Below are 57671 nucleotides of genomic sequence, written 5' to 3' on the forward strand. Positions count from 1 at the left end.
GGCATGTCGATATGCTCGACATCGTGGTTGCCCGAGTTCAACGCATCAAGCACCGCATTCACAACGGTCGGCGGGGAGCCGATCGCACCGGCCTCACCACAGCCCTTCACCCCAAGCGGGTTGTGGGTGCATGGGGTCTGGCAGGAATGATCTACCACATAATTTGCCATATGCGGCAAATCATCGGCGCGCGGCATGGCGTAGTCCATGTAGGATGCGCTCAAGAGCTGACCATTTTCATCATAGGCACAGTTTTCCAACAGCGCCTGACCGATGCCCTGAGCGATCCCGCCATGCACTTGGCCCTCGACGATCATCGGGTTGACCACATTGCCGAAGTCATCCGCCGAAACGAATTTTTCGATGGTCACCTTGCCAGTCTCCGGGTCCACCTCGACCTCGCAAGCATAGGCGCCCGCCGGATAGGTGAAGTTGGCCGGATCATAGAACGCGGTCTCTTCGAGGCCTGGTTCAATGTCTTCGAGCGGATAGTTATGCGGCACATAAGCGGCCAGTGTCACATCCCCCCAAGCCACGGATTTATCCGTCCCTGCAACAGAGAATTGACCATCTTTCAACTCGATATCGCCCTCAGACGCTTCGAGAAGGTGGGCCGCGATCTTCTTGGCCTTGTTGATGATTTTCTCGGTCGCCCGAACCATAGCCGATCCACAGACTGCTAGCGAACGCGAGCCATATGTCCCCATGCCAAATGGGATTTTGGACGTATCACCATGTACGATGTCGATCATGCCCTCATCGATGCCCAGCATCTCGGCCACAACCTGCGGGAACACGGTTTCATGGCCCTGACCATGGCTATGCGCCCCAACCATGACGCTGATCGAGCCGGTGGCATTCACCCGCACGGTCGCCGCATCATAGAGACCGGCCCGCGCGCCAAGCTGCCCCACGAGGTTCGACGGAGCAATCCCGCAAGCCTCGATGAAACAGTTCACGCCACGGCCACGCAGCATCCCCTTGGCTTCCGACGCGGCACGGCGTGCGGCAAAACCCGGGAAGTCCATCAGCTCTTCCATCTTGTCCATGGTGGCGTTGTAGTCACCGGTGTCATATTCCACCGCAACAGGGGTGGCATATGGGAAGGACGTGATGAAGTTCTGACGGCGCAGTGCCATCGGATCGACGCTCAGCTCACGCGCGGCCTTGTCGATCAACCGCTCCAGCTGATAGGTCGCCTCGGGGCGGCCGGCGCCACGGTAGGCATCCACCGGAACCGTGGTGGTGAACACCGCCTTGACGTTCACCTGTACGGCGGGCGTCTTGTAGTTACCAGCCATCAGCGTGCCATGCAGCCAGGTCGGAACCGAGGAGGCAAAGGTCGACAGATAGGCACCCATATTGGCATAGGTATCCGTGCGCAGCCCGACAAAATTATTGTCGGCATCCAGCGCCAATTCGATCTTGGATACGTGGTCACGACCATGCGCGTCAGACATGAACGCCTCGGACCGCGACGAGGTCCATTTGACCGCGCGATTACAGGCCTTGGCCGCAAAGGTCACAAAAGCTTCTTCCGCATAGTGGAAGATCTTGGTGCCAAACCCGCCACCCACATCGGGGGCCACAACTGTCAGCTTGTGCTCGGGGATGCCCAAGACAAACGCGCCCATCAAGAGCCGGATCACATGCGGGTTCTGCGACGTGGTGTGCAGGGTCGAATGGTCACCTGCCCGGTTGTAATCCCCAACAGCGACACGCGGCTCCATCGGGTTGGCCACCAAACGGTTGTTGGTCAGCTCCAGCGTGGTGACATGTGCCGCCCCGGCAAAGGCCGCATCCACATCCGCGGTTTCCGTGCCGAATTGCCAGTCATAACACAGGTTGCTTGTCAGATCGTCGTGAACTTTGGTTGCGCCATCTTCCAGCGCGGCCTTCATGTCAACAACAGCAGGAAGCTCTTCGATGTCGACGTCGATGGCTTCGGCGGCGTTGCGGGCCTCTTCGAGGCTATCGGCCACGACGGCTGCGATCGGGTCGCCCACATGGCGCACCTTGCCAATGGCCAGAACCGGGTGGGCCGGTTCCTGCATCGCGTCGCCGTTCTTGTCGGTGATTTCCCAACCACAGGGAATGCCACCCACACCTTCGAAATCTGCACCGGTGAAGATTTTCACCACGCCAGACATCGCTTCGGCGGCGGATGTATCGATGTTTTTGATGTTGCCGTGCGCCATATCGGAGCGCAGGAAATAAACGTAGGCTTGGCCGTAAACGTTTATGTCGTCAGTATAATTGCCGGTGCCAGTCAAAAAGCGGACGTCTTCGCGCCGCTTTGGGCTTGCGCCAATGCCATGATCCTTGGGCATGGTCTGTTCCCTCCCTTGGGTCGATGGGGTGAGCCCCATCTTACGGAAATCATTCCCGTGGCGGGCCTCCCCGCCGCGAACTCAAATCAATTGGGGCTTATTCAGCCGCGATGTTCGAAACATCCTGACCGCTGGCGGCCATGATCGATTTCACGATATTATGGTACCCGGTGCAGCGGCAAATATTGCCTTCAAGGTAATCGCGAATTTCGGCTTCGCTTGGCTTAGGGTTATCCTTGAGGAGCGCCGCCGCGGACATCACCATGCCGGGGGTACAAAACCCACACTGCAAACCGTGGTGATCTTGGAACGCTTGTTGGATCACACCAAGCGACCCATCTGGGTTTTCCATGCTTTCGATGGTATTCACCTCGGCACCATTGGCCTCGGCTGCGAACATTGTGCAGCTTTTGACCGCTTCGCCGTTCACATGAACCACACAGGCGCCACACTGTGAGGTGTCACAGCCCACGTGGGTGCCAGTCAATCGAAGCTCTTCGCGCAAAAATTCGGTCATGAGCGTATTGCCCTTGACCGACTTGGTGACGGACTTGCCGTTCACCACCATGGTCACTTCTGTCATTTCTCTCCTCCCTTGAAGTCTTAAATTCGTGCACCCCGAAGCAATCCTCCGGGGCGGCATCTCCTTGGCTTAGCTCACAATACGTTTGAGCCAGCCCTTTTTCTTTTCGCCGGTCTCTTCGGTGGCATCGCCCTCTTCGGACGGGCCTTCGACGGCGTCTTTGAAGTTGTTAAAGAACTGATCCGCCATCTTTTTGGCAAACCCATCCACAATGCGGCTCCCGAGTTGGGCCAATTTGCCACCAACTTTTGCTTCGACCTCATAGTGCAACAAAGTCCCACCGTTTTCAGTCGCAGTTAGGGTTACATCGGCCCCACCTTTGGCAAAACCAGCGGCCCCGCCTTTGCCTTCACCAGCCAAATGAAGGCTGTTGGGCTCATCCAAATCGGATAGCGTGACGTGGCCCTTAAAGGTCGCTTTGACCGGACCAACTTTTTGCACAACCGTGGCGTCAAAACCGTCGCTGGCATTGCCTGCCATTTCGGTACAGCCCGGAACACATTGCTTTAGAACGTCTGCATCCAAGATCGCGGCCCACACTTCTGACGTGGGTGCGTTGATCTCACGGGAATCGCTCATATGCATGGTTTTGTCCTCTCCGTTAGCGCCAAGCCTAGGCGCACAGCCCCGAGGGGCATATTAGACCAATGGCCTAAGCCATGGGTTGAATTTCACCATTGCGGTGGATGAAAGCTGAGGCCGTAGGCGTTAAATATCGCCTCGATACGGCCATCAGATAGGCCTTCGGTGATGGCATCGCCCACCGAATAAGCCAAAGGCCGATAGGCAAAATGTACACCTGTGCCCAAGACCCAGCTGGCACGGGAAAACCCCGGCAGCGGCGGTTCGTGGATGGCCACGGTGTCACCTGCGTGGAACTCCAATTGCGCCCGCGGACCCATCGCCGCCATGACCTCACCCTTGTTCAGCGCGTCCATGGCATCGGCCATTGTCTCAAAGCGTCGCACGCCCTTGGCGGTTTGACCGCGTCCGAGGCTCGTCAGATAGAAATCGGCGATGGAATCGTTTTCAACAGCCACGGTATCAAACCGGAAATAGGCCGGAACCGGCTTATCGTCATCTTCATAGGCAAGCGTCGAATAGGCAATCGCAACGCCTTCTTCGTGATACTGACCCGGAAACACGACCTGTTCGACGCGACACCGAAAGGCGCTATCGTAGGGGACGCGCATCATCACATTGCTAACCGCGCCGCCGATGATAGGCCCCTTCCACAAGTTGTGTCGCAGATCCGCTTCGAGGTTTTCCCCAGCGGCGACAAACTTGAAGCGCGGTTCAACCCCAATAAACTCGGCAACCAAGCGCGCGACATCAATATCAACACCCCGCGCTTGTCCCTTTTCTTGCCAAGAGTAAGGCGGATACTCGGAATAGAGCGCAAAGGTCATAAACCCTTGCTCTAGAATCTGGTCTAACTCTTGCCCGACAATATCACGACCGGCGTTTTGCGGTTTGGGTTGTGGCACATGGTCGGCGCAGGGGTCGGCGGCAAACCCGGCAACAGGCACCGCCAATACTGTGGCGCAAACCACAAGCCGCGCGCGCAAAAGTCTTGTAAAACTTTTGCAAATCTCATGCATGAGATTTGTGTCCCCTACCATCTGATCGGTCCTCCGCCCCGTTCTGCAATCCGATCAGTTTGCCGCTGACAAACCGATGGTCAAGGCTTCTGCTGCGCGGGTCACACCGTCTTCGCTCCCGTCCAGCAATTTGGCGGCACGGCTTGCGGCACTATCGGCCACGGGGGCGCCGGAAACGGTTTCAATCTTGGCGGCGATTTCATCCAAGCGCGCCTTGATGCCATCGACATCGGTGCCACCGGCGGCCAATGTGTCGCGAATGGCTTTCAACTCGCCCGCAGCATCAGCCATGGAATCGTCATCAGGACGTGTTTCGATGTAAGTCCGGATCGCCCAGGCCGCATCTTGACCAAGCAGCTCACCAAAGGCTGGCATTTTGGTGATTCCGTTTTGCGTGTAGCCAAACTGATACCGCTCTACATACCATTCATCACCGTATTCTTCGGCCTCCAAAAAGCGCAGGTCCGGTGCAAGACCGCCCGAGATGACTTCCAAACCATGGCAGCGCGCGCAGTTTTGGTTATAGCCTGACGAGCCGATTTCAATGGCCAGCGACCATGTCTCTTCGCCAACGATTTCGGCGCGATAAGGGTTCTCGGTCAGCCATTCTTCACCGGTTTCAGGAAGGCCGGTCGTATCCACCGCTTGCGGTGCCACATCGCCGTGGGCCAAGGCCAAGCCTGGTGCCAGAATAAATGTTGTTGCAGCCAGAACAGCCGTGCTCAGTGTCAGTTTGGTCATGATGTCTCCTCCCGGATCGTCTCCGTTCCCGTTGCAAAAGGAGTAGGCCAAGCACCGCCCTAAACACCATTGGACTTTCGTGTCGCGCAGCCCCTACCTATGAGGCCAATTTCCGACATAGGTCGTATTGAGCCTATCCGTGCAACACGTAGCTTGGTCGCTAACGGGAGGACATTATGAACAAGTTTTTGACCGCGGCCTGCGCTGCGTTCATCGGTGTTGCGTCGCAAGCATCCGCTTTGGATGTGGTGATTCACTATATCCATCAAGAAGTTGAGCAGCTCCCAACCCTTTCGAATCTTGACCCGATTCCCGACGACCTCGGGGCGCAAGGCGCGCAGCTTGCCTTAGAAGACAACACCACCACGGGCCGATTTCTGGGTCAAAACTATTCCTTAGACATCACAATCGTCCCTGTTGGTGGCGATTTTAATCAAGCGGTGTCAGAGGCTTTGACCAAAACCGACCTGATTGTCTTGGATGCCCCGGCGGATCACATCATTGGAGCCGCGGACTTAGAGAAAAGCAGCGCCGCGCTTTTGTTTAACGTCTCGGCCCCCGACATCGCGTTGCGAAGCGAAGACTGCCGCGCCAATCTCTTGCATACTTTTCCAAGCCGCCCGATGCAGACCGACGCCTTGATGCAGTTTTTTGTCAAACGCCGATGGTCCGATATTGCCCTGATCGAAGGTACGCAGCCCGAAGACCAAGCTTATGCAGCAGCTGTTTTAGCGTCCGCGCGCAAATTCGGCATGTCGATTGACGCGCGCAAGACATGGGCATTTGATGCGGACATGCGCCGCAATGCCGCCCAAGAAGTTCCGCTATTTACCCAAGACCTTGGCGACTACGACGTCTTGGTTGTCGCGGACGAAGCCAATGATTTTGCACGCTATATCCCGTTTAATACTTGGCACCCACGTCCGGTTGCCGGAGCCGATGGACTGACCGCCAAGGCCTGGGATCGCGTTGTTGAACAATGGGGCGCAGCCCAGTTGCAATCGCGTTTCGAAGAACAATCGGGTCGGGCCATGTTGCCCCGCGACTATGCTGCTTGGGCCGCTGTTCGCTCGATCGGAGAGGCCGTGACACGGACACAGGCCGGGGATGCCCAATCACTTCGCGACTTTTTGTTGTCAGATCAGTTTGAACTGGCAGGTTTCAAAGGACGCCCGCTAACTTATCGGAGCTGGAACGGACAGTTGCGCCAACCGATCACCCTCGCCCATCGCGGTGCCCTTGTGGCGTCAGCCCCGCTTGAGGGGTTCTTGCACCAACGCAGCGAACTCGACACGCTCGGCCTTGATAAACCCGAATCTGCTTGTTCTCAGTTCGACTGATCCCTTACTTTTCCGGGCCTTTGCGCCCGCTCATTTCAAAAGGAAGCTCTCGATGAAAAAGCTCTCCGTCCTCGCTGCTTTGCTGCTATCGACCACCGCAACCGCCGACGAAATCTGGGTCACCAACGAAAAAGATGACACGATCAGTGTGATTGATTTGGAAACCCTCGAAGTTACGCGCACCCTAGAAACCGGTGAACGCCCACGTGGCATCACCTTTTCCAAGGACTATTCGGTTGTCTATATCTGTGCCTCCGATAGCGATGCGGTTCAGGTGATGGATCCGAACACCGGCGAGATTTTGCATGACTTGCCCTCGGGCGAAGACCCCGAGCAATTTGTACTCCATCCCGATGATCGTCACCTTTATATTGCCAACGAGGACGACGCGATTACGACGGTCGTTGACACACAATCACGCACGGTTGTCGCGCAAATTGACGTGGGTATTGAGCCCGAGGGTATGGCCGTTTCCCCAGACGGCAAAATCGCCATCACCACATCCGAAACCACCAATATGGCGCATTGGATCGATACAGAAACCCAAAAGCTCTTTGCCAATACACTGGTCGATAGCCGCCCGCGTCATGCCGAATTTGTCAAAGATGGCAGCGAGTTGTGGGTAAGTTCGGAAATCGGTGGAACGATCACAGTTTTTGACGTCGCAACACAAGCCGAAAAGGCCAAGATCGAATTCAAAGTCAAAGGCGTACACCCGGACCGGGTCCAACCCGTTGGGTTTGAACTAACCCAAGGCGATACTCACGCTTTTGTTGCCCTTGGGCCTGCCAATCACTTGGCTGTTGTCAACGCCGACACCTACGAAGTCGAAGACTACATTCTTGTCGGGCGGCGCGTCTGGCACATGGATTTCAACGCAGACCGTAGCAAGCTGTTCACCACCAATGGCGTGTCAGGCGATGTCACCATGGTCGATGTGGCAAGCCGCAAGGCCGAGAAAACCATCAAGGTTGGGCGCTTTCCTTGGGGTGCCGCTTTTCGGCCGACAAACTGACCTCAAACGCCCACTAATTACGTAATTCGTGCGAAAAAGGACCAAATCCATGCATAAGTTTCTGCTCACCGCTCTTTTGGCGGCTGCCCTGCCCTTTGCGGCCTTCGCGGACAATGACGACGATGATGATAACAATTTCGGACTGGCGGGGGTTCTTTCCGCCAAGAACAAAGAAGACCTGGAGCCAATCCAATTGGGGGCTGGTATCCCGCTGACCTCTGCGCCTTGGGTTCTCAAATCCGGCACCTACTACGAGTTCGAGATCCAAGGAGATGGCAGTCAAGAACTCGCGCTTGTCGGACCCGAATTTTTCCGGGCGATTTGGATCGACGAAATCGTCGTTGAGGGTTTGGAAATTCGCCCCTTGGGGTTGGATTCGGTTGAGTTTGACGAGGCTGGCGAAATGGAGATCGGTTTTCTGGCGATCAAACCGGGGTCATACTATCTCAAAATCCCCGGTTCGACCGGTGAGACACAACGGCTGGAAATCACCATTGAATAATTGCCGAAACACGGCACAGTTGGGTTGCCAAAGGCGGCGGCCCAACTCAGGATTGCTATGACACTCCAAGTTTCAAATCTTTCATTTTCATATGGGCCAAAACAGGCGTTGAAAGATGTCAATCTATCCGTTGAGCAAGGGCAATTTGCGGCTTTGCTTGGCCCGAACGGTGCGGGAAAATCGACGTTTTTTGCCCTTTTGACTCGGCTATTGACGGCAAAATCGGGCGAAATAACTGTGGCAGGTTATGATTTGTCCGCGTCCCCCCAAGCGGCTCTGGCACAAATGGGAATCGTCTTTCAAAAACCAACTTTGGATCTCGACCTGAGTGTTCGGCAAAACCTTTCCTACTTTGCCGCTTTGCATGGATTGTCGGGAAAACTAGCAAACCGTCGAATAGATGCCGCACTGGACCGGCTAAATATGGTCGAACGGTCCGGCGAAAAAGTCCGTGCCCTCAATGGTGGCCATAGACGTCGAACCGAATTGGCCCGCGCTTTGATCCACAACCCGTCAGTGCTTTTGCTTGATGAACCAACTGTCGGGTTGGACGCTGAAAGTCGCAAAGACATTACCGACCACGTACACAGCCTTGCCTGTTCTGGCATGACCGTTCTTTGGGCAACCCATTTGACGGACGAAATCCAAATGACCGACCAATTGGTTCTTTTGCACCAAGGGCAAATTTTACAAGACGGCATGGCGAAGGATCTATGTGACGGATTGGATTTGCAGACATGGTTTCTAGCCAAGACCAAGGCCCCAGCATGACAGGTTTTTCTCACTACAGAACAGCATTTTGGGCCATTGCCACCCGTGAGGTATTGAGGTTTGTCCATCAAAGGGAACGGTTCATTGCCGCCCTTGTTCGCCCTTTGGTTTGGTTGCTGGTCTTTGCAGCCGGATTTCGCGCCGCCCTCGGGTTATCAATCACGCCACCCTATCAGACCTACATCACATACGAGACGTATATCGTACCCGGTCTGTGTGGAATGATCCTTCTTTTCAACGGCATGCAAAGCTCACTGTCGTTGGTCTATGACCGCGAAATGGGATCAATGCGTCTATTGTTGACGGCCCCACTTCCACGTTGGTTCCTATTGTTTTCAAAACTTTGCGGCGCGACCTTCATCGGAATACTGCAATGCTATGCGTTCTTGGGGATTGCCGCAGTATTTGGAATTACTCTGCCACCATTGGGCTATGTCGCCGTCTTTCCCGCCTTGTTGTTGGCTGGATTGATGCTTGGGGCGTTGGGCTTGGCACTGTCCAGCTTTATTAAGCAGCTAGAGAATTTTGCCGGCGTGATGAACTTCGTTATTTTCCCGATGTTCTTTCTAAGCTCTGCCCTGTATCCGCTTTGGAAAATGGCCGAGTCCTCGGAACTTTTGCACGACATATGTGCCGCAAACCCGTTTACATATGCCGTAGAGCTTATTCGGTTTGCTTTGTACCAGCAAATGAACTTGGCAGCGTTTGCTTGGACATCTCTCGCGATGATCTGCTTTTTGGCTCTGGCAATGTGGGGATATGACCCATCTAGGTCAAAGTCATCTTAGATCAAACACTTACGCCGAACTATTAAACTAAAACTGCAGGTGATCCATCAAGACGCAAAACGCGGTTACATAGGCGTTTTGCTTCGCTCTCGGAATGCGTCACGATCAATGTGGTTGTATCGTGACGCGCTCTAAGCGTTTCAAAAAGCGACATCATTTCATTGGCCAAGTCATCGTCAAGGGACACAAATGGTTCATCCATCAACAATAAATCGGGGTTGGCCGCAAAAGCCCGTGCCAATGACAGGCGCCGTTGTTGCCCCAAGCTAAGCTGGCCCGGAAAGGCCGCGCCGCGTCCTGCCAATCCCACCTCATCAAGGGCCTGTTCGGCCACCGCTCGGGACACGCCAAGCGGAAGACAGAGATTGTCGATCACGTTGCGCCACAAAAGCAATGTGGGTTCCTGAAAAACGACGGCTATTTTTGTGGGCTTAATGATCTTGCCATCAAAACGGGTTTCGAGACCTGCCAAAACACGTAGAAGACTGGTTTTCCCAATCCCGGATGGACCAGTTAGGGCCAGAGTATCCCCAGAATGCAGTGAAAACTCAACTTGTCCAAGGATCGCTCGACCACCTAGCGACAAACGAGCCAACGCGATACGGGCGACTTCGCGCCGCCCGTCCTGTTTTTGATCATGCACCAATTGCAGCGCCATCAGGAGCCCGGTTGAACAAAGATACCATCAGGAAGGTCTTGCGCCTTGCCAACGAGATCCTCGCCGCCAAGCTTGGCCATCAAAGCCAGCATTTTTGCGGCGGCATCCTCATCAACAGGCCCAGCGTCCGGTATACCGGCCCGGAAACCGGCCTTGAGAGCATCAAACTGGGCATCCGTTTTGGCATTCATACGAGGGCGCAGACGATCCCATTCAGCATCGTCTCTTGCGAGTAAATCCTTGGCGTTACGCGACGCTTGTGCCATGGCATGCACCAGTTCTGGATTGTCGCGTAGCATTTCGCCCTTAAGAACATATCCCAAGAGCGGCGTTTGCGTGTCCAACCCCAAGGCCTCGGCGGCTTGATCAACTGTGACCAAAGGCTTCATCCCGCCAGCTTCCATTTTCGCCAAGAAGTGCCAAAAGTTGATCGCCCCACCCAGCTCACCTTGAAGTGCTGTTTTGAAGATCAATGGTGGCGCGCCAAACACCTGTTCCGTCTCAGCGGCGAGGTCGACACCGTGTTCTTGCTCGGCATAAGCCTGCAAAATCAACCACGACTTGTCCAAAGGTCCCCCTGCAATGCCGATTTTCTGACCTTTGAGATCGGCCAAAGTCTGGGCTTCGCTGTCGCCAGGTACCATCAAAGCCCCAACCGCGCGGCTATAGGGAATAAAGACAAAATCCTTGCCTGCGGCGCGCTGACGCGCGACCCAAAGCCAGTCGGAAACAATGACGTCTGCTTCGCCACCTTGAAAGGCGACCTTGGCTGCGGAACCGCCCGCAACACCTTGAACTTCCAGCGCAAAACCGTTTTTTGCATCAAACTGATTGTGCTTGATCACGTCCAGTTCCCAGTTCACGGTACCATATTGCAAGACCGCGGCCCGCAACACCGGGGCCTCGGCCCACGCGGCACCGGCCAAAGTGATCAAAGCTGCGGCACTCCCGCGTAAAACCTTCATAAATGACATGCCAACCTCCCTAGGCTTGTTGCCGTGATCGTAGCAGCAGACCTTGGGATAGGTATACGACCATTGGACAAGCCACGCACCGCCCCCCCGTTGATATGCATCAAGTGAGCCCACCCGGCACCGAATTATGCTTGCGCCAAGCTAATCAAAAGGAGAATGCGCATGAACCGCTTTCTAACTATGGCCGTCGCCTGTTTGCCCCTCGTTGGATTTTCCGCTGCTCCCGCTGCGGCCTCTGACGTGTTTGAGAAAATCAAAATTGACGCAGGTCAAACTTTGTACGACCGCTCGTGCCGCCGTTGCCACGCAGCAGATTCAGATGACCCATCTTATGGTCCGCCGCTGGAAAACATCCTGTATCGCGCCGCAGGCTCTTATGAGGGCTATGATTATTCCATCGCAATGGAAGCATCCGGCATTGTTTGGACACCCGGTGCCGTACGCGCATGGATGGAAGACAATGACGGGTTTATGCCGGGCACCAAAATGCGCCATGTCGGCATCGAAGACCGTACTGTTCAGGATTTTATCCTAGCCTACCTTGGCTCAATCAGCACTCAGGACAATAAGCAGATTTCTGAATAGCTTATCAGTCTAGTTTTCTCTGCAAAGCCGCGCGGTTCTGATCGTGCGGCTTTGTTTTTGTTTGAATAAACGGTTTATCCTTCTGGACCGATCACGAGTTGGGGAAGCCAATGGCTATCCGGGTCACCGGGTTCCAGATCCGTTGGTTTCAACGGGCGCAATTCCCCCGCATCTGGTGGAACAGAAAGAACATTCATATCCATTTCATGCAGGTCACCAACCAGATTTCCGTCCTGCTCGGTCAGCTCATAGTAGACACCATTCCACATATCTATTCCGTAGCTTCCCGCCTTTTTCCAAAGGAACAGGAAATCATATTCCAAGTCGGTCGGGTCACTAGAAATATCGCGTTTTATTTCATATGGATACGGCACATGGCACCACAGCATTTCAGGCCCATCGACGCATTTGAACGGCCGCATGGATAGGAAATGATCCGAAAATGGAGCCTCATCCAAAGTCAGCTTATAGGCGCCATCCGTGACGTCCACGGATGCGATGTGAATGCGTTTCCCGTCTTGGTCTTGCAACCAAACACCGTGCTGCCCGTCCTCAAGTGCCACCCCCGGCCCGGCCCATATCGCTACAACCCCTAAGAGAATCAGTTTCTTCATCTTGGCGCTCCTTTAGCTTGGCGAATCTCCCTTAGGCTGGGACGAATCACGACAGTCCTGTCAAGTCTGCAAGGGTCGTACGACCTATGGCGCGTTCCGAGAAATCACGTTCTCTTTATAGTGTTGACCCAGGGAGAGGACCGTCCGTTCTGTAAATTACACATTTATTGGGCGGTCTCATCACGACTGAATGTTCACGGGAGGACTGACATGAACAAATTCGTCGCCGCTGTCGCAGTAAGCCTTATTGGTGCCACGGGCGCCATGGCCAATGTGACCGAAGAAATGCTGGCCAATGACCAAACCATCACGGATCAAATCGTGACCAATGGCATGGGCCGTCACTTGCAACGCTACAGCCCGCTCGACACGTTGAACAAAGACAACGTCAAAAGCTTGGTACCCGCATGGGCCTTTTCGCTTGGTGGTGAAAAGCAGCGTGGTCAAGAAACTCAGCCGCTGATTTATGACGGTGTGATGTATATCACCGGGTCTTATTCGCGGATGTATGCGATTGACGTCAAAACCGGCAAAGAGCTCTGGCAGTACGATGCCCGTTTGCCCGAAGGCATTTTGCCGTGCTGTGACGTGATCAACCGCGGTGCCGCGATCTATGGTGACAAGGTCATCTTTGGTACGTTGGACGCCCGCATCGTTGCGCTTGACGCCAAGACCGGTGACGTTGTGTGGCGTGACAAGATCGCCAACTACAAAGAAGGCTATTCCTATACTGCCGCGCCTCTTATCGTGAATGGCCTTGTCATCACCGGTAACTCGGGTGGTGAATTCGGCATCGTTGGTACGGTTCAGGCGCGTGACGTCAACACCGGCGACATGGTTTGGGAACGCCCCGTTATCGAAGGTCACATGGGAACGTTAAACGGTGAACCATCGACCATGACCGGTGAGCTGAACGCGACTTGGCCCGGTGACATGTGGAAAACCGGTGGCGGTGCCACATGGTTGGGCGGCTCGTATGATGCGCGCACTGACACGCTGATCTTTGGGGCCGGTAACCCTGCCCCTTGGAACAGCTGGCTGCGTGACGCGGGTCAGGACAATTCCGGCAAAGGTGACAACCTTTATGCCGCAAGTCGCATCGGTATTGACCCGGCTACCGGCGAAATCAAATGGCACTATCAGACCACGCCGCGCGAAGGCTGGGATTATGACGGTGTGAACGAAGTTGTGGCCTTTGACGACAAAGACGGCAACCAACGTTTGGCAACCGCCGACCGTAACGGTTTCTTCTATGTTCTAGATGCGGCAGACGGTGGATTTGTTTCCGCGGCCCCCTTCGTCAAAGATATCAGCTGGGCGTCGGGTATCGATGATACCGGCCGTCCGATCTTTAACGAAGACAATCGCCCTGGTGATCCAACCGAAGCCGCCGATGGTAAAAAAGGCGACGTAATCTTTGCCTCGCCTTCGTTCCTTGGTGGTAAAAACTGGATGCCAATGGCGTTTAGCCAAAACACCGGCAATTTCTATGTACCATCCAACGAATGGGGCATGGATATCTGGAACGAGCCGATTTCCTACAAAAAAGGCGCGGCTTACCTCGGTGCTGGTTTCACCATCAAACCCAACTACGAAGACCACATTGGCTCGCTCAAAGCAATTGATCCGGCCACTGGCGATTGGGTCTGGGAATACAAGAATGACGCACCACTTTGGTCGGGCGTTATGACCACCGCGGGCGGTCTGGTATTCTTCGGAACTCCTGAAGGTGAATTCATCGCGCTTGATGATGCCACAGGTGAAAAACTGTGGTCCTTCCAGACTGGCTCCGGCATCGTTGGTCAGCCTGTCACATGGGAACAGGACGGTGAACAGTACGTGTCGATCATGTCCGGCTGGGGTGGCGCGGTTCCACTCTGGGGCGGCGAAGTTGCCAAAAAGGTAAACTATCTGAACCAAGGTGGCCTGATGTGGACCTTCCGTCTGCCAAAGGAAATGGCGTCTAACTAAGGCACCGACCTTTCCGAAAAACAGAAACGCCCATAGGAAACTGTGGGCGTTTTCCTATTTGGGGGGACATTTGTAGCGTCTAGGCAAACGAAGGTTTTCGAACTAATTCGCCGAAAGTTTCATGTCCTTGGTCATAAGGGCAGCTTTCAATTCTCCCCCCTTGTAGCGGTCCAAGCTGAAGCTCACATTCACAGCATCAAAAAGAACGAGATCAAAAGCCATTCGTCCGCGCGGTGGGAAAACGTCATCGCGGTAACTGGGCCAAGCGCCGCCATGCATGATCATCAGCAAAGCAGTGCGAATAAATTGATAGTCCTAAAGGACCAACAACCGTTCCTTATAACTGATCACGCTCTGCACCTTTCAAAACCTGAACGAAGAAACGTACAAACAACGCACCAGCCAAAGGCATTCCCTTGGCTGGTGCCGATGTTACCGACCTTTGAACAATCCACCCAGAATACCGCGCACAATGCGTTTTCCAGTGGTGCCAGTTAGCTCTTTCATTACCATCTTGGTCATGGCGTCGCCAAAACTTTCGGTTTTACGGGCACGGCGTGATGAAGATCTGGAAACTCGTGTTCCGCTATAGCGGCGCCCGGCGCGGTACTCACGCTGCGCGGTTTCCATGTCTTCTTCTTCAGATTCAGCTTGTTCCGCCGCCCGGGCCGCCGCCTCGGCCTGAGCTTTCAAAATCTCATAGGCCGATTTACGATCCAGCGTTGTTTCGTATTTTCCTTTCAAATCGGACCCGGCCACAATTGCCCGACGTTCCGGGGCCGATATTGGCCCAAGTTGCGACGATGGCGGGCGAATCAACGTTCGTTGAACAATACCGGGCACACCCTTTTTTTGGAGCATTGAGGTCACGGCTTCACCGACCCCAACTTCGCGGATGGCCTGTTCCGTGTCGAAATCCGGATTGGGCCGATAGGTTTCTGCCGCCATGCGCAGGGCTTTTTTGTCCCGTGCCGTAAAGGCGCGCAGCGCATGTTGAATGCGGTTTCCGAGTTGGCCGAGAATGTCTTCGGGCACATCATCGGGGTTTTGCGTGATGAAATAGACACCTACCCCCTTGGAGCGGATAAGGCGCGCCACTTGCTCAACCTTATCGACCAAAGCCTTGGGGGCATCATCAAACAACAAGTGCGCTTCGTCGAAAAAGAAAACCAGTTTGGGTTTGTCCGGGTCGCCCACCTCTGGAAGCTCTTCGAACAATTCCGACAACAACCAAAGCAGGAATGTTGAATAAAGCCGAGGTGAGGACATCAATTCATCCGCTGCCAAAATATTGACTTGGCCGCGCCCCTGCCCATCAACCCGCATTAGATCGGACAAAGCCAGCGCCGGTTCGCCAAAGAAATTGCCGCCGCCCTGATTCTCGATCACCAATAAACGGCGTTGGATTGCCCCGATCGAAGCCGTGGAAATATTGCCATAACGCAAGGAAAGGTCTTTGCGATTCTCGCCCATCCACACCAACATGGCGCGGATATCCGAAAGATCGAGCAACGGCAGCCCCTCTTCATCCGAAAGCCGGAAAGCAATGTTCAAAATGCCTTCTTGCGCCTCGGACAAATCAAGCAATCGCGACAACAACAACGGCCCCATTTCGGCGACCGTGGTGCGCACGGGATGGCCTTGTTTCCCAAAGAGGTCCCAGAAGGTCACCGGAAAGGATTCGTATGTGTAGTCGTCAAACCCAATGGTTTCGGCACGCCCCATAAAGGCATCATGGAGCTTGTGAGCCGCGTTGCCAGCAACCGCCATGCCCGACAGGTCACCTTTCACATCAGCCATAAAAACAGGGACGCCGGCGTTGGCAAAACCCTCGGCCAAGATTTGAAGCGTGACTGTTTTCCCGGTCCCGGTAGCCCCGGCAACAAGCCCATGCCGGTTGGCATATTTATGGCTGAGCCATTGCTTTTCGGCGTAGTTTTTACCACCGCCACCAAGGAAAGTTCCATTTGTCATCAAAGTTCTCCACAAGCGTACGGTGGCAAACATACATCCTTAACTTTTCCTCGCCAGTATCATCTGCAGTTCCGGGGCGACATGTCCTCTCCTGCCCTGGACAGACTTCCTCCCTGTCAGACTGGCCGCGCCTTTTGGCGCGGCTCTTTTTTTTCTGCTATCTTGCGAAATTCACATGGAAATTTCTGCGAAAAACCTGTTGACCCCCGGCCAAGACTTTCGTAGCGTCCCCTCAATGACAAAGTCGGCCAGTCCGACAGGGAGTGAAATGGAAAGGGGCCGCACTGGCCCCTTTCCTTTGCCCATTCGAAATTTTGAAATTCAGATACATGTCAAAAACGGGCGGCAAATCGCGCATCTTGCTGCAAGGTCGGGTTTTTCTGGACTGACACCGCCGTCTCATCGTGTTAATCGATCCTTCAGAATTGATCGGATTTCAGGGGATTTCCATGAACAAACCGCTTCTCACCATGTCTTTGATTGCAGCCATGGCTGCAGCACCTGTTTTTGCGCAAAGCGAAGAGCCAGTCCAACCTGTCGCCGACGAAGCGGCTGACGTGGAGGAAGGTGCCGTTATCAAAGCTGACGTTCCAGAACTGGATATGGGCGAAGACCCAAATGCACCCAAGCCACAACAGTCCGGCCCTACAACATACACTCAAGACGGGTTTGGCGACTGGCAATTACAGTGCTTGGAAGTGACTGATGGCGACGATGTCTGCCAGATGTACCAGCTGCTCAAAGACTCCGCCGGCAATAGCGTTGCCGAAGTCAACATCTTCAAAATCAAAGATGGTGGTCAAGCGGTTGCAGGCGGGACTTTCATCGTGCCGCTCGAAACGCTTTTGCCACAAAAGCTGACTATCACCGTCGATGGCGGCTCAGCGCGTCGCTACGACTATTCCTTCTGTAGCCAAATCGGCTGCTATGCACGTGTTGGCCTAACTGCCGAAGACATTCAGCGTTACAAAGCCGGTGCAAAAGCGGAAATCCTTATCGTTCCTGCAGTAGCAGCCAACAAAAAGGTTGTTGTGGAAATGTCCTTGAAAGGCTTCACCGCCGCTTACAAAGCAGCGTCCACCGTCGCCCAGTAAGACACCAAGATAAGAAGGCGCGCCCATCATAGGGCGCGCCTTTTTAGTTGTCTGGTTTTCTTAGTCAGTTATTGCGGTTGTTTTTCGCCGCCAAACAGTTTGCCATAAATCGGTGCTACGATCTTGGTTCCAACAGGGATCAAAACCAAACCAACCAAAAAGCCCAAAACAAAATCAATACCGGCTGTGATCACCCATTCGAGGCTTGGGTTTTGCTGCCCATAGGCCACGGCGATATGGTGGATTTGTTCCTCAGGGTAATGCCAACCCATTTCGTGCAGTGAATGCACAATGATCGACCCGCCAACCCAAAGCATGGCTGCGGTTCCGATGATTGTCAGGGCTTTGAGAAGCCAAGGCATAAACTGAACGATCGCCCGCCCAAAGGCTCGCGTCGCGCCAAACCGGCCGTTTTCGTTCAACCACAACCCGACATCATCCATCTTAACGATGATCGCCACAGCGCCATAGACCACGGCGGTGATCAAAACCGCGACAACGGCCAATGTCGCCGCCTGCATATAGAAATTGGGCGCTTCGATCGCCGAGAGCGAGATCACCATAATCTCAGCCGATAGAATGAAATCTGTTTTGATCGCGCCTTTGACCTTTTCCTCTTCGAGGCGTTTGGGGTCTTTGACGTCATGGCTGCCATCGGGTCCGCCGCTATGTTCGTCATGGGGCATCAAGACATGTACGATCTTTTCGGCCCCCTCAAAACACAGGTACCCGCCCCCCAAGATCAGCAAGGGCCAGACCATCCAAGGCGCAAAGGCCGCCATCAGCAACACGGCCGGCATCAATAGGATCAGCTTATTGATCACCGACCCGCGCGCGATCCGCCAAATGATTGGCAATTCCCGTGCCGGAGCGAACCCCTGCACATATTTTGGCGTGACGGCGGCGTCATCAATAATGACCCCCGCGGTTTTCGATCCCGCTTTCATAGCCGCTGCGCTAATATCATCCACCGATGCCGCAGCAACCTTGGCGATGGCCGACACGTCATCCAACAGAGCCAACAATCCGCTCATCTATGTTGTTCCTTTATCCGCAGGATGCATAAGCACCCCCAGGTTCCCGTTCTAGGTAACTCTATCTGGAACGCGCCATGGTGTTAACAGGGAAACGATTCTGTCTTTTCCCGAAGGATTGATTTTCCGTTAACGCAAACCCTTGCAATTCGTTAGCGCAATCAAGGTATCAATCGGCAGGTTTACCGCTAACATATTGTCAGAAAACACTTTTTACTTGGCCCCTTCGGCGCCCCACCGTATACGCATCGCCAAGGATCACACCCAAAGATCACGAGCCAGGAGACCGCATTCATGACCGTTACTGTAGGCATCAACGGATTTGGCCGCATCGGCCGCTGCACCTTGTCCCACATTGCGGAATCTGCGCGCAATGATGTTCAAGTCGTCAAGATCAACGCCACCGGCCCTATTGAAACCGCCGCACATCTGCTGCGCTACGACAGTGTCCACGGTCGGTTCCCCGGCAACATTCAGGTGTCTGGCAACTCGATGGATCTGGGCCGTGGCCCGATCGACGTCATGTCGACCTATAAAATGGAAGAGCTGGATTGGACCGGTTGTGACGTTGTTCTGGAATGTACCGGCAATTTCAATGACGGTACCAAGGCCAACCAGCATCTAACACAGGGTGCAAAATCGGTTTTGATCTCGGCCCCAGCGAAAAACGTTCAGCGTACCGTCGTTTACGGTGTGAACCATCGCGACCTCGTCAAGGGTGAGACGATGATTTCCAACGGGTCGTGCACCACCAACTGTCTCGCGCCTCTGGCCAAAGTTCTGGACGAAGCGATTGGTATCGAAAGCGGGATCATGACCACGATCCACAGCTACACCGGTGACCAACCGACACTGGACCGCCGCCATGACGACCTCTATCGCGCCCGCGCCGCCGCCATGGCGATGATTCCAACCTCAACCGGTGCTGCCAAGGCGCTTGGCGAAGTTCTTCCGAACCTTAAGGGCAAGTTGGACGGGTCCGCCGTGCGCGTTCCAACACCGAATGTCTCGGCCGTTGACCTGACCTTCTACGCCAAGAAAGAAGTCACTGTTGCCGATGTGAACGAAGTGATGGCCGAAGCCGCCAATGGCCACATGGGCATGGTTCTGGACTACGATCCAGAAAAGAAGGTTTCCATCGACTTCAACCACACAACAGCCAGCTCGATTTTTGCACCTGATCAGACCAAGGTCACCGGCGGCCGCTTGGTCCGCGTTTTGGCATGGTATGACAATGAATGGGGTTTCTCGGCACGTATGGCCGATGTTGCCGCTGCAATGGGCCGCTTGCTTCACTAAATCTGGAAACCAGACCCAATAGAAAAGCCCCGGAAAACCGGGGCTTTTTACGTTTAGACATCAAATCCGAGGTAAATCAGCCTATTTGAATTGTAGATTGATCGCCGCATAAAGCTGAAACTCGGCCTGACCATCGCCGCGGCTTGCCAGGGACCATTGTGGTTCTAAGAAGAAGTTGGCCGTTGTGTTGTTGAATTTGTGGACCTTGCCGATCCGGAGGCCAAACGGAATATTGTAATTGTCCGAGTTGAAATCGTAGGTCCAAATTGGCGCGCCGCCCGTGTACCAGCCATCTTTGATTTGATAGAACCAAAACGGTTGGAATGCGCCGAAACTGGCGTTGTCCCGCCCCTTGGGTGCGCCGCCAACCCCGGCCCGATATGTCAAAAGGTACCCATATTGGAACTTGGCTGACGTGCCGTTGAAGTAAACATTCGCCAAACCAAGTTGCCACTGGTCACCGCCCAGCCGACTATCGGATGCCGTCGGCGCGACAACCTGCGGCCCGATACCAAAGCTAACGCCGGGTTTGGTGTCAAACTGATAGGCCATAAAGAGATCGACATCACCCATCCCGCTGACGGAGCTCCCACCGCCACCAACAGGCATCCTGTTGAACGGCAAAGACGCGCGCAAGAGCCAATTGGTATCACCAAGACTTAGCGGCTTCGCGTAGCGAAGGACAAATTGGTTACCATCGGCATCGTCAGGCAACCCTGTGAAACCATTGAAATAATAGTTTTGAAGGTTAAAAGCAGTCACATTGGCCAGCGGGTTGTTAGCATCGGCCTTGGAACTGTCTTGAGCCGCCACAGGAGCCGCGCACATCAGTCCAACTATCGCCGCGCCGCATAGCGCTTTTAGCTTTGCCAAACGGACTTTGTTTTTTTGCAATATACTGACCATGTTCAGCTCTCCCGAAAACAAGTTTTAGCTCTTGAGACACACGCCGAAACGCGCGCGCCCATTGCTTTCTCAATCGCTGCTTTCGTGAAACAATTCGTTAACGAGGATTGTCCCAGCAAGCGCTTTTTGGAAGCTGCCTTTTGTCAACCATGCCACCCAGTGTGCATGAAAGCCAGCGGATTTCAGCCAAATCGGCAATCTCGAACAAGTATTGGGTGTTTTGGCGAGGTTAACGTCGATGTTTTGAACGACGTCCAAAACGAACCAAGCCACTGAGAAATGGGTGGTGGAGAGACTTGCGGAACACCAAATCAATCCGAAGATACAAAGATCACATTTGGGACGATGAATCAAAAAGGAGCCAGCACATATGTACCAGCTCCTATAATTCAAAACGTTAGGTTGGACCCGACTCAGATTTCTAAAAGAGCGGGTCCAAAACCGTCACAGATAGTCAGCCCGTTGCAACCCATACTTGGCCATTTTCTCGTTCAAAGTCCGGCGTGGCAGGCAGAGTTCTTCCATGACGGACGCAATCGACCCCTTGTGGCGGCGCATGGTGTTGTCGATCAACATCCGTTCAAATGCCTCGACATATTCCTTGAGAGGTTTGCCTTCGGTCGTCATCACCGGCTGCATTTGATCGTGATCGCTCATCAAAAGCGATGCAATGGTCCCCTGCCCGCGCCGCGCTTGTAACACCGCGCGTTCGGCCAGATTGATCAGTTGGCGCACATTGCCGGGCCACGGCGCTTGCAACAATTGCGCCGCTTCTTGCGCCGACACTTTCGGTGCATCACAGCCGTACTCCTCGGAAAACTGTTCAGATAGGCGCGTGAACAACGTCAAGATATCTTCGCCGCGCGACCGCAGCGGTGGGACAACAATTTTCAAGGCCGCCAAGCGGTAATAAAGATCAGATCGCAACGCACTTTCACAGGTGCGCCCTTCGTCCTGAAGGTTGCAAATCGCCACGATTCGAGTCTCAGGAGGGTTGCCTTGGTCGTTGATAACACTCAACAAACGCGCCTGCGCCGCGTCGGAAAGTGCTTCGATATCTTCTAGAACCAAAGTGCCGCCACGGGCTTCTTCGATTGCTGGCAAACGCGTGTCATCCGGTTGCATCGGACCAAACAGTCGCTGCATCAACGCGTCTTCGTCATGGGCCCCGCAAGAGATCAGCACAAACTTTTTGCCCGCCCGGGCGCCAACCGAATGCAACGCATGTGCTACCAGTGTTTTGCCAGTCCCTGTTTCCCCTTCGATCAAGACATGGCCATCGGCCTGACCCAAATCCAAGATATCTTCGCGCAAGCGTTCCATCACCGGGCTGGCCCCGATCAGCTTGCTCATGATCTGACCACCATCCGACAGCTCGCGCCGCAAGGCGCGGGTGTCCAAGGTCAAACGGCGGGCATTGGTGGCCTTTTTGGCCAGCTCAGACATGCGATCCGGATTGAACGGTTTCTCAAGGAAATCAAAGGCCCCAATACGCATGGCCTCAACCGCAATTGGAACATCGCCATGGCCGGTGATCATAATAACCGGCAGCGAGCTGTCCGATCCCATCAGCTTTTTCAAAAGCTGGATACCGTCCATGCCGGGCATCTTGATGTCTGAAATGACAATCCCCGGGTATTCCGGCCCAAGCGTACCAAGCGCCTCTTCGGCCGAGGCAAAGGTCTCGGTGTCGTAACCGGAGAGCGCCAACCACTGGCTGATCGATTGCCGCATATCCTGTTCGTCATCGACGATGGCGATCTTCATTGCGTTTGCCATGTTACCCTTACTCCGCTGCCTGCGTGTTTTCGTTTAAAATCGGAAGCTGCATCTCAAACACTGCGCCGCCGTTTTCACCATTGCGGGCGGTCAAACGACCCCCGAGTTCCGATACAATACCGGATGAAATTGCCAGACCGAGGCCAACGCCGTCACCCGGCTGTTTGGTTGTGTAGAACGGCTCAAACAGCGCATCCAAATCCTCAATCCCATGTCCATTGTCGCGCACGCTTAACGTCGCTGTTTCCCCAGAGGCCAAAATGATTTCCACTTGCGGGTCATCTACTGATTTGGTGGCGTCGAGCGCATTGCGCAAGAGGTTGACCAAAACCTGTTCGATGCGCATACGATCCCCCATAACCAAAACCGGCTCATCGGGGAGGATACGCGAAATCCGTACTCGACGCACCTTGAGCTGCGGTTCCATCATCGACATCGCGCTCCCCAAGGCTGCACCCATGTCAACGGGGCTAAAGGTTTCCTGACCTTTGCGGGCATAGGATTTCAGCTGTTTGGTGATCGCGCCCATCCGTTCAATCAAATCATCGATCCGATGAAACGCGCTTAGGGCTTCGTCTGGTCGGTTGCGCCGCAGCAAAAGCCGCGCGCCAGCCAGATAGGTTTTCATCGCCGCAAGCGGTTGGTTAAGCTCATGGCTCACCGCCGCAGACATCTCGCCTAGCGCGGCAAGTTTTGAGCTTTGCGCCAGAGATTGTTCGGCTACGGCTAGGTTTTTCTGAACCTTTTCGCGTTCGGAAATCTCACGCTGTAACCGCGCATTCAACGCCCGCAGTTCCGCAGATTCACGTTGGAAAAGCGCCATACGAACGGCCGTTCTACGCGACAGCGCATAAAACACCAAGGCCGCCAAAATCGCAAACCCCATGATTTCTATCGCCAAAAACGCGTTCACACGTTCACGTACCGAGGCGTAGGTCGTAAAGGTCGTCAAGGTCCAGCCGCGAAATGGAATCCGACCATCAACCCGCATCACGGCTTCGCCCTTGAGATAGACATCCGCGTCTTTGGCTGTCCAATCGGTTGTGGCTTGAATAGCGCGTTCAATGGCGCTGTCGGGGGGTTGGCGTTCAAGCGCCGCATCCGGGGTCAAGCCACGCCAGCGCGGTTCCGTCGCCAACACGATGACGCTTTCGGAATTGGTGACAAAGACCGCATCCGAAATCCCAGCCCAGGCCCGTTCGAACTTGGCCAAGTCGACCTCGACCATGATGACACCGATGGTTTCACTGCCGCTTTCGACCTGACGAGAATAGGTAAATCGATAGCCGCCAGCCTCACGTTCGGTTGTGGTAAACACAGTGGCGTTGGACCGGATCGCATTGACAAAATAGCCATCCTGACGATGGTTTTCGCCCAAGCGGCTGCGATCCGTGGCGGCAACGGTGCGGCCATCGCGATCTAGCAACATCAAGGAGGCCGCGCCAATTTCATCAACGAATGAAATCAATCGTTGCGAGCTTTGGGTGTATTCGCCTGAGTTCAAAGCCCCGATCAACGCCGGGTCGCGGGCCAAGAGCTGGGGCACAATCGCGTTTCGACGCAGCTCTGAAATCAGGTTCCCTGAGTATAGCGCCAAGCGCAATTCAGCCCGGTTTTGCGTCGTTTCGGTAAAACGTTGGGTCAGTAAACGGTTGGTAAAATACACCGTGCCGACGGCCACCACCACAAGCACCAACAACGCCCACCGGACCCGCCCCGATAACGGGCCAGACCGACGGGGGCCGGATGTTTGGGTGGGTGACGTCTCTGACATATCAGGCAGGATACGCGCGCCCTGCCCCGGCCTCAAGCCATCGCGGTTAAGCGGTGGCGAGCAAAGAGGTCAAATTGGCGAAAAGACGCGCACCATCTTGGTTGCCATGAGCGGCTTCTGACGCACGTTCGGGGTGAGGCATCATACCAAGCACACGCTTGTTGGATGACACAATACCGGCAATGTCGCGGGCCGACCCGTTGGGGTTATCCGTATACCGGAAGGCCACACGACCGTCGCCTTCGAGCATATCCAAAGTTGCGTCATCCGCGTGGTAGTTGCCATCGTGATGCGCAATCGGCAGCGCGATTTCTTCGCCCTTGTCATAGCCTTGGGTGAACACGCTTTGGCCATCAACGCGCAGGCCAACCGTGCGACAGATGTATTTGAGTTCAGAATTGCGCAACAACGCGCCGGGCAACAACCCGGTTTCGGTCAAGACCTGAAAGCCGTTGCACACCCCAAGGACATAGCCGCCCTTGTCAGCAAAGCTTTTGACATCACGTACAATCGGCGCATTCGCCGCGATCGCACCGCACCGCAGGTAATCACCAAAAGAGAAGCCGCCCGGTACGCCGACCATATCGATGCCCGATGGCAATGCGGTCTCTTTGTGCCAAACCATCTCGACTTCGAAACCGGCTTGTTCAAAGGCAACGGCCATATCGCGGTCGCAGTTGGATCCGGGAAAGACAATGACGGCGGCTTTCATGGGCTGGCTCCTGTCGAAATTTGAATCGAGAATTAGGTCGGAATTCTGTGGCCCCGCCCCTTCCCTCATGTTGGGATTGGATCAAGGGTGTGTTGGGGTGGTGGACATTCGGGCGCAAACTCGCGCCCGAACGGATATTGGATTGGATCAATACGCGTTTAAAGCTGCTCGATCCGATAGCTTTCGATCACAGTATTGGCGAGCAGCTTTTCGCACATCTCACCAATTGTGGCCTCGGTGGTGCCGTCTGCCAGCTCCATCTCGATCACTTTGCCCTGACGGACCGAAGATACACCTTCGAACCCCAAAGCCCCCAGCGCGTGGCGCACGGCCTCACCCTGTGGATCAAGAACACCTTGCTTGAGCATCACATGCACCCGAACCTTCATGACCGTCCTCCTGATTGACGTCTGAAACAGTTGTAGCCGTTTGGCTGCGGAGGAACCCGATTGCGCCGGAAAATGCAAGCCCTAGCACTGCGGTTCTTGGGGATTTCCTGCAAAAACCCGTCCAAAAACAAAAAACGTCCCGGTTTTGAGCCGGGACGTTTCGTTTGCCTTGGGGACAAAATCCAAAGGTTACTCTTTGTTGCCCATGCGAAGAACGTCTCCAGCATCCTCTTCGATCAAGAAAGCACCGGCTTTGTTGCCGCTCAGATCATTGTTTTCATAGGTGCCCGCGGCGCTAAGACGTACGCGGATTGCCTCATAAACATTGTCAAAGATCTTGTTTTCACGAATGATCGGGCGGCTATTGGGGTCACGCACCGAAATTCCATAAAAAGCGTTGTTGTGGATGATGTTCTCTTCCAACACCCCTTTGCCGCCTTCATGAATATAGACCGCGCTTTGATGTCCGTCGCGCATCGTGTTGTTCCACACAACCGGATTGGCACCGGTTTTGATCTCCAACCCAGCAAAGGCATTGGCGTAGATTGTGTTGCTTTCGATCCGTGCCGTCGATTTTTCCGAAACCAAAATCCCGCCCTGAAGACCGTTGCGTACGATATTGCTCGTGATCAGAGGGTCTTTGCCACCTTTGACTTCGATCCCGGCCAAGGCGTTGTTATAAACGGTGTTGTTCTCATAGCGACCTGTGCCGCCTTCGTTCACAAAGATACCACTGCCTTCCCCGTCATAAAGCGAGTTGCCGCGTACAATCGGAGCAGCGCCATCCTTGACCTCAATCGCGGCTAGCCTGTGACCAAAGATGTCGTTGTCTTCGATGGTGGCTTTGCCCTTTTCGAATAGGAAAATACCGCCCTGCGCACCGTCATGAATGGTGTTGCGACGTATGGTTCCGCCCTCGTTGCCGCGAACAGCGATGACGCCCAAGCCCTTGGAACTAATATCATTGTCTTCCAAAACCATTGACCCGCCGGCAAGGTGAATACCAAAGTATTGCCCACCTTCTTGGATCATAGTCAGACCAGACACCCGACCGGAACTTGCCGTCCATTCGATCAAGTTGTCTTCCTTCACCGCCAAAACGATGTCTTTCATCGCGCCCACGCCGATAATCTCGATCGGGCGGGTGACGTCGATACCTTTGGTATAGCGTCCGGGGTGAACCTCGATCCGTGCCCCATCCGCCGCCGCGCTAACCGCATCGGCAATTTCGAAATAATCGCCGCCACCGTTGGCTTTGACCGTGATTGCGGTGCCATCGGAGGGTTCCGGCGGGGCCGCTGTTGGAATGCTACATTCGCGTTCGATCACCCGGCGCGCCATTGACGCAAAGGTGTGATTTCCGCATTCGGCCACATAGGCTTCGTAGCCTGCACAGCCAACCGCCTTGGCCTCGTTCCACAGGGCCGAACAGGCGTTGCCTGTCGACGGTGGCGGTGTGGCCACTGGTGTCGATTTTGGCACAACTGGCGGTGGCGCTGCGGCGACAACGGCCCCACCTGCGGCGGCTTTCAGCACCTTGCTCTGTGGCAAAATCCGTGTCATCGGGATTGCCATGTTGAACCCAGTGCGATTGTCGCCGGCATGGTGCAACCCGATGACCCGCTTGTCGCTTAGACGAATGACCGGCGACCCGGAATTGCCGCCAAGGGTGTCACAACTATGAACAAGCTTGCCTTCTTCGGAAATCGCAGGTGTCGCTGCGGCACATCCTTCGCGCGAAATATGCTGGGCTTGGCCTTGGGGGTGCCCAATAATCCAAAGAAATTCAGCATCTTCTGGATCGGCCATCGCCAGCTCCAGCTTTCCGTATTTCGTCGATGGATTGCCAAAAACCCGCAACACTGTGTAATCAAGTTCGCGGTTGGTTTCGACGATCTGGGGGGAGACGGTGTAGCGATCCGTGCCCTCGGCGCGGCCCGGCTTGATAAATCCGGCGACAAATTGCGCCGCTTGCACGCCGCTAACTTGACCGCTTGGGTCGCCATCCATGCCCGGTATACAATGGTGATTGGTCAAAATGTGTTGATCATCAACGATAAAGGCGGTGCAAAACCCGGTTTTTCCGTTGTTAAACAGCATATCAAGCCGCCCGATGGGTCGCCCAAGACGCACGGCTGGGCTATTTTCGCCATACTCGATGATCGGCTCGTTTTGATAGTCACCAAAGGCCTGTTCCAGAACGAAACCACCGCTGTCACTGCCACCACCGCCTCCGGCGACCTGCCGGGGTTGAATGACAATTTTCCCGAAATCATTTGGATCAAACTCGGCTGGTGCTTGGGCCGTGGCCTGAGCCGCGAACGCGCCAATGCCGGTCAATAAAGTTAAGGCAGTAACAACCTGTCTCATGGCAATGTTCCCTGTTGTCTAAAATTACAACCAGCCTAAGCCTGCCTCATCCTTCCGCCAAGTAAAGAATACCATGCCCTCGGGCGATCACGGCGCTAACACCGGGTCAATACGGGCTAAGGTTGAGCCGCAATTCCTCGAGCACTTCGGGAAGTTGATCGGGATGTTTCTCGGCCTCTTGCACATAGACCATGATATCTTCTTTCTGGACCCGCGTGAGATAAGGCGTCGCATCGAGAAGTTTGGGCAAAAGTTCAACCTGAAACCCGTCGGGCCGCAACAAAACCTCGGCATGATATCCTTCCTCGCGCGCGCGCGTGTCCTCGGCAATGGCCTCCTTCACGGCATCCAAACCACCTTGGGCTCTCTCCAGGGCGCGTTGCCCGCGGATAAGCTCATCCCGGACAGTTTTGGCACCATACCCAACGCTCTCCACGACCTTGGCAATGTCCTTTTCCCCCTTCAACGAGTCGATTTTACGATAGGATAACCACATCGAGTCCAGCCGCTTGTTTAGCTCGGTTTTCCCGATTTCCGACATCTCTTGTAAAAAGGCGATTTCCGCTTGCAAGGACTCCAAATCATCCTGCAAAAACCTAGGCTTTTGTTCCAACTTATTAAGTTTTTCGACCATTGCCCCCACAACAAGGCCAAGCTTTTTGAGTGCCCGGTCCGTTGCTCGTAAATCGACATGGTGTTCTTCGGCGTCGGCCAACCGCATAGCACCCCAGCTTTTTGCCCGCTCCCGTGTCTCTTCAAGTGACGGAGTAGCCGATTTTGCGCGACTGGCCGCCCCCCCGGCATCAAAAAAGGGTTTGGTGATCTGATCATATTTCTCTTCAAGCAACGCCCCCTTGTCTTGAGCGGTTACAAGCGCGGCGTTCATCAATTCCGGATGGTAAACAACGAAATGCGGACCATCATGATACGAGACGTCGTTGCTGAACGACTTAATGTCGCGCAAACGACCTTCGATGTCTTGGAAGTCATCAAACAAATCCAAAAACAGCGGATTCATGTCCCGTTCGGCATCAAACCAGACAATTTTGACCTCAACTTGATCGCTGGCGAAAAGCCTTTCGATGATAGAATTCAGAATATCATCAGTGCGTTCTTTGGTGCTGTTGATCCTCAACCTGAGCAAATCCGCCTGTGATTGGTAATCGCGTACTGATGCTTTGATCTCGGAAAACTGCTCCCTTTCTAGCTTAGCTTCAACCTCCTCGGCTTCGATCCGGCACATTTGTACGGCCAATTCAGAGGCGGCCACGGCCATGGGATGATCGCCACAGGTTTCGAGGAAACTCCCCAATTCCGCACAGCTTGTTTTGGGCGTTTTCTCCCAGGCGTCTGTGCATTCTGCGCGAGGTTCCAATGCTGCAGACAGGGCCGGAGGTGCTTTGGGTAAGGCCGCCCGCAAAACCGGGCTGTGATCTAAAATGGCCCGCATCGGGATGGCATAATTGTATCCCGTCCGGCTATCACCGGCATGATGCAACCCGATAACAGATTGATTTTGTAAATCAAAAACAGGAGAGCCAGAATTTCCCGTCAATGTATCACAGGTGTGAACCAGTTTGCCTTCTTGGGACACAGCAGGATCAGAGGCAGCGCAGCCTTCACGACTGATATGTTGAGCTTGGCCAGACGGATGCCCGATGATCCACAAGAAGCTCCCATCCGTCGGGGCAGCATCGCTAAGGCGCACTTTCCCAAAGGTCTCGGATGGGTTGCCAAACACTTCAAGCACCGCAAAATCAAGCTCTTGCGATCCATCAACCGGGTCTGTCAGAACTTGATATTTCTCTGCCCCGCGCCCCAACCCTTGATCGGTGTAGCCCATGACCAGTTGCGCCGCTTTGATGTCTAAACTGCCCGTCCCCGGAATACAGTGGTGGTTGGTGACGATATGTTTGGAATCAACAATAAACGCCGTGCAAAACGCCAGTTTGTCGTTTGCTAACAACAGGTCCAAACGTCCAACGGGCCGCCCCAATACCCGCGCTGCACTGTTTTCAGAATAATTAGAAACCGGTTCATTTTGGTAAGACCCAAAGGCCTGTTCCAAAAGCAAAGTTCCGTCCGCTGACTGACGAGGCGCGACAACGATTTTGCCAAAGTCAGCCGGGTCAAATTCTAGTGGTTGGGCAAAACCGGGCGACACAAAACCAGCAGAAACGAGAAAGGACCAAAGAAAAAGGCGCATCGAAACCTCCTAGGTTCAATGCGCCCATTCTAGCAAGAGACGAGAAATCGACCAAACTGATTAATTAATCAGGGTCGGTTTGCTGACTGGTGTTGATTGTTTGGGCATAACACCCAAGCGTTTGGCAACCTCGGTATAGGCGTCCGTCAGGCTTCCCAGATCGCGCCGGAACACGTCTTTGTCGAGTTTTTGACCGGTCTCGATATCCCACAAACGACAGCTGTCCGGGCTGATTTCATCGGCAACAACAAGGCGCTGGAAGTCGCCGTCAAACACGCGGCCAATTTCGATTTTGAAATCAACCAATTTGATGCCGACACCAAACATAACGCCGGACAGGAAATCATTGACCCGCAGCGCAAGCGCGATGATGTCGTCCATGTCTTGCTGACTGGCCCAGCCAAAGGCGGCGATGTGCTCTTCGGTCACCAAGGGGTCACCAAGGCTATCATCTTTGTAGCAATATTCCACGATCGGACGCGGCATCGCAGTGCCCTCTTCGATCCCCAGACGCGTGCAAATCGAACCGGCGGCGTAATTGCGCACAATCACCTCAAGCGGAATAATCTCGCAGCTGCGCACCAGTTGTTCGCGCATGTTCAGACGTTTGATGAAATGCGTTGGAACCCCAACAGAGCCCAAGCCGGTCATGAAGTATTCAGACAGCATGTTGTTCAAAACACCCTTGCCTTCGATCACGTCCTTTTTCTCGGCATTGAAGGCCGTGGCATCATCCTTGAAATACTGCACAATGGTGCCCGGTTCAGGGCCCTCAAACAGGGTCTTTGCCTTGCCTTCGTAGATTTTCTTGCGCCGTGTCATCGGGGCCCTTTCCAAAAAACACAAAAAGCGCGCAGGGTCGCGCGCGTGGTTTGTCGCCGTCATACTGTATGGGCTATCATCTCGCAAGCGTTAGCCCGCGCATAGCCCCCCTGTTGCCAGCGCAAAAAGTCGCGCACCGGTATTTTCGGCTATACAATCGCGAGGGGCTTTTCTATCAGTCAATCAAAGATACTTGAGGAGGGATGATCCCATGACCACCTTCGACGATCGCGAAAGCGCATTCGAGAACAAATTCGCCCATGACGAAGAGATGAGCTTCAAGGCGCAGGCACGGGCCAACAAATTGTTGGGCCTTTGGGCCGCTGAGAAGATGGGCAAAACCGGCGATGCCGCAAATGCCTATGCCGTTGAAGTCGTTAAATCCGATTTCGAAGAAGCCGGCCACGAAGACGTTGTACGCAAGGTTGTCGGTGACCTTGGCAATGTCACGGCCGACGAAATTCGCGCTAAGATGGCCGAGTTCTTGATCCAAGCCAAAGGGCAGATCATCGACGAAGTCTAACGCCAGCTTAGACGACTCTATTCAGAGGGGGCCTAGTGGCCCCCTTTTTGATGTTCTTTAGGGACTTTCGCCAAGGCGTTTGAAAATTCCCAAACGAGTGGAACAGTTTACCGTGATGACAGCCTGTTCAACACAGCTGCCTGCGTACTGATTGGCCCCGAATCCGAAGCGCCAAACAAGACCGAAATCAGTGGTTCTGTCGCATCACTCTTGCTGGATAAGCCTGCGGAAACAAATCCTTATTCCCGTTTTAGGATTGACGGCGCAGAACCGGAAGTGCTTTTGGAAAGCGCCCGTTACTTGCGAATTTACACACTGCCAATGAAGACTGAACGCCTGTGACCCAAGACTTGGAAACAGGCAATTTTTTCACGTTCCAAGCTTTGGAAGACCCGCAAGACCGATTTGCCAACAATTTCAAATATTCAAAATGTAGCATTAACCTGAAGACAGTGACGCCATTGCTAAACCATTGATAGGAATGAGTGAGGTTCGTGGTGGTCAAAGAAATGTTTGTTCAGTCATCAGATGCGATGCGGCGCATTATGCCTTTGGCCTTCGGATCGGTTTTCATCTGGCTCCTATGGACCAATGCAAAAGATTTGGACTGGCATGCGGTTCACGCCTCCTTTGATGCGATTCCCCGGTGGAGATGGATCGCCGCCGCGCTCGCAACCGCGGCAAGCTTTTGGGCAGTGGCCCAATACGACGTGATCGCCCACCGACATTTCCAAACCGGAATACCCAGCCCTGCAGCAAGACAAGCTGGGGGCGCGGCCATTGCAATTGGGCAAACAACTGGCTTTGGGCCTCTTGTTGGTGGGGCCGTTCGGTGGCGCCTAATGCCCGCTCTAGGGCACAAAAATGTGGCAAAAATCACCGGATTTGTCACCTTGGGATTCTTTACCGCATGGGCAATTTTGACCGCGCTTGTTGGGCTTCCAGTTTTGCTTGGGTTGCCTTGGCTGGCCCTGATTTTGGTTCCGGTCTTTGGAACTCTGTTTGTAGCAGCATTACTGATCTACCCTAAACATCAAGTGTTTAGGTTTCGTTTGACGGTGCCTAGCCTACCCGCCATGGGGCACATGACGGCTTTGGCGGCGTGTGATCTTTTGTTTGCCGGGCTGGCTTTTTACCTTTTGCTACCACCGGACATGTCCCCGCCGTTTTTAACCTTGATTGCGGCCTTTAGTGTGGCACTGGGTGCAGGTATGTTAGGCGGCACTCCGGGCGGCGTAGGCCCATTTGAAATGGCAATGGTGTCCCTTATCCCGAACCCGGACATCGCCCCATTGGCCGCTGCGCTGATTGCATTTCGACTTATTTACTATGTTGCGCCCTGTTTGATTGGTCTGGGCTATGCTGCAATCGCCCCGGTCACCGCTCCAACAATTGATCGACATTCCCCCCGTCCCCATGCGGCCCCTCGCGCCGAGCATCAAATTTCTGCCCAATCGCAGTGCCAAAACCTAGAAACTTCAGCGAGTTCGGCCACCTTACTGGATACCCCCCAGACATTGACTTTGTTTCTCGGCGCGACTGCCGGGTCGTTTTTGCCTCTGCTGCAAGCACTTAAAAAGCAAGCCACCCGGCAAAACCGTTGTGCTGCTTTGTATAAAATCACGGCCCGTGATGCTGTTGTTGCAAGGTCCGAAGGGTGGAAAGTCGCGGCCCTGGCTCATGAGGCCGTCATCCTTCCGGAAACCTATTGTGAAAAGGGGCCAAAGCGGCGGCAGTTGCGCCGTTTTTTGCGCAAAGCAGACAAGGCGGGTTTGCGGTTCGAACGCCTAATCGACCCCGATTGGGCGCGCTTGGCCGAAATTCATCATGACTGGCAAAAATCGCATGGGGCGGAACGCGGTCTGACAATGGGGCGGTTTTGTCCCTTGTATTTAAAAGACAAACCGCTTTTCGGGGCTTTTGACGGTGACACTCTTATCGCCTTCGCCTCGCTTGTGGAGATCCCCGGCGTTCAAAGTCTGGATGTCATGCGCCACGTAAACAATCTGCCCACTGGTACGATGCACGGGTTGATTCACCATATGATCTACGACGCCCGTCGCACCAAAATACAAGAGTTCAATTTGGCCGCGGTTCCTCATCCACAGCTGGCGCAAACTTTGCGTTTGAATACAAGTCTGACACGGTTCAAGGCAAGTTTTGGTCCCTCATGGCGGTCACTCTATTTTGCGGCGCCAAATCGACGGTCGATGATTGTATCGGGTCTTGATCTTTGGCTCGCCATCACCCGACCCCATCCCATCCCCTATGACACGATGGATGCCTGGCACATTGATGCCATGCTTACCGGTGAAACCCCGACATTGCCCGAAGAAAATGACCTGCGCCTAACCGGGTAACAGCTTGCCTTTAAGTCCGGTCTCTGCACAGTGGCCAGACAGCGCAGGTCAAAGGCAGCATCACATGAACAACATTCTCCAAGCCTGTCTTTGGATGATCGGTGCCATTGTGTCTTTTACCACAATGGCCGTTGCCGGCCGCGCCGTGAGCCTTGACCTCGATACATTTGAAATCATGATGTATCGCTCGCTCATCGGTGTTGTTGTTGTTCTCATAATCGCCCAGGTTTCAGGAACCCGAAAAGATATTGCTCCGACGCGGCTTGGGCTTCATTGGGCCCGCAATATCGCCCATTTCGCCGGACAAAACCTTTGGTTCTACGCCATCACCGTGATCCCATTGGCACAAGTTTTTGCTTTGGAATTCACCTCACCGATTTGGGTCTTATTGCTGAGCCCGCTGGTTTTGAACGAACGTTTGACCATCAACCGCGTTTTCGCAGCGGTTATCGGGTTCGTTGGTATCCTCATCGTAACCCGCCCTAGCGCCGAAAGCCTGAGTTTTGGTCAGATCGCCGCCGCCCTCGCCGCGATCGGTTTTGCCGGGTCCGCGGTTTTCACCCGGCTTTTGACCAGAACGGAAAAAATCACCAACATCATGTTTTGGCTCACTGCCATGCAAGCGATCATGGGCTTGGTTTGTGCCGGTTTGGATGGCGATATCGCCCTGCCCTCTTTGGCAAGCTGGCCCTGGGTTGTTTTGATCTCGCTGGCGGGTCTCATTGCGCATTTCTGTCTGACAACCGCCCTCGGCTTGGCCCCGGCCACGGTTGTCATCCCAATCGATTTCACCCGATTGCCGGTTGTCGCACTTGTGGGTATGGCCTTGTACCACGAACCGCTGGATCGCTACGTGTTTTTGGGGGCCGCGTTAATCTTTGCCGCCAATTACACCAACATTTGGCTCGAAACCCGTCGATCAACTGTTACAAAAACGTGACGCAGCGTCGAACCGCGTCACCTTGACGTACAGTCAAAATTGACCGGACTTTAAATCAACACTTACCATAATGCGTGGAGACAACCCGAAAACGGGACGAGGGATAGCATGAAAAAAACAATCTTGACCGCAGGCGCGGTCGCCCTAACTGCATCAGCGGCATCAGCCGCAGGCATCGAACGAACTGCAAACGACTATGGCGTCCTGTTCCAAGACGGTGATCAGGCCAATGTATCTATCAGCATCGTCAATCCGACGATTTCAGGTAAATATACAGATGAAGTTCGCGGTGCGGGCCGTAACTTGGGTGTTGATGGCGGGGGTAAGAAATCCTCTGGCAACATGGCCAACTCATATGTTTCGGTTTCAGCATCTTACAAAAAAGACTTCGGGGAAAACCTATCATTTGGCCTTTTCCTTTCGGATGGCTACGGGGCAGACGCCTCTTATGAGGAAGGGTTTTATACCGGTCTGACGGCTGATTGGGATAGCAATCAGGTATCTGCAATTTTGCGGTATGGAATTAGTGATCGCATCAGCGTTTACGGCGGTCCTCGCTATGTCAAAAGCTCGGCGGATATTGCAATCCCGGGTCAATTCTTTGCCGCAAGTGCTGCTACGTCGGCTCAAGACGCGCAAACGGCCATTGCCGCATTGACCGCAGCAGGTGCGCCAGCTGATCACCCAGATTTACTTCTTGCCCAAGCCGGTCTTGCACGTGCTGGTGCCGTTTTGGCAGGATACGCAGCAAACCCAGACGCCTTTAACTACACTGCTGAGGGTGAAGAAAGCGGTGACTGGGGTTACGTGTTGGGTGCGGCTTATGAAATCCCGGATATCGCGCTTCGTGTTGCTTTAACATACGAAAGCTCAATCACGCACGAGTTTGATACCACCGAAGTATTGACCGGGTTTGGTATTTTGGGCGCAAAATCCAAAACAAAAGTGGAAATGCCACAATCGGTCAAGCTTGATTTTCAAACAGGTGTTGCAAAGGATACTTTGGTATTCGGTAGCGTAAAATGGACGGAGTGGTCCAAATGGGAAGTGCGCACGGAGCAATACGAAGAGATCACCGGAAGCGAAATCACCGGCTTTGACAATGACGTGATCACTTGGCGTTTGGGTGTCGGTCGGAAATTCAACGAACAAGCCTCCGGTTTCGCGCAAGTTCGCTATGAAAAAGCAGATGGCGGCGAAGCGTCACGTCTTGCGCCAACCGACGGCATGCTCGCCTTTGGCTTGGGTGGCCAGTATACAAATGACAACGTGAGCATGCGCGGTGGCATCGAATATGTAAAACTCGGCGATGCCGAGGTTGCAGACGGAAGCAAATTCGAAGGCAACTCAGCATTTGGTTTTGGACTATCGGTTAAAATGACGTTCTAAACCCTCTGAACACAAAACATCGACGCCCTGGGACACTGTTTCGGGGCGTTTTTCGTGGATGACGCCAAAAAGCTGATCCACCACGCAAGGCAAATGGAAATGCTTTCCCTGTTCCTCGCTTAAAGCTTTGGGAAAATCGATCTAGCTTATCCGCGCAAAAGCCAGGGTTTGACCTCACCGGCTCAGACGCGTAATTCAAGGGGAACACACGCCGCAAGGGGTTGAGAATGCGATATAACACCGAACACGACTGGAACAACGCCGCACAGAAACGCGTTGTGATTTTTGCCATGTCAGGACTTGGAAAAACCACCGTGTCCAACCTGTTGCGCGACAGCGGTGACTGGTTCCATTATTCAGTCGATTACCGCATTGGCACCCGATATATGGGCGAATACATTGCCGACAACGCCAAGCGTGAAGCAATGAAAAACCCGTTTTTGCGCCAATTGCTGATGTCTGACTCAATCTATCTCGGGTCGAACATCAGTTTTGACAACCTGACTCCTGTCTCGACCTATCTTGGCAAACCCGGTTGCGCCGATCGTGGTGGGATGGCGATGGATGAATACCAACGTCGGCAGGCCCAGTTTGAACACGCCGAGCGTCAGGCGCTTTTGGATACGGAGTATTTCATATCCCGCGCTCAGGACCTGTATGGGTACCCACATTTTGTTTGCGACACTGGCGGGTCAATTTGTGAATGGGTTGATCCCCATGATCGCAACGATCCGATTTTGACCGCCCTGTCGGCCCAATCGCAAATGGTTTGGATCAAGGGAAGCGAAGATCACACCGAAGAGCTTATTCGCCGTTTTGACAAAGACCCCAAACCGATGGCCTACCAGCCAGCGTTTTTAGAGACCGCTTGGGCAGATTATCTTGCACAAAACGACCTAAACGAGGCTGAGGTTGACCCGGATGCCTTTATTCGCTGGACCTATGCCAAGGCTTTGGCACATCGCCAGCCCCGATATCAAGCTATGGCTGACAATTGGGGCATCACCGTCGAAGCCTCTGACATGGCCACGGTGCGCGATGCCAAAGATTTTACCGCTGTGATTGGGTCAAACATCGCAAAAACCGACTAGTGCCTTGTTCGGTTGCCTCCAGTCACATATCTAGAGCATTCATTCTGTTAGGATAAATCCAATGCCCATCAAACTGCCCTCTGACTTGCCCGCCTTCGACGTTCTCACGAACGAAGGTGTCATGGTCATGTCCGAGGATGCAGCGTCGCGGCAAGATATCCGCCCCTTGCGCATTGGGTTGTTGAACCTGATGCCCAAGAAAATCCAGACCGAGAACCAGTTTGCCCGGTTGATCGGCGCAACCCCGTTGCAAATTGAGCTGTCGCTTATTCGGATGAGTGAACACCAGACCCGCAACACAGCCGCCGAACATATGGAGGCTTTTTACCGTCCGTTTTCCGAAGTTCTTGCCAGTGGTGAGAAATTCGACGGGCTCATCATCACCGGCGCTCCAATTGAACAAATGCCTTTCGAACAAGTGACTTACTGGGAAGAGTTAAAGCAAGTCTTTGATTGGACTCAGACGCATGTCCTGTCGACTTTCGGCGTGTGCTGGGGCGGGATGGCGATGCTCTACCATTTCCATGGCGTCGAAAAACATATTCTGGATGCCAAGGCCTTTGGCTGTATCCGACATCGCAATGACGAACCGGCTTCTCCCTACTTGCGTGGTTTTTCCGACGATATGGTGATCCCTGTGTCGCGCTGGACCGAATTGAAGCGTGATGAAATCAGCGCCGCCGGTTTGCCGATCCTTATCGATTCTGACCAAACGGGCCCCTGCCTTGTTGAGGATCCAGATCATCGAGCGCTCTATATTTTCAACCATCTGGAATATGACAGCGGCACCTTGAAAGAGGAATACGACCGGGATGTCGCGGCCGGCAAACCGATCAATGTACCGGCCAATTACTATCCCGACGATGACCCATCGCAACCGCCACAGAACCGGTGGCGCAGCCATGCGCATCTGCTCTACTGCAACTGGATCAACGAAATCTACCAGACCACGCCGTTCAAAATGTCAGATATCGGGCTGAAAACGAAAGATCGGCGGTCTTCGGGGGCATAACCAGCACGATTTGCGTTATTCGCCTAACCATCACATAGTGATAGGTAAATATAACAAGGAGCAGTCATGACCCTGCCTTTTGATGGTGCGATTTCGTCTTATTACAAGGATGTCGCCCCCAAAAAGATACGCGATTCTATCGCTTCGGCGGACAAGGACGACATACTCGACCCGTCTTTTCCCTATGCCCAGCAAATGAAACGCAAGGCCTATGACCGGGACATGGAGGCTTTGCAGATCGAGCTTGTCAAACTGCAGGCCTGGGCCAAAGAAAGCGGCGAACGGATCGCCATTGTTTTTGAAGGGCGTGATGCGGCGGGCAAAGGCGGAACCATTAGCCGTTTTCGCACCAATCTGAACCCGCGTGGCGCGCGGGTTGTTGCCCTGTCAAAACCAACGGAAACCGAACGCAGCCAATGGTACTTTCAACGCTATATCGACCATCTGCCATCGGGTGGAGAAGCCGTTTTCTTTGACCGCAGCTGGTACAACCGCGGTGTTGTGGAACACGTGTTTGACTTTTGCAGCCCGAACCAGCGCACACATTTTTTCACCCAGACACCTGACTTTGAAAACATGTTGGTGGATGAGGGCATTCATCTCTTCAAGTTCTGGCTCAATGTTGGACGCGCCGAACAATTGCGGCGGTTTCTAAAACGCGAGAGCGATCCGTTGAAACAGTGGAAACTGAGCTGGATTGACGTTGAGGGGCTTAACCGATGGGACGCCTATTCCGAGGCCATCCAAGAAACCCTTACGCGCACCCATTCCACCGCTACGCCATGGACGGTCATTCGATCGGATGACAAGAAACGCGCACGATTGGCGGCCATTCGCCATGTCTTGAGCAAAATCGACTATGCCCAAAAAAATACTGATGTTGTCGGCGCTCCCGATGCAAAAATCTGTGGTGGGCCAGAGATTTGGGCGTCGTGATCAATGATGTGGACCTTTAGCAAACATGCCTAAACGCGGCTACCATCACGGAAACCTCAGGCAAGCCCTTGTTGAGTCTGCGCTCACTCTTATCGAGAGCAAAGGCCCGACCGGGTTCACCTTGTCCGAGGCTGCCAAGCAAGCTGGCGTTACACCCGCCGCCGTTTACCGGCATTTTGCCGGGCGCGAGGATCTGATCGCTGAGGCCGCGCGTCAAGGATATGAGATTTTTGCCGATGTCATGCAGTTTGCCTATGACAGCGGTCAACCTTCGGCCCTTGCGGCGTTTGAAGCAACGGGTCGGGCCTATCTCGCCTTTGCGCGCAAATACCCCGGCCACTATATTGCGATGTTTGAAAGCGGTATCAGCGTCAATCACTCCCCGGAGCTGGCGGCGATTTCATCCAAAGCGCGCGGCGTTCTGGAAAGAGCGGCAGCCGAGCTTTCGGAACACATCCCACCAGAGAAACGCCCGCCTCCGGCGATGTTTTCGGCGCATATTTGGGCGCTAAGCCACGGGGTTGTCGAATTGTTTGCCCGGAACTCACCGGGAACCCAAGCCCCCTTTCCACCAGAAGACCTTTTGGAAACTGGTATCGGGGTGTACCTGCGTGGGCTTGGATTGATCGCACCAGACAAGTGAACCGCCAAAGCTTAATCTCATATCAAAAAAGGCCGCCCAAACAGGCGGCCTTTTGAATTGGTATGAAACGCGAATTAGCGCTTCGAGAACTGGAATGAACGACGCGCTTTGCGCTTACCGTATTTCTTACGCTCAACAACACGGCTGTCACGGGTCAGGAAGCCTGCCGCTTTCAGCGCGCCGCGCAAGGAGGGATCGTACAGCTGCAGGGCTTTGGAGATACCGTGCTTGACCGCGCCGGCCTGACCAGACAGGCCACCACCTTTGACGGTTGCATAGACGTCGAATTCACCGTCGCGACCAGCAACGGTGAACGGCTGGCGCAGGATCATCTGCAGAACTGGACGGGCAAAATACTTGTCCATGTCACGGCCGTTTACGGTTACTTTACCGGAACCTGGCTTGATCCAAACACGGGCAACAGCGTCTTTACGCTTGCCTGTGGCATAGGAACGGCCCAGTTCGTCACGAACGGGTTCACGAGGAGCAACAACTTCGGCTTCTGCGGTTTCGACACCTGCAACACCGGCCAGCTCTTCCAAGGAATTGATCTGATCTGACATCGTTTATACCCGCGTGTTTTTCTTGTTCATCGACTTGACGTCAAGCACTTCGGGGCTCTGGGCCTCGTGTGGGTGCTCGGCGCCGGCATAGACACGCAGGTTGGTCATGATCTGACGCGACAGGCGGTTGCCTGGCAGCATGCGCTTGACCGCCTGAGTGACAACACGCTCAGGGTGCTTGCCTTCGAGGATCTCGGCTTTGGTGCGCGATTTGATCCCACCCGGGTGACCGGTGTGCCAGTAGAAGTTTTCTTCGCGCTTCTTGCCGGTCATCTGGACTTTTTCAGCATTGATGACGATGACATTGTCACCACAATCCATGTGAGGCGTGAAAGAAGGCTTGTGCTTGCCGCGCAAGCGAACAGCGATAATCGAGGCAAGACGGCCCAGCACCACGCCTTCGGCGTCGATGATGATCCACTTCTTCTCGATATCTGCTGGTGTAGCAGAGAAGGTTTTCATGGGTCTGTTTCCATTTCGATAAGCAAGGGCCGCGCCCCTTAAGGCCCGGCCCGAAATCCGATGGGCGGGTTATAAACGCCCCACAGGCACAGTCAACGGCTAGTTTTCGCATTTATCCGTTATAAATCAATAGATTACAAATATGGTATTATTTTACCCCAACTTAATTGGGCCTTAAACAGTTATTCCGGCCTGAGGATTGTCCAAAAGCGCCCTAAGCCGCCCCATAGCCTCCTCGTAGGACCGCAAAGTCACCCCGGCATTGACCGCCATTCGAACCGCATGGGGTGCAAATCCGGTTCTGGGAACAAAATCCTCAGCGGTTCTCACCTGCACCCCCTTCGCCTCTGCCGCCTGAACAAAGGCGGATGCACGCCAACCATCCGGCAGTTGGAGCCAAAGGTAGGGAACATCATCATGCCAAGCGATGTCATAGCCGCCAAGCGCGTTGACGGCGGCATGTATATACTGTCGCATTTCCTGGCGAATGCGATCCATAACATCATGCGTTTCGGGGCGGCCCAATAGATCTTCGATCACATATGTCAGAGGCTGCGCTAATCCAAAATGCCCATGCACCGCGGTCTGTCGCAAAGCCTGTCTGTATTTCTTGGGAGCAACAACGAACCCGACGCGCAACGACGGAGTAAAGGATTTGGAAATGGACGTGATGAACCACCCCAACTCGGGCAGCAAAGCGCGATATGTCGGGCAGTTGGCGTCGGGTAAACGATAGGACTCATCTTCGATCATATGAAGGTTAACGCGTTTGGCCACCTTCGCGATGTTACGACGCCGTTCAAGCGGTGTTGTGAGCCCGGTCGGATTGTGTACATCGGGACAGGTACAAAGCACTTGCGCGTCGTGCTTACGCGCCAATCTCTCTAGCTCCTCTGGTACAATACCCTGATCATCCATCGGGACTGGAACGACCTCGGCTCTCAACAAACGCGCAGCACGGCGAAAACCGGGGTAAGACAGCTCTTCGACAAGAATGACAGGATGCGGCCCCTTGAGCACGGTTTGCAGAATAAGCATCAAGCCGTTTTGGCTTCCATGAGAAAGGACCATATCCTTGTCAGACACCGGCCCAAGATCTGTATCGGTCAACCATCGAAGTGCGGCGCGCTGCGCGCCATATTCGCTCGCACTTCCTGGGTAAGACAAGAGATCAACATTTGGATCATTGGCCATTTTTGCTAGGCTTTGGTTGATCAAATTCACCTGCCCCAAATCGGGAAGGGTTGGTGAAAAGAGGCTAACGATATCAGTATCAACCTTAGCTACATGCTTTTGCCATCGCCTATCGCGATCCGCATCACGGGGTGATCCTACTTCCGGTTCGGCCTGAGGTTCGGCAACAAAAGTCCCCCGCCCGACCTCGGCTGATAAAACCCCGTCATCCGTCAAAACGGTATAGGCCCGTGCGACCGTTCCGGGTGTGATCTGTAGTTGCCACGCTAGGTCCCGAACCGGCGGAAGCTTCTCAGAAACACCCAAGACCCCGGTATCTATGGCCTGTCGAATGGCTTTGGCCACGGCCTGATATTTCGGACCTTGAAGGTTACTCTCGTAGAGGGATTTAATTGTACCCATTACAATGTTTCTCTCGATATCTAGCTGCGGGATATGTATTAGAACAATTAATGCAACACTCTGCATTGTGTCAATACAATTTAAAGGATGATCCCATGACACAGACCACGCTTCGCCCCGCCCTCGCCTATTTAGACGCCGCACGCAATGTGCCGACGCTGGCCGGTTTTGCGATCACGGCGGCGGTCTTGTTGACGAAATGGAGCATCCGACAGCGCACGCGAACCGCCCTCTATCATCTGAGTGACGATCAATTGCGCGACATTGGTGTGAGCCTCGATCAAGCCAAGACCGAAGCACAGCGTCATTTCTGGCAAGGCTAACCCGTTTTTGGCAGCACTTCATCTCCAGTTGGACTGCCACACCGCGCCGCATCCCCGGCGCGTCACTTCCGGATGTGGAAAGGGCCCTATTCCCAACCACGTCCGGATTTTTGCGTCTTGGTGAACAAAACCTCTTGATCGACTCACGCACTCCCCATAAGTGAGCGACACTTTCGGAACCGATCCCAACCCGAATTGTCTTTTGGGGGGCGCTAAGGAACCGACTGGAACGAACTGCTGGTAACGAAGGGGAGCGCCATGAAAGACGCAGGCCTCTTCCAACTGGGGTACGGTCTGGAGACAGGCGCCCAAGAGGAAGACAAACGGGGATCCGTCCCTGCAAACGATCATGCACGCGATGTGCTTGATGAAAACCGCCACGACCATTTCATTCGCGAAGGTGACAGTATTTATGCTGGCAACCATGTGATTATTGAGGTGGTCAATGGTCATGGGCTTGATGATGAAACGCGCATTCAAAATGCGTTTCGCAAAATCATAGAGGTCTGCGGTGCAACGCTTTTGCATATCCATACGCACAAGTTCAGCCCCCAAGGGGTAAGCGGCGTGGCTGTTCTGGCGGAAAGCCACATCAGTGTGCATACTTGGCCCGAAATCGGTTATGGCGCGTTTGACGTATTTATGTGTGGCGATGCCAAACCGTGGTTGGCAATTGACGTGCTCAAGGAGGCCTTTGGCACCCAAGATGTGCGTACAAAATCGCTCAAACGCGGCGAGGGTTTGATCACCGACGAGGTGGCGGCATGAGCGATCAGCCGACTTGGATGCGCGAACCGCTGCACGCCGATTATGGGCAGAGCCTTCGGATTGACGAGTTGCTTTATGATAGCAAAACCGAACATCAGCGGTTGCGCGTGTTTCAAAACGGCACCTTTGGGCGCATTTTGACCCTCGACGACGTTGTTCAGACCACCGAAGGCGATAATTTCGTTTATCATGAAATGCTCACCCATGTGCCAATCTTGGCCCATGGTGCGGCCAAGCGCGTGCTCATTATTGGCGGCGGGGATGGTGGCATGGCGCGTGAAGTTTTGCGCCACAAAAGCGTTGAACATGTCACCATGGTTGAGATCGACGCTGGCGTTGTGTCCTTCTCCAAAGACTACCTGCCGATGCTGAGCCAAGGGGCCTTTGAAGACCCGCGGCTTAATCTAGTGATCGCCGATGGCGCTGCGTTTATGAAAGAGACGGATGCCAAATTTGACGTGATCATTGTCGATAGCACCGACCCAATCGGTCCCGGCGAAGTCTTATTTACCGACAGTTTCTATGGCCATGCCAAACGGGCAATGACGGATGGCGGCATTCTTGTCACTCAAAACGGTGTGCCGTTTATGCAGGGTGATGAGCTGACCAATACAATGCGCGCCTTTCAGGCGTTGTTCTCGGATGCGACCTGTTATTTGGCCACGGTGCCAACCTATGCCGGTGGGCCGATGGCCTTTGGCTGGGGCACCGACAGTGATGCGCGCCATGTGGCATTGGACGAGCTACAAACGCGTATGGCAGTGTCCGGCCTGAAACCCGATTACTACACCGCCGAGGTACATAAGGCAGCGTTCGCCCTGCCCGGCTATGTCCAAAAACTAATCCCCTAAAAAGCGCGAGGGGTTTTCACCCCTCGCCACATCCCATTTTATCGCTTTGGCGGCAGCGAATAGGTCAGCGACGCATGGGCCACGGGCTCCGCCTGCCCTTCGCTGAACAACAAAACATCCGTCACGCTAAGGGCCTTGCCCAACTTCAAGACACGCGCCTCTGCCAAAACATCTGCGCCCGCCACCGGTTTGCGCATGAAATCAATGCTGCAATGAGTGGTGACGGCCAAGGCTTCGCGCCCGACACGCGCCATGGTCGCCACATAGGCCGCCACATCCGCGAGAGAAAACATCGCCGGGCCCGACACGGTACCGCCCGGCCGCAGATGTTTTTCATCGGCAAACAACCGCATCACCAAAAGTTCTTCGTCCAACCGATCAATGCCAAACATCCCCTCAACCTGTGGGAAAACTTCTTTTAAAAAGCTGCCCATCTCTGCGGCATCAACGACAATCTGCATACTTTCCTCCCTGTTCGCTTGCCGCTACGCTGACCTTGGGACAGCGCAAGGACAAGATCGAAATGTTAGAACGTCGCGACACTAGTGGAATTGTTCACCTGCACATGAACGCCCCCAAACGTTTTAATGCCCTGTCTGACGACATGCTGGCGGCGCTACAGGCGCAGATTGACACGCTTAAAACCGATAGATCGGCCAAGGTTGTGATCCTGTCCGGGGCGGGAAAAGCGTTTTGCGCAGGCCATGATCTCAAGGAAATGCAGGCTGGTCGCGCGCAAGACGACAAAGGCCGCGCCTATTTTAAAGACCTGTTTACCCGCTGCGCCAAGGTGATGACCGGGCTACAACGCCTGCCCCAACCGGTCATTGCTCAGGTCCACGGCATCGCCACCGCCGCCGGATGCCAGATGGTGGCGAGTTGCGATATGGCCATTGCCGCCGAGGACACAAAGTTCGGGGTGAATGGTGTGAACATCGGGTTATTCTGTTCGACCCCAATGGTGGCGCTAAGCCGAAATATCCCGCGCAAACAAGCCTTTGAGATGCTGACCACAGGAAAATTCATCTCGGCCAAACAGGCCGAGGACTATGGTTTGATCAACCGGTCTGTCCCTGCTGGTGATCTTGAGGACGAGACGCTCAAGCTCGCGGAAACCGTGGCGTCCAAGCTCGGCGCGGCGGTGGCGATTGGCAAAGAAGCCTTTTACGAACAAATGCTTTTGCCACTGGATCAAGCTTATGACTACACCGGTGAGGTCATGGTCGAAAACATGTTGTGGCGTGATACCGACGAGGGCATCACCGCGTTTTTGGAAAAACGCCCGCCTGATTGGGCCTGACATCGCCGCCAAGTCCCACGCCCTCTTGGCAGAACCTCTGCGGTGCTCTACATCCGCGCTATGACTGAAAAGCTACATATCGTCGGCGGCGGAATGGCCGGATCCGAAGCAGCCTGGCAGGCCGCTGAAATGGGTGTGCAGGTTGTCCTGCATGAGATGCGTCCACAGGTGAAGACCTTTGCGCATCGCACTGGAAACTTTGGAGAAATGGTGTGTTCAAACTCGTTCCGGTCGGACGATAGCGAACAAAATGCCGTTGGTTTGTTGCATTGGGAAATGCGCGCCGCCAATAGCCTTATCATGCAAAGCGCCGCCAAACATCGCCTTCCGGCTGGCGGGGCCTTGGCGGTTGATCGCGATCCATTTGCACAGACCATCACCGATCGTCTGATGGCGCATCCGAATATCGAAACCTCTTTTGAAGAGATCACCGAGCTGCCTGATCAAGGCCAATGGATTTTGGCTACCGGGCCGTTGACGTCAGAGGCTTTGGGGGCCGCGATTCAGGCCGAGACCGGCGCGGATCGCCTGGCGTTCTTTGATGCCATTGCCCCAATTGTCTATGCCGAAAGCATAGATATGTCAGTGGCTTGGATGCAGTCACGCTATGACAAAGGCGAAACGGAAGAAGAGCAAAAAGCCTATCTCAATTGCCCCATGACCAAGGACCAATACGAGGGCTTTATCGATGCTCTTTTGGCGGCGGATAAGACCGAGTTTCATGACGGTGAAACCGCCAAGTATTTTGATGGCTGCCTGCCGATTGAAGTCATGGCGGAGCGTGGACGTGAAACCCTACGCTTTGGACCGATGAAGCCGGTTGGCCTCACCAATCCGCACAAGCCCGATGACAAACCCTATGCGGTTGTTCAGCTGCGCCGCGACAACGCCTTGGGTACCTTGTACAATATCGTCGGTTTTCAAACCAAGATGAAGTACGGTGCGCAAACCGATGTTTTCAAAATGATTCCCGGTTTGACGGACGCGTCTTTCGCGCGTTTGGGTGGCATTCATCGCAATACGTTCCTCAACTCTCCTACGTTGTTGGATTCGCAAATGCGCCTGCGTTCGAAACCAAATATTCGCTTTGCGGGTCAGGTCACCGGCGTCGAGGGATACGTTGAAAGCGCCTCAATGGGATTGCTGGCGGGTCGTATGGCCGCCGCTGAGATGACCGGCGCGCCTTTGACGGATGTCCCACAGGATAGCGCCCATGGAGCATTGATCCATCACATCACCGGTGGTGCCGAGGCGAAGACGTTTCAGCCGATGAACGTCAATTTTGGCCTGTTCCGCCCGGTCGATGGTTTGAAAAGCGGCCGACGCGGTCGCAAGGATCGCTACAAAGCCTATACAGATCGTGCAAAAACCGTCTGGACGGATTGGCTCAATGCCCAACCTGAGCAGGACAGCGCAACGGGCTGAGATTCATGAATTTCGTAACAAGATTTGCACCATCGCCAACCGGCCCGCTTCATCTTGGTCATGCTTTTTCTGCCCTTTTGGCACATGACACAGCGCGGGCCGTAGGTGGGCAATTCTTGTTGCGTATCGACGATCTTGATCAAACCCGTGCTCGCAGTACGTGGGAAGACCTGATTTATGAAGATTTGGAGTGGCTCGGTATTCGTTGGCATGGCCCGGTGCGCAAACAATCGAACCACTTTGAGGATTATCAAGACGCAATCAATAATCTTGCCAACAAGGGCTTGATTTACCCCTGCCGATGCAAACGTCGCGACATTGAAGTGGCGCTTGATGCGCCCCAAGAAGGTGTCCCGCGGTTTGGACCTGATGGCCTGATATACCCCGGCACTTGCCGCAACCGATCCATGCAAGACCGTCAGTCCGGCGATGCGCTTAGGCTTGATCTTTCTAAAGCCACCCTAGTTGAACCGCTCGCCTTTACCGAAACCGGACAGGCCCATTTGGGCACACATCATGTTACCATAGACCACCTGCAAACCCATGTTGGTGATCCAGTGATTGCGCGGTCTGGCATGGCCGCTTCTTATCATTTGGCGGTTGTGATTGACGATGCCGCCAGCGGGATCACCCATGCCATTCGCGGAGAAGATCTATTTGATGCCAGTTACATACAGCGCTTTCTTCAAGCACAACTGAACCTGCCACCCATTGAATACCACCATCACCCCCTTGTTCGGGATGACAACGGCAAACGCCTTGCCAAACGAGACGATGCCCGCGCGATTTCCAATTACCGCGCAGATGGGGCTACGCCCGATTACATCCGCAAAATGGTTGGTCTTTAGACCATCGGTTTCATCAGCTCGACTTCCTCACCCTCAACCACAGAGGTGTAGAAACACGAGCGCCGATTGGTGTGACAAGCCGGACCTTCTTGGCGCACAATCGCTAGCAAACAATCGCGATCACAATCGACACGTAAATCGACCAAAGCTTGTGTATGGCCAGAGGTCTCACCCTTGATCCAAAACGCCTGCCGCGAGCGCGACCAATAGGTGACCTTGCCTGTTTCAAGGGTTTTGGCCACGGCATCGGCATTCATCCAGGCCATCATCAGCACCTCACCGGTGCCCTCCTGCTGGGCGATACAGGGGATCAGCCCCTTGTTGTCATAGACCAAAGTCGAAGGATCAAAGGACATAGGTGAAAAACCTTTTGCAAGACCGGCGTTGCCCCCTATTTATGGAGAACAGCGATAAAGGAAAAGCCATGTCCGGCGAAAACGATCTGATCAAGCTCTATTCAGGCCAAATTCTTGAACTGGCGGCGGATATTCCGCGTCTTGGCCGTTTGGATGCCCCGGATGCGTCGGTCAAAAAACGCTCGCCGCTTTGTGGATCAACCGTAACTGTTGATCTGACCATGGCCGATGGCAAGGTGAGCGCATACGCGCAGGATGTAAAAGCCTGTGCTTTGGGTCAGGCGGCGGCGTCTATTGTCGGCGGGGCCATTGTTGGATGCAGTGTCGAACAGATTTCTCAAGCCCGTGACGCGCTTCGAAACATGTTAAAGAAGGACGGTCCGACTCCGGACGCACCTTTTGAAAAACTAGAGGTCCTGCGCCCGGCAGCGGCGTATAAAAATCGTCACGCGTCCATCCTTTTGGCGCTGGATGCCGCCTCTGAAGCCGCACATCAGGCAAAAGAAGCGCAATCAGCTTAATCCTCCGTTTGCGAAAATCGTCTAACAAGGGCGGTGAACGTGAATTGAGGCGGTTACATGCACCATACTCCAGAACTCTCTGCACCTAATGCTGCAGAAGAACTCAGCCTATTGACCAAATCCGCGACAAGCCTTGGTCGTGAGACGGTCGATATTGGTGGGTTTCTGCAGGAACTAGATGACAGATGCCACGCCCAGCTTGAAAGCCTGAGCGGTGTTCAAAGTCACACAAATAACCTTGCTACAAATAGTGACCGCATGGTTCAAGCCGTTCAACGCATGGCGGAGACAGCCGACGAAGCTATTGGAAGAGTTGAACAATCTACGGCCTTCATTGCTCAGAATGGTCAAAACGCGCAGGAGCTAGCAGAGTGGGTTCGCTCTGTTCACGCCGAAAGCACGACCGTTGAGGAAATGCTTCAGGCTGTGCGCCTGTCGAATACCGAAATTTCCGACATTGCCTGGCAGGTTCATATTCTCGCCGTCAACGCGAAAATCGAAGCGGCGCGTGCCGGACCGGCCGGTAAAGGGTTTTCGATAGTTGCTGATTCGGTGAGCGAGTTGAGTCAAAAGACCGCTGATGCAGCAGACACAATTTCGACAACGGTGAAACGCCTATCGGAATGGATGGCGCGATTGCATCAAGGCGCGCAAACAACGTCCCAAAAAGCTGAGGAAGTCCTCGACCATTCTGCTGAAACAGATCAGGCCTTGTCAGAAATTGAAAAACGAATGGGCAGTTTGCGAGATGATGCTCATGGTTTGGCGAAGGAAACAGATGCGGCCAAAGGGTCAGTGGATCAAGTCAACGGTGCGGTGCAAGGCATTATGACATCGGTAACGGATGTCACAAGCGGTGTCGAAGAAGCCACGAGACGCTGTGAATCATTGGTCGATACGTCTGAGCGTATCCTTCAAAACTCTGTCGCTTTGGGAAGCGACGGTGAAGATTCCGGCATGATTACAATGGTCCAGGATTTAGCCGGTCAAATGGTGGGCGTTTTTGAAGACTCGCTCGCACGTGGGCGGATCTCAATGGACAAACTCTTTGATGACTCATACCGCCCGATCGTCGGCACAAATCCCGAACAGGTGACCACAGCATTTACCAACCTAACCGACAGTCTCCTACCTGCAATTCAAGAGCCTGTCTTGGATATGGATTCTAAGGTCGTGTTCTGCGCTGCTATTGATCGAAATGGCTATTTGCCAACCCACAACCTGAAGTTTTCACAGCCACAAAGTAATGATCCAGTGTGGAATGCCGGGAATTGCAGAAACCGTCGGATATTTGACGACCGCGTCGGGTTGAAGGCCGGTCAAAGCCAAGCACCGTTTTTGCTCCAAGTCTATCGTCGGGACATGGGGGGCGGAACATTCGTTTTGATGAAGGATCTATCCGCCCCAATCACGATCCGAGGTCGCCATTGGGGCGGTGTTCGCATCGGGTACAAATTCTAAGAAAAAACCGCCGCACTCCGGGGACGGAGGCGGCGGGAAGTCGTGCGTATTGTTGTGCTTTGGACAGTAGTTTCGGTGACAGGCAGGAAACCGAAAAGGGACAGGCAGGCATCGGGACAGGTGATGCACGTGACCAAAGTCACAAACGCAGGCAGAAACTCAAAGCATAGGAAGATGCAACGCACCGTAGAGAATGACCACAAGTGACACCGCCCCGAGCCCGTCTTTCCACAGCGTGTTTTGCTGGCGGATCATGGCGTTCTTAACAGTGTCTAACATGGCGTTTCCTCCGTTTGTTCCATCTTGTTGCACCTTTGTTCTCACACAATTAACCTTGTGTAAAGAACTAAATGAGAACAAACGGGAACAAATGCGGTTTCGGATCACGCTAACCCACAGAAATCAGACCAATGGCCTCATCTTGCCGCATTAGCCAAAGTAGTAATCTTGCGGCTTTACCACGATCACTTGTCAGGCCGGGATCTTGGGCCAAAAGCTTGCGCGCGTCGCTTTGGGCCACTGACATCAAACCGGATTGCCGCTCCAAATCTGCTATTCGAAATTTGGGGAGTCCAGACTGAGCAACCCCGATCAAGTCTCCGGCCCCACGCATCTCCAAATCGACTTCGGATATCCGAAACCCGTCCTCAGTTTCCCGCATTGTCGTCAATCGACGCATGCCCGTTTCAGACAACGGAGGCTGATACATCAACAAGCAGGTCGATTCGGCACTTCCGCGCCCTACACGCCCGCGCAATTGATGCAGCTGAGCCAACCCAAAGGTTTCCGCCCGTTCAATCACCATGATTGTCGCATTGGGAATGTTCACGCCAACCTCAATAACGGTTGTCGCCACCAATACAGCTGTCTCTCCGGCAACAAAGGCCGCCATCGCTGCGTCTTTTTCTGAAGGTGGCATTTGACCATGCACCAACCCGACATGCGCGTCCCCGAGTTCGGAGCGTAATTTACGGAACCGCGCCTCGGCCGCAATCAAATCACTGTTCTCGCTTTCTTCGACCAACGGGCACACCCAATAGGCCTGTCGCCCCTCATCAACGGCGCGCCGCAAATGGCCAATAACTTCGTCGATCCGTTCGGTTGAGATCAGAGCGGTTTTTATCGGTTTCCGCCCAGGTGGTTTTTCATCAAGCACCGACACATCCATGTCGCCATATTGCGCCAAAGCCAAAGAGCGCGGAATGGGCGTCGCCGTCATGACCAAAACATCCGCGCCCTGCCCTTTTTGCCCAAGCTCAAGACGTTGACGCACACCAAACCGATGCTGTTCATCCACGACGGCTATGCGAAGATCCTTAAAAACAACGTCTTTTTGAAAAACGGCATGGGTACCAACCAAGATTTGGATATTCCCCTTCTCAAGCGCTGCCAATTTCGCCTGCCGCTCGGCTCCCTTGTCTCGTCCCGTCAATAACTCAAGAACAACACCAGCTTCTTCAGCCAGCGGTTGCAAGCCTTCAAGATGTTGGCGTGCTAAAATTTCTGTCGGGGCCATCATCACCCCCTGGCCACCCGCTTCAACGGCGACCAATAGCGCCATAAACGCAACCAACGTTTTCCCAGCTCCGACATCGCCTTGAAGCAATCGGTTCATTTTTACGGGAAGGGCCATATCAGAGGCGATTTCCTCCATAGAGCGCAGTTGTGCCCCAGTTGGCTTGTACGGCAAGCTTCCTAAAACGCGCGCGCGCAAAACACCAGTTCCCGAACTAACAATCCCTTTGGCTTTGCGCTGATCCGCACGCGCCAAAGCCAATGTCAATTGATGGGCCATCAGCTCGTCATAGGCCAAACGCGCACGATCTGGGGATGTTGCGGCAAGGTCGCCTGCGTTTTCCGGGCTATGAACCGATTTTACAGCCTCGGCCCAACCTGGCCAGCCTTCCTGTGACATCTGCGAATTGTCTATCCATTCAGGCATATCCGGCAAACGTTTCAATGCGTCTTTCATCGCCCGAGCAACAGTTTTTTGGGTTACACCAGATGTCAGCGGGTAAACCGGTTCAAACATAGGCAAACTGTTGGCATCATCCGGATCGAGAATGTGGTCAGGATGAACCATTTGTGGCACGTTGTCGAAAATCTCGACCCGCCCCGACACAAGCTTGGTACTGCCGATTGGAAGTACGTGTTGAAGGTAGTCAGAACGACCATGGAAAAAAACCAACTGAAACTTCGTCTTACAATCGGTGGCCTCAATTCGGTATGCGCCACCACGGTTACGCGCCTGACGATGTTGGCCGATATCCACTTGCACCGTCACAACACCGGGAAGGTCACCGTCTAAAACAGACTCGCGAATGCGCCTATCAATCCCGGAATACGGTAGCGAGAAAATCAGATCCCTAGGCGCATCTATGTCAAGGTGTTCAAAAGCTTGCGCCGTTTTGGGGCCAATTCCATCCAGCCCTTTTAGGTCGGCAAACAACGGCCAAAGAACCTCCGGCCGCCCACTCATGTGGAAATCAACTCCAACCAACCATCCTCATCAAGCAAGGTTAACCCAAGATCCCGGGCTTTCTTTTCTTTGCTTCCGGCACCGGGGCCAGCAACAACAATATCCGTTTTCTTAGAGACAGAGCCGGACACCTTGGCACCCAGAGTTTCGGCCCGCGCCTTTGCTTCGGCACGGGTCATTTTTTCGAGTGTCCCGGTGAATACGACAGTCTTGCCAGCCACAGGACTATCGGATGTATTGGGCTGCTTGGCATCTTGAACATCCAAAAGCGCGACCAACCGATCGATTGAAGCCCGCTCTGCCTCTTGGTTCATGGCTGAAACCAAAGATGTGGCCATAACCTGACCAACCCCGTCGATCCCCAACAAATCTTCCCAAGGCGGGCCATCGAAATCGGAAGCCGCCAGCATCGCCTGTTCAAAACCAGCCCACGATCCGTAATGACGCGCCAGAAGGTTGGAAGCATTTTCGCCCACATGTCGAATGCCGAGCGAAAAGATCAACCGCCCCAAAGGAACGGCCCGGCTTTGTCGAATGGCATCAAACAAATTGAGCGCGGATTTTTCGCCCCAACCTTCGCGGTTCTTAAGCTGTTGTATTCCCGTGCTAAATCTCTCTTCCAAAGTAAAAATATCAGCTGGCTCACGCACCCAACCATCTTGGTGAAACTGTTCCACTTGTTTGGCACCCAGCCCATCGATGTCAAAGACAGCGCGGGACACAAAATGTTTAAGCCTCTCAACAGCTTGTGCAGGACAAATCATGCCACCTGAGCAACGGCGTACCGCATCACCTTCTTCTCGTAGCGCATCAGATCCACACTGCGGGCAGGTCTCTGGAAACACAAAAGGAGATGCATCGTTTGCACGCTTGGACAAATCGACATCTGCAATCTTTGGAATCACGTCACCGGCACGATAGACCTGCACCCAATCACCAACACGAATGTCTTTGCCGTCCCGGATTTCTTCACCAAAAGAATCGCGGCCCGCTATGTAGTCTTCATTGTGCAAAGTGGCGTTCGAAACAACAACACCGCCCACTGTTACTGGGGTCAACCGCGCGACGGGAGATAAGGCTCCGGTGCGGCCAACTTGGATATCAATCGCCTCCAAGCGGGTCCAGGCAAGTTCGGCCGGAAATTTGTGGGCAATGGCCCATCGCGGTGTTGTTGATCGAAAACCTAGCCGGCCCTGAAGAGCGAGGTCATCTACTTTGTAAACGACACCATCGATATCGTAGCCCAAGGTGGCCCGCTGCGCCTCAATATTTTGATAGTGCGCGATCATTTCGGACGGGTTGGCACAGGTTTTGGTCATTGGATTGACTTGAAATCCCAAGGATTTCATTGCGTCTATCGCGCCGTGCTGCGTTGTTGCCAAAGGTTTCTGCAGCTCACCCCAGCTGTAGGCAAAAAACATAAGCGGCCTACTCCGAGTGATTTCCGCATCCAATTGCCGTAACGACCCAGCGGCCGCGTTGCGCGGATTGGCAAACGGTTTGCCGCCGCGCGCTTGTTGGCGAGTGTTTAAATCTGCGAAATCCGCGTGGCTCATGTAAACTTCGCCGCGAATTTCTATGATGCCCGGCGCGTTTTCCAAACAGTGTGGAATGTCGGCAATTGTTTTGGCATTCGCGGTCACATTTTCCCCGACGCCACCATCCCCGCGGGTTGCAGCCTGAACAAGAACACCATTTTCATAGCGCAGTGACAGCGATAGCCCGTCAATTTTGGGTTCGGCAGTATAGGCAAGGTCAGCATCTTTATCCAAACCAAGATAGCGACGAATTGAGTCGTCAAAATCAACGACATCAGACTCATCAAACGCATTGGACAACGACAACATGCGCACAGTGTGTTGGACTTTTCCAAACCCATCAGACGGCGTCGACCCAACCAAATCGCTCGGGCTATCGGCCCTTTTTAAGGATGGAAACTTGTTCTCAATCGCGGCGTTTCGGCGCTTAAGGTGGTCATATTCAGCATCCGCGAGAACCGGCGCATCGGCTCCGTGATAGTCGTCATTGGCCTTGGCCAAAATAGCAGAAAGGCGCGCCAGTTCGGCGCGCGCTTCGGTTTCATCCAGCTTATCAAGTGGTGTTTCTGACATCACTCTGCCCTTTTGATCACGCGTTCACAGATACTGTGATAGGCATGCAAAGAGCAGAGGTCCAGCGTCAGAAATCAACCGGTCGCAGCTATTGCTTTGGTCTCATCAATAGAGGGTTCAGGATCGCGTAGAACGTAACCACGCCCCCATACCGTTTCGATATAGTTGTCGTCGCCGGTGGCTTCGGACAGTTTTTTGCGTAGCTTACAAATGAACACGTCAATAATCTTGAGTTCGGGCTCATCCATGCCGCCATAGAGATGGTTCAGGAACATCTCTTTGGTTAGCGTCGTGCCCTTACGTAGGCTCAACAGCTCAAGCATCTGGTATTCTTTTCCAGTCAGGTGAACGGGCTTACCTGCGACTTCGACGGTCTTCGCATCCAAGTTGACGGAAATCTTGCCTGTACGAATGATCGACTGCGAATGACCCTTGGAGCGACGGATGATGGCATGGATGCGTGCGACCAATTCATCCCTGTGAAAGGGTTTGGTCATATAGTCATCCGCGCCAAAGCCGAAGCCTTTGATTTTACTCTGAGTATCGTCATCCCCGGAAAGGATCAAGATCGGGGTTTCGATCCGAGCAACACGCAACTGACGCAACACTTCATGCCCATTGATATCGGGCAAATTCAAATCCAGAAGGATCAGGTCGTAATCATACAGCTTTGCAAGATCGATACCCTCCTCACCTAGATCCGTTGAGTAAACGTTCAGGTTTGCATGGCTCAGCATCAGTTCGATGCTCTTGGAGGTTGTCGGATCGTCCTCCACCAACAGAATACGCATGTGCTGTCTCCAGAAATTAGCAGGTGTTAACGATACTCTGAAATAAAAAGGTTAACGTGCCACTAACATAGATCATAACTTGCAAATTTCAATTTAAGGTTGTCGATATTTCTGGACTCGGGTCACTTTAAGCGCATCTTCGCCATGTTCTGTCGCCGCGCGCATCCATTCCAAAAGCTCTTCTTCGCTTAATCCATAGCGTTCTTGTGCCTGATCCGGGGTCAAAAGCCCGAATTGCACAGCCTTGACCACAGATGATTTGCGCGATGCCACCCACCGGCGCGTTTCTGCAGGAGGCAAGTCCGCACGGGTCATCATGCTTCCATCCGGAAGCTTAACTGCACGGGGCCCCTCAATCTTTTTCAGAAACATTATATACTCCACGTCTCGATTTGAGGCTATCAAGACATGCGCAGTTTAACGGGGACTAAAGCTGCCCCTTGAGAGTAGTTCGATTTTTCCTATATTCTTGTGCGTCTTCAGGAGATTCTAAATGCCACTCGATCCAAGCCCGCTCAATTCGCTGGGCCTGCCCAAGCCACCGTCCGAAACCCGCGTTGTCGTTGCCATGTCCGGTGGCGTCGACAGCTCTGTTGTGGCGGCCATGCTCAAGGATGAGGGCTATGATGTGGTGGGCGTAACCCTACAATTATATGACCATGGCGCGGCTTTGGCCAAAAAAGGGGCCTGTTGTGCCGGCATCGATATTCACGACGCACGGCGCGTCGCGGAAGAGATGAATTTCCCCCATTACGTCTTGGATTATGAGAACATTTTCCAAGAGGCGGTGATCGAAGAATTCGCTGATAGTTACCTTGGCGGGGCCACGCCGGTGCCCTGTATTCGCTGCAATGAAAGAGTCAAATTTAAGGATCTTTTGGAGACGGCCAAGGATCTGGACGCCGATTGCATGGCCACCGGCCACTACATTCAGCGCAAAATGGGCACCAACGGGGCTGAACTTCATTCAGCGACCGATGCGAATCGCGATCAAAGCTACTTTTTGTTCTCGACCACCCCGGCTCAGTTGGACTTTCTGCGCTTTCCCCTTGGGCATTTGCCGTCCAAGGACGCGACGCGCGAGTTGGCGGCGAAATATGGGTTGGCCGTGGCAGACAAGCCGGACAGTCAGGACATTTGCTTTGTCCCCGATGGCAATTATGCCGGAGTCATTGAAAAACTGCGCCCCGGTGCGGCGGAACCGGGTGAGATCGTGCATGCAGATGGGCGGGTTTTGGGCACGCATGAGGGCGTTATTCACTACACCATTGGCCAGCGCCGTGGCCTTGGCATTGGTGGTCTGAGCGAGCCCTTATATGTGGTGCGGTTGGATGTTGATTCTAAACAGGTGGTGGTTGGTCCCAAGGACATGCTGTCGACCCGTACGATTCCTGTGAGGGAAATCAACTGGTTGGGGGATGAACCTTTCACCTCGCAAAAGGAATGGCATGTGGCGGTCAAGGTGCGATCAACCCGCCCCCCACGCGAAGCGATCATTCGCCCGCTTTCGGAAACAGAAGCGGAAGTTGAACTTATCACACCGGAAGAAGGCGTCAGCCCCGGTCAGGCCTGTGTGTTCTATGACACCGACAGTTCGCGAATTTTCGGCGGTGGCTGGATCTGGCGTGGGTATTAAATGAGGACAGGCGTGACACGTTCTGCGTGTACGCCAAACCCGTTTAACAACCGATTTCGACCCAATGCCCGCCCGGTTAGCAAGGTATCACCGCAACGAGCGCGCAACTTTGCCTAAGGCAATCGGTACAAAACGTTGTGAGTTTGGGGGAGTTTGGTCTCGGGTCGTTCCGCTCGGGATTTAGAGGTGAGTCCACCAATCTGTACAAAACACCCCGAGTTTAGGGGAGAATGGCTTTGGCGGTTAAGGACCGGCGGAATGAGGGGCCAGCCTCACTTTGTCAGACGGGCCAATCCCCCCGAAGTTTGACCAGTGAGATAAAACTTGGGGCGTCAAAAACGGGCGCAGATTTTTCGAGGGACCGAATTTCTAGGCGCGCGCCAAAGCCATGACCGCATTTAGACCACCAAAGGCGAAGGCGTTGGACATGACCACGTCAACCTTGGCCTCGCGC

The 57671-nt window shown here is 53.9% G+C and carries 55 protein-coding genes (2 of these 55 only partly in view); 26 read left to right on the top strand and 29 right to left on the bottom strand.

Features of this window, described 5'->3' with window-relative positions; all coding sequences use genetic code 11:
• From Q1A43_RS08545 to pedF, 5 genes are all read right to left on the bottom strand, one after another.
• A protein-coding gene (locus tag Q1A43_RS08545) for a xanthine dehydrogenase family protein molybdopterin-binding subunit (protein ID WP_299934165.1) crosses the window boundary here: on the bottom strand, positions 1-2330 show its 5' portion. The gene continues 40 nt to the left of window position 1, outside the view; the window shows 2330 of its 2370 coding nt (coding positions 1-2330); its start codon is at positions 2328-2330; its stop codon lies beyond the left edge, outside the window.
• A 97-nt stretch (positions 2331-2427) separates the two neighbouring features.
• Positions 2428-2913, bottom strand: a complete 486-nt coding sequence (locus tag Q1A43_RS08550; protein ID WP_299922315.1) for a (2Fe-2S)-binding protein — start codon at positions 2911-2913, stop codon at positions 2428-2430.
• Between the two features lie 69 nt (positions 2914-2982).
• A complete protein-coding gene (locus Q1A43_RS08555; protein WP_299922317.1) occupies positions 2983-3498 on the bottom strand; it encodes a CoxG family protein in 516 nt (171 codons plus the stop codon).
• Between the two features lie 86 nt (positions 3499-3584).
• Positions 3585-4481 (bottom strand): transporter substrate-binding domain-containing protein, encoded by an 897-nt coding sequence (locus Q1A43_RS08560; protein WP_299934167.1) that lies wholly within the window; start codon positions 4479-4481, stop codon positions 3585-3587.
• 87 nt (positions 4482-4568) lie between these two features.
• On the bottom strand, positions 4569-5255 hold the full coding sequence (gene pedF, locus Q1A43_RS08565; protein WP_299922321.1) for a cytochrome c-550 PedF: 687 nt from the start codon (positions 5253-5255) through the stop codon (positions 4569-4571).
• Between the two features lie 176 nt (positions 5256-5431).
• Between pedF and Q1A43_RS08570 the strand changes: the two genes are divergently transcribed.
• The 5 genes from Q1A43_RS08570 to Q1A43_RS08590 are packed head-to-tail and all read left to right on the top strand — an operon-like array spanning position 5432 to position 9671.
• Complete coding sequence (locus Q1A43_RS08570) at positions 5432-6595, top strand: ABC transporter substrate-binding protein (RefSeq protein ID WP_299934169.1); 1164 nt, start codon at positions 5432-5434, stop codon at positions 6593-6595.
• Between the two features lie 52 nt (positions 6596-6647).
• The gene (locus Q1A43_RS08575) at positions 6648-7610 is read left to right on the top strand and encodes a YVTN family beta-propeller repeat protein (protein ID WP_299922325.1); all 963 of its coding nucleotides are present in this window, start codon (positions 6648-6650) and stop codon (positions 7608-7610) included.
• Positions 7611-7659: 49 nt separating this feature from the next.
• The gene (locus Q1A43_RS08580) at positions 7660-8112 is read left to right on the top strand and encodes a hypothetical protein (RefSeq protein WP_299934171.1); all 453 of its coding nucleotides are present in this window, start codon (positions 7660-7662) and stop codon (positions 8110-8112) included.
• 57 nt (positions 8113-8169) lie between these two features.
• On the top strand, positions 8170-8883 hold the full coding sequence (locus Q1A43_RS08585; protein WP_299922329.1) for an ABC transporter ATP-binding protein: 714 nt from the start codon (positions 8170-8172) through the stop codon (positions 8881-8883).
• Positions 8880-9671, top strand: coding sequence for an ABC transporter permease (locus Q1A43_RS08590; protein ID WP_299934173.1), 792 nt, complete (start codon positions 8880-8882; stop codon positions 9669-9671). Before Q1A43_RS08585 ends, Q1A43_RS08590 begins: the two co-directional genes overlap by 4 nt.
• 22 nt (positions 9672-9693) lie before the next feature.
• Here Q1A43_RS08590 and Q1A43_RS08595 read toward each other — a convergent pair whose 3' ends face one another.
• Together Q1A43_RS08595 and Q1A43_RS08600 are read right to left on the bottom strand one after the other, a co-directional pair.
• Complete coding sequence (locus Q1A43_RS08595; RefSeq protein WP_299934175.1) at positions 9694-10329, bottom strand: ATP-binding cassette domain-containing protein; 636 nt, start codon at positions 10327-10329, stop codon at positions 9694-9696.
• Positions 10329-11294, bottom strand: coding sequence for an ABC transporter substrate-binding protein (locus Q1A43_RS08600; RefSeq protein WP_299934236.1), 966 nt, complete (start codon positions 11292-11294; stop codon positions 10329-10331). The genes Q1A43_RS08595 and Q1A43_RS08600 overlap by 1 nt, the downstream gene beginning before the upstream one ends.
• A 171-nt stretch (positions 11295-11465) precedes the next feature.
• Between Q1A43_RS08600 and Q1A43_RS08605 the strand changes: the two genes are divergently transcribed.
• On the top strand, positions 11466-11888 hold the full coding sequence (locus Q1A43_RS08605; RefSeq protein WP_366139992.1) for a c-type cytochrome: 423 nt from the start codon (positions 11466-11468) through the stop codon (positions 11886-11888).
• 74 nt (positions 11889-11962) lie between these two features.
• On the opposite strand, the gene Q1A43_RS08610 is transcribed toward Q1A43_RS08605, so the two are convergent.
• Positions 11963-12502 carry a hypothetical protein gene (locus tag Q1A43_RS08610; RefSeq protein ID WP_299934177.1) on the bottom strand — a complete coding sequence of 180 codons (540 nt, stop codon included), beginning with the start codon at positions 12500-12502 and terminating at the stop codon, positions 11963-11965.
• A 210-nt stretch (positions 12503-12712) separates the two neighbouring features.
• Here Q1A43_RS08610 and Q1A43_RS08615 point away from each other — a divergent pair, with 210 nt between their 5' ends.
• Positions 12713-14473, top strand: a complete 1761-nt coding sequence (locus tag Q1A43_RS08615; RefSeq protein ID WP_299922339.1) for a PQQ-dependent methanol/ethanol family dehydrogenase — start codon at positions 12713-12715, stop codon at positions 14471-14473.
• 102 nt (positions 14474-14575) lie between these two features.
• Here Q1A43_RS08615 and Q1A43_RS08620 read toward each other — a convergent pair whose 3' ends face one another.
• Together Q1A43_RS08620 and Q1A43_RS08625 are read right to left on the bottom strand one after the other, a co-directional pair.
• On the bottom strand, positions 14576-14764 hold the full coding sequence (locus Q1A43_RS08620) for a hypothetical protein (RefSeq protein WP_299934179.1): 189 nt from the start codon (positions 14762-14764) through the stop codon (positions 14576-14578).
• A 141-nt stretch (positions 14765-14905) separates the two neighbouring features.
• Positions 14906-16447, bottom strand: coding sequence for a helicase HerA-like domain-containing protein (locus Q1A43_RS08625; RefSeq protein WP_299934181.1), 1542 nt, complete (start codon positions 16445-16447; stop codon positions 14906-14908).
• Between the two features lie 449 nt (positions 16448-16896).
• Between Q1A43_RS08625 and Q1A43_RS08630 the strand changes: the two genes are divergently transcribed.
• Positions 16897-17541 carry an invasion associated locus B family protein gene (locus Q1A43_RS08630; RefSeq protein ID WP_299934183.1) on the top strand — a complete coding sequence of 215 codons (645 nt, stop codon included), beginning with the start codon at positions 16897-16899 and terminating at the stop codon, positions 17539-17541.
• Positions 17542-17609: 68 nt separating this feature from the next.
• On the opposite strand, the gene Q1A43_RS08635 is transcribed toward Q1A43_RS08630, so the two are convergent.
• Positions 17610-18575 (bottom strand): DUF808 domain-containing protein, encoded by a 966-nt coding sequence (locus Q1A43_RS08635; protein WP_299934185.1) that lies wholly within the window; start codon positions 18573-18575, stop codon positions 17610-17612.
• Between the two features lie 294 nt (positions 18576-18869).
• On the opposite strand from Q1A43_RS08635, the gene gap reads away from it, so the two are divergent.
• Complete coding sequence (gap, locus tag Q1A43_RS08640) at positions 18870-19874, top strand: type I glyceraldehyde-3-phosphate dehydrogenase (protein WP_299922347.1); 1005 nt, start codon at positions 18870-18872, stop codon at positions 19872-19874.
• A gap of 81 nt (positions 19875-19955) precedes the next feature.
• Here the strand turns inward: gap and Q1A43_RS08645 are convergent, their stop codons facing one another.
• From Q1A43_RS08645 to purC, 8 genes are all read right to left on the bottom strand, one after another.
• Positions 19956-20780, bottom strand: coding sequence for a hypothetical protein (locus Q1A43_RS08645; protein WP_299934186.1), 825 nt, complete (start codon positions 20778-20780; stop codon positions 19956-19958).
• Positions 20781-21224: 444 nt separating this feature from the next.
• Positions 21225-22559, bottom strand: a complete 1335-nt coding sequence (locus Q1A43_RS08650) for a sigma-54 dependent transcriptional regulator (protein WP_299922351.1) — start codon at positions 22557-22559, stop codon at positions 21225-21227.
• Between the two features lie 7 nt (positions 22560-22566).
• Complete coding sequence (locus Q1A43_RS08655; RefSeq protein ID WP_299922353.1) at positions 22567-24333, bottom strand: ATP-binding protein; 1767 nt, start codon at positions 24331-24333, stop codon at positions 22567-22569.
• A 46-nt stretch (positions 24334-24379) separates the two neighbouring features.
• Positions 24380-25045, bottom strand: coding sequence for a phosphoribosylformylglycinamidine synthase subunit PurQ (gene purQ, locus Q1A43_RS08660; protein ID WP_299934187.1), 666 nt, complete (start codon positions 25043-25045; stop codon positions 24380-24382).
• Between the two features lie 158 nt (positions 25046-25203).
• A complete protein-coding gene (purS, locus tag Q1A43_RS08665) occupies positions 25204-25434 on the bottom strand; it encodes a phosphoribosylformylglycinamidine synthase subunit PurS (RefSeq protein ID WP_299934188.1) in 231 nt (76 codons plus the stop codon).
• Between the two features lie 189 nt (positions 25435-25623).
• Complete coding sequence (locus Q1A43_RS08670) at positions 25624-27804, bottom strand: right-handed parallel beta-helix repeat-containing protein (RefSeq protein WP_299934189.1); 2181 nt, start codon at positions 27802-27804, stop codon at positions 25624-25626.
• A gap of 106 nt (positions 27805-27910) precedes the next feature.
• On the bottom strand, positions 27911-30010 hold the full coding sequence (locus tag Q1A43_RS08675) for a trypsin-like peptidase domain-containing protein (protein ID WP_299934191.1): 2100 nt from the start codon (positions 30008-30010) through the stop codon (positions 27911-27913).
• Positions 30011-30070: 60 nt separating this feature from the next.
• On the bottom strand, positions 30071-30832 hold the full coding sequence (gene purC, locus Q1A43_RS08680; protein WP_299922362.1) for a phosphoribosylaminoimidazolesuccinocarboxamide synthase: 762 nt from the start codon (positions 30830-30832) through the stop codon (positions 30071-30073).
• 211 nt (positions 30833-31043) lie between these two features.
• On the opposite strand from purC, the gene Q1A43_RS08685 reads away from it, so the two are divergent.
• The 8 genes from Q1A43_RS08685 to Q1A43_RS08720 all read left to right on the top strand — a co-directional run bounded on the left by Q1A43_RS08685 (position 31044) and on the right by Q1A43_RS08720 (position 39726).
• The gene (locus tag Q1A43_RS08685; RefSeq protein ID WP_299922364.1) at positions 31044-31355 is read left to right on the top strand and encodes a DUF1476 domain-containing protein; all 312 of its coding nucleotides are present in this window, start codon (positions 31044-31046) and stop codon (positions 31353-31355) included.
• A gap of 866 nt (positions 31356-32221) precedes the next feature.
• On the top strand, positions 32222-33715 hold the full coding sequence (locus tag Q1A43_RS08690; protein ID WP_299934192.1) for a phosphatidylglycerol lysyltransferase domain-containing protein: 1494 nt from the start codon (positions 32222-32224) through the stop codon (positions 33713-33715).
• Positions 33716-33779: 64 nt separating this feature from the next.
• Positions 33780-34655, top strand: a complete 876-nt coding sequence (locus tag Q1A43_RS08695) for a DMT family transporter (RefSeq protein ID WP_299922368.1) — start codon at positions 33780-33782, stop codon at positions 34653-34655.
• A 108-nt stretch (positions 34656-34763) separates the two neighbouring features.
• A complete protein-coding gene (locus tag Q1A43_RS08700) occupies positions 34764-36044 on the top strand; it encodes an outer membrane protein transport protein (protein ID WP_299934194.1) in 1281 nt (426 codons plus the stop codon).
• A 227-nt stretch (positions 36045-36271) separates the two neighbouring features.
• Positions 36272-37135, top strand: coding sequence for an ATPase (locus Q1A43_RS08705; protein WP_299934196.1), 864 nt, complete (start codon positions 36272-36274; stop codon positions 37133-37135).
• 61 nt (positions 37136-37196) lie between these two features.
• On the top strand, positions 37197-38147 hold the full coding sequence (gene metA / locus Q1A43_RS08710) for a homoserine O-succinyltransferase (protein ID WP_299934198.1): 951 nt from the start codon (positions 37197-37199) through the stop codon (positions 38145-38147).
• Positions 38148-38213: 66 nt separating this feature from the next.
• Positions 38214-39083 (top strand): polyphosphate kinase 2, encoded by an 870-nt coding sequence (ppk2, locus tag Q1A43_RS08715; RefSeq protein WP_299934200.1) that lies wholly within the window; start codon positions 38214-38216, stop codon positions 39081-39083.
• Positions 39084-39108: 25 nt separating this feature from the next.
• Positions 39109-39726, top strand: a complete 618-nt coding sequence (locus tag Q1A43_RS08720; protein WP_299922378.1) for a TetR/AcrR family transcriptional regulator — start codon at positions 39109-39111, stop codon at positions 39724-39726.
• Positions 39727-39800: 74 nt separating this feature from the next.
• Here Q1A43_RS08720 and rpsI read toward each other — a convergent pair whose 3' ends face one another.
• The 3 genes from rpsI to Q1A43_RS08735 form a co-directional block, all read right to left on the bottom strand.
• Entirely contained in the window at positions 39801-40289 is a 489-nt protein-coding gene (rpsI, locus tag Q1A43_RS08725) for a 30S ribosomal protein S9 (protein WP_299922380.1), read from the bottom strand.
• Between the two features lie 3 nt (positions 40290-40292).
• A complete protein-coding gene (gene rplM, locus Q1A43_RS08730; RefSeq protein ID WP_299922382.1) occupies positions 40293-40751 on the bottom strand; it encodes a 50S ribosomal protein L13 in 459 nt (152 codons plus the stop codon).
• Positions 40752-40925: 174 nt separating this feature from the next.
• The gene (locus tag Q1A43_RS08735) at positions 40926-42347 is read right to left on the bottom strand and encodes a PLP-dependent aminotransferase family protein (protein ID WP_299934201.1); all 1422 of its coding nucleotides are present in this window, start codon (positions 42345-42347) and stop codon (positions 40926-40928) included.
• 95 nt (positions 42348-42442) lie between these two features.
• Here Q1A43_RS08735 and Q1A43_RS08740 point away from each other — a divergent pair, with 95 nt between their 5' ends.
• The 3 genes from Q1A43_RS08740 to speE all read left to right on the top strand — a co-directional run bounded on the left by Q1A43_RS08740 (position 42443) and on the right by speE (position 44289).
• Positions 42443-42670, top strand: coding sequence for a DUF1127 domain-containing protein (locus tag Q1A43_RS08740; RefSeq protein WP_299922387.1), 228 nt, complete (start codon positions 42443-42445; stop codon positions 42668-42670).
• Positions 42671-42928: 258 nt separating this feature from the next.
• Positions 42929-43438: an adenosylmethionine decarboxylase gene (gene speD / locus Q1A43_RS08745; protein ID WP_299922389.1), complete on the top strand. Its 510-nt coding sequence runs from the start codon at positions 42929-42931 to the stop codon at positions 43436-43438.
• Positions 43435-44289: a polyamine aminopropyltransferase gene (gene speE, locus Q1A43_RS08750; protein ID WP_299934203.1), complete on the top strand. Its 855-nt coding sequence runs from the start codon at positions 43435-43437 to the stop codon at positions 44287-44289. The genes speD and speE overlap by 4 nt, the downstream gene beginning before the upstream one ends.
• 38 nt (positions 44290-44327) lie before the next feature.
• On the opposite strand, the gene Q1A43_RS08755 is transcribed toward speE, so the two are convergent.
• Positions 44328-44750, bottom strand: coding sequence for a PaaI family thioesterase (locus tag Q1A43_RS08755; protein WP_299934206.1), 423 nt, complete (start codon positions 44748-44750; stop codon positions 44328-44330).
• A 56-nt stretch (positions 44751-44806) separates the two neighbouring features.
• Between Q1A43_RS08755 and Q1A43_RS08760 the strand changes: the two genes are divergently transcribed.
• From Q1A43_RS08760 to gluQRS, 3 genes are read left to right on the top strand one after another with little or no spacing between them, the layout of a single operon-like run.
• Positions 44807-45589, top strand: a complete 783-nt coding sequence (locus Q1A43_RS08760) for an enoyl-CoA hydratase (protein ID WP_299934238.1) — start codon at positions 44807-44809, stop codon at positions 45587-45589.
• 60 nt (positions 45590-45649) lie between these two features.
• The gene (gene trmFO, locus Q1A43_RS08765; RefSeq protein WP_299934208.1) at positions 45650-47014 is read left to right on the top strand and encodes a methylenetetrahydrofolate--tRNA-(uracil(54)-C(5))-methyltransferase (FADH(2)-oxidizing) TrmFO; all 1365 of its coding nucleotides are present in this window, start codon (positions 45650-45652) and stop codon (positions 47012-47014) included.
• A 5-nt stretch (positions 47015-47019) separates the two neighbouring features.
• On the top strand, positions 47020-47862 hold the full coding sequence (gluQRS, locus tag Q1A43_RS08770) for a tRNA glutamyl-Q(34) synthetase GluQRS (RefSeq protein ID WP_299934210.1): 843 nt from the start codon (positions 47020-47022) through the stop codon (positions 47860-47862).
• Here gluQRS and hisI read toward each other — a convergent pair.
• The gene (gene hisI / locus Q1A43_RS08775; RefSeq protein ID WP_299934212.1) at positions 47859-48218 is read right to left on the bottom strand and encodes a phosphoribosyl-AMP cyclohydrolase; all 360 of its coding nucleotides are present in this window, start codon (positions 48216-48218) and stop codon (positions 47859-47861) included. The genes gluQRS and hisI overlap by 4 nt on opposite strands.
• Positions 48219-48286: 68 nt before the next feature.
• Between hisI and Q1A43_RS08780 the strand changes: the two genes are divergently transcribed.
• A complete protein-coding gene (locus Q1A43_RS08780; protein WP_299922432.1) occupies positions 48287-48739 on the top strand; it encodes an iron-sulfur cluster assembly scaffold protein in 453 nt (150 codons plus the stop codon).
• Between the two features lie 57 nt (positions 48740-48796).
• A complete protein-coding gene (locus tag Q1A43_RS08785; RefSeq protein ID WP_299934214.1) occupies positions 48797-50200 on the top strand; it encodes a methyl-accepting chemotaxis protein in 1404 nt (467 codons plus the stop codon).
• Positions 50201-50588: 388 nt separating this feature from the next.
• Here Q1A43_RS08785 and recG read toward each other — a convergent pair whose 3' ends face one another.
• The 4 genes from recG to Q1A43_RS08805 all read right to left on the bottom strand — a co-directional run bounded on the left by recG (position 50589) and on the right by Q1A43_RS08805 (position 55953).
• Positions 50589-52679, bottom strand: a complete 2091-nt coding sequence (gene recG / locus Q1A43_RS08790; protein WP_299922403.1) for an ATP-dependent DNA helicase RecG — start codon at positions 52677-52679, stop codon at positions 50589-50591.
• Complete coding sequence (gene ligA / locus Q1A43_RS08795; protein ID WP_299934216.1) at positions 52676-54790, bottom strand: NAD-dependent DNA ligase LigA; 2115 nt, start codon at positions 54788-54790, stop codon at positions 52676-52678. Before ligA ends, recG begins: the two co-directional genes overlap by 4 nt.
• 74 nt (positions 54791-54864) lie before the next feature.
• Positions 54865-55581: a response regulator transcription factor CtrA gene (gene ctrA, locus Q1A43_RS08800; protein WP_299922407.1), complete on the bottom strand. Its 717-nt coding sequence runs from the start codon at positions 55579-55581 to the stop codon at positions 54865-54867.
• Positions 55582-55674: 93 nt separating this feature from the next.
• On the bottom strand, positions 55675-55953 hold the full coding sequence (locus Q1A43_RS08805; RefSeq protein ID WP_299934218.1) for a DUF1153 domain-containing protein: 279 nt from the start codon (positions 55951-55953) through the stop codon (positions 55675-55677).
• A 121-nt stretch (positions 55954-56074) separates the two neighbouring features.
• Here Q1A43_RS08805 and mnmA point away from each other — a divergent pair, with 121 nt between their 5' ends.
• Entirely contained in the window at positions 56075-57217 is a 1143-nt protein-coding gene (gene mnmA, locus Q1A43_RS08810; RefSeq protein ID WP_299934220.1) for a tRNA 2-thiouridine(34) synthase MnmA, read from the top strand.
• 369 nt (positions 57218-57586) lie between these two features.
• Here mnmA and Q1A43_RS08815 read toward each other — a convergent pair whose 3' ends face one another.
• Positions 57587-57671: the end of a beta-ketoacyl synthase gene (locus Q1A43_RS08815; RefSeq protein ID WP_299934222.1), read on the bottom strand. Its footprint extends 1124 nt past the window's final position; only the last 85 of its 1209 coding nucleotides appear in the window; its start codon lies beyond the right edge, outside the window; the stop codon is at positions 57587-57589.

The organism is uncultured Pelagimonas sp., from assembly GCF_947498515.1.
Classification (GTDB): domain Bacteria; phylum Pseudomonadota; class Alphaproteobacteria; order Rhodobacterales; family Rhodobacteraceae; genus Pelagimonas.

Bases quoted from the DNA above. Each gene is read 5' to 3' on its own strand.
- speD (WP_299922389.1), top strand. From the start codon at position 42,929: ATGAAAGACGCAGGCCTCTTCCAACTGGGGTACGGTCTGGAGACAGGC.
- Q1A43_RS08570 (WP_299934169.1), top strand. From the start codon at position 5,432: ATGAACAAGTTTTTGACCGCGGCCTGCGCTGCGTTCATCGGTGTTGCG.
- Q1A43_RS08635 (WP_299934185.1), bottom strand. From the start codon at position 18,575: ATGAGCGGATTGTTGGCTCTGTTGGATGACGTGTCGGCCATCGCCAAG.
- Q1A43_RS08610 (WP_299934177.1), bottom strand. From the start codon at position 12,502: ATGAAGAAACTGATTCTCTTAGGGGTTGTAGCGATATGGGCCGGGCCG.
- rplM (WP_299922382.1), bottom strand. From the start codon at position 40,751: ATGAAAACCTTCTCTGCTACACCAGCAGATATCGAGAAGAAGTGGATC.
- Q1A43_RS08655 (WP_299922353.1), bottom strand. From the start codon at position 24,333: ATGTCAGAGACGTCACCCACCCAAACATCCGGCCCCCGTCGGTCTGGC.
- recG (WP_299922403.1), bottom strand. From the start codon at position 52,679: ATGAGTGGGCGGCCGGAGGTTCTTTGGCCGTTGTTTGCCGACCTAAAA.
- rpsI (WP_299922380.1), bottom strand. From the start codon at position 40,289: ATGTCAGATCAGATCAATTCCTTGGAAGAGCTGGCCGGTGTTGCAGGT.
- Q1A43_RS08740 (WP_299922387.1), top strand. From the start codon at position 42,443: ATGACACAGACCACGCTTCGCCCCGCCCTCGCCTATTTAGACGCCGCA.
- Q1A43_RS08630 (WP_299934183.1), top strand. From the start codon at position 16,897: ATGAACAAACCGCTTCTCACCATGTCTTTGATTGCAGCCATGGCTGCA.
- gluQRS (WP_299934210.1), top strand. From the start codon at position 47,020: ATGAATTTCGTAACAAGATTTGCACCATCGCCAACCGGCCCGCTTCAT.
- speE (WP_299934203.1), top strand. From the start codon at position 43,435: ATGAGCGATCAGCCGACTTGGATGCGCGAACCGCTGCACGCCGATTAT.
- Q1A43_RS08675 (WP_299934191.1), bottom strand. From the start codon at position 30,010: ATGCGCCTTTTTCTTTGGTCCTTTCTCGTTTCTGCTGGTTTTGTGTCG.
- ppk2 (WP_299934200.1), top strand. From the start codon at position 38,214: ATGACCCTGCCTTTTGATGGTGCGATTTCGTCTTATTACAAGGATGTC.
- Q1A43_RS08645 (WP_299934186.1), bottom strand. From the start codon at position 20,780: ATGGTCAGTATATTGCAAAAAAACAAAGTCCGTTTGGCAAAGCTAAAA.
- Q1A43_RS08705 (WP_299934196.1), top strand. From the start codon at position 36,272: ATGCGATATAACACCGAACACGACTGGAACAACGCCGCACAGAAACGC.
- Q1A43_RS08785 (WP_299934214.1), top strand. From the start codon at position 48,797: ATGCACCATACTCCAGAACTCTCTGCACCTAATGCTGCAGAAGAACTC.
- Q1A43_RS08605 (WP_366139992.1), top strand. From the start codon at position 11,466: ATGAACCGCTTTCTAACTATGGCCGTCGCCTGTTTGCCCCTCGTTGGA.
- Q1A43_RS08650 (WP_299922351.1), bottom strand. From the start codon at position 22,559: ATGGCAAACGCAATGAAGATCGCCATCGTCGATGACGAACAGGATATG.
- Q1A43_RS08580 (WP_299934171.1), top strand. From the start codon at position 7,660: ATGCATAAGTTTCTGCTCACCGCTCTTTTGGCGGCTGCCCTGCCCTTT.
- Q1A43_RS08755 (WP_299934206.1), bottom strand. From the start codon at position 44,750: ATGCAGATTGTCGTTGATGCCGCAGAGATGGGCAGCTTTTTAAAAGAA.
- Q1A43_RS08550 (WP_299922315.1), bottom strand. From the start codon at position 2,913: ATGACAGAAGTGACCATGGTGGTGAACGGCAAGTCCGTCACCAAGTCG.
- Q1A43_RS08805 (WP_299934218.1), bottom strand. From the start codon at position 55,953: ATGTTTCTGAAAAAGATTGAGGGGCCCCGTGCAGTTAAGCTTCCGGAT.
- hisI (WP_299934212.1), bottom strand. From the start codon at position 48,218: ATGTCCTTTGATCCTTCGACTTTGGTCTATGACAACAAGGGGCTGATC.
- Q1A43_RS08585 (WP_299922329.1), top strand. From the start codon at position 8,170: ATGACACTCCAAGTTTCAAATCTTTCATTTTCATATGGGCCAAAACAG.
- Q1A43_RS08600 (WP_299934236.1), bottom strand. From the start codon at position 11,294: ATGAAGGTTTTACGCGGGAGTGCCGCAGCTTTGATCACTTTGGCCGGT.
- ctrA (WP_299922407.1), bottom strand. From the start codon at position 55,581: ATGCGTATTCTGTTGGTGGAGGACGATCCGACAACCTCCAAGAGCATC.
- Q1A43_RS08685 (WP_299922364.1), top strand. From the start codon at position 31,044: ATGACCACCTTCGACGATCGCGAAAGCGCATTCGAGAACAAATTCGCC.
- Q1A43_RS08720 (WP_299922378.1), top strand. From the start codon at position 39,109: ATGCCTAAACGCGGCTACCATCACGGAAACCTCAGGCAAGCCCTTGTT.
- Q1A43_RS08615 (WP_299922339.1), top strand. From the start codon at position 12,713: ATGAACAAATTCGTCGCCGCTGTCGCAGTAAGCCTTATTGGTGCCACG.
- trmFO (WP_299934208.1), top strand. From the start codon at position 45,650: ATGACTGAAAAGCTACATATCGTCGGCGGCGGAATGGCCGGATCCGAA.
- Q1A43_RS08780 (WP_299922432.1), top strand. From the start codon at position 48,287: ATGTCCGGCGAAAACGATCTGATCAAGCTCTATTCAGGCCAAATTCTT.
- purQ (WP_299934187.1), bottom strand. From the start codon at position 25,045: ATGAAAGCCGCCGTCATTGTCTTTCCCGGATCCAACTGCGACCGCGAT.
- metA (WP_299934198.1), top strand. From the start codon at position 37,197: ATGCCCATCAAACTGCCCTCTGACTTGCCCGCCTTCGACGTTCTCACG.
- mnmA (WP_299934220.1), top strand. From the start codon at position 56,075: ATGCCACTCGATCCAAGCCCGCTCAATTCGCTGGGCCTGCCCAAGCCA.
- Q1A43_RS08575 (WP_299922325.1), top strand. From the start codon at position 6,648: ATGAAAAAGCTCTCCGTCCTCGCTGCTTTGCTGCTATCGACCACCGCA.
- pedF (WP_299922321.1), bottom strand. From the start codon at position 5,255: ATGACCAAACTGACACTGAGCACGGCTGTTCTGGCTGCAACAACATTT.
- Q1A43_RS08590 (WP_299934173.1), top strand. From the start codon at position 8,880: ATGACAGGTTTTTCTCACTACAGAACAGCATTTTGGGCCATTGCCACC.
- Q1A43_RS08595 (WP_299934175.1), bottom strand. From the start codon at position 10,329: ATGGCGCTGCAATTGGTGCATGATCAAAAACAGGACGGGCGGCGCGAA.
- ligA (WP_299934216.1), bottom strand. From the start codon at position 54,790: ATGTCAGAAACACCACTTGATAAGCTGGATGAAACCGAAGCGCGCGCC.
- Q1A43_RS08735 (WP_299934201.1), bottom strand. From the start codon at position 42,347: ATGGGTACAATTAAATCCCTCTACGAGAGTAACCTTCAAGGTCCGAAA.
- purC (WP_299922362.1), bottom strand. From the start codon at position 30,832: ATGACACGGCGCAAGAAAATCTACGAAGGCAAGGCAAAGACCCTGTTT.
- purS (WP_299934188.1), bottom strand. From the start codon at position 25,434: ATGAAGGTTCGGGTGCATGTGATGCTCAAGCAAGGTGTTCTTGATCCA.
- Q1A43_RS08695 (WP_299922368.1), top strand. From the start codon at position 33,780: ATGAACAACATTCTCCAAGCCTGTCTTTGGATGATCGGTGCCATTGTG.
- gap (WP_299922347.1), top strand. From the start codon at position 18,870: ATGACCGTTACTGTAGGCATCAACGGATTTGGCCGCATCGGCCGCTGC.
- Q1A43_RS08700 (WP_299934194.1), top strand. From the start codon at position 34,764: ATGAAAAAAACAATCTTGACCGCAGGCGCGGTCGCCCTAACTGCATCA.
- Q1A43_RS08555 (WP_299922317.1), bottom strand. From the start codon at position 3,498: ATGCATATGAGCGATTCCCGTGAGATCAACGCACCCACGTCAGAAGTG.
- Q1A43_RS08625 (WP_299934181.1), bottom strand. From the start codon at position 16,447: ATGACAAATGGAACTTTCCTTGGTGGCGGTGGTAAAAACTACGCCGAA.
- Q1A43_RS08670 (WP_299934189.1), bottom strand. From the start codon at position 27,804: ATGAGACAGGTTGTTACTGCCTTAACTTTATTGACCGGCATTGGCGCG.